Origin of the sequence: Nocardioides pymetrozini (genome assembly GCF_046058985.1) — a bacterium.
GTDB lineage: Bacteria > Actinomycetota > Actinomycetes > Propionibacteriales > Nocardioidaceae > Nocardioides.
Genome location: NZ_CP175556.1, coordinates 3,911,126 through 3,967,463, shown reverse-complemented (window position 1 = coordinate 3,967,463; position 56,338 = coordinate 3,911,126). Strand labels below are relative to the sequence as shown.

The window sequence follows — 56,338 nt, the reverse complement described above, 5'->3', positions numbered from 1 at the left end:
CGACGGCGTCGGCGAAGTCGAGCATGTCGATCTTCTCCAGCTGGGAGGCCGCGCCGAACTCCGGCGTCATGACGTAGAGCGAGGTGTCGACGAAGGGGACGATCGCGGCGTCGCCCTGCCCGATGCCGGGGGTCTCGACGACCACCAGGTCGAAGCCGGCGGCCTTGATGACGGTGAGCACGTCGGTGAGGTGCTCGGGCACCTCGTGCGCGCCGCGGGTGGCGAGGCTGCGGAAGTAGACCTGGTCGCGGTCGAGGCCGTGGCCGGTGAGGTCGAGGCTGTTCATCCGGATCCGGTCGCCGAGCAGCGCGCCGCCGCCCTTGCGCCGGGTCGGGTCCACGGCGAGCACCGCGACCCGGACCTTGTCCTGCTGGTCGACGCGCAGGCGTCGTACCAGCTCGTCGGTGAGGCTGGACTTGCCGGAGCCGCCCGTGCCGGTGATGCCCAGGACGGGTACGGCGTGTGCCGCGGCGGCCTCGGCGAGCCGGTCGAGCAGGCTCCGGTCGAGCCGGCCCAGCTCGGCGCCGGTGATCGCCCGGGCGAGCGCGGCGCGGTCGCCGCTGAGCACCTGCTCGGCGGTGACGCCCGCGGTCTCCCACAGGTCGGTGTCGCAGGCCTCGACAACCGTGTTGACCATGCCGGGGAGGCCGAGCCGCTGGCCGTCCTCGGGGGAGAAGATGGTGACCCCGGAGCGGCGCAGCCGGTCGATCTCCTCGTGGACGATGACGCCGCCACCGCCGCCGACGACCTTGATGTGCTCGGCGCCGCGCTCGCGGAGCAGCTGGACGAGGTACTCGAAGTACTCCACGTGCCCGCCCTGGTACGACGACACGGCGATGCCCTGCACGTCCTCCTCGATCGCGGCCTCGACGACCTCGGCCACCGACCGGTTGTGCCCGAGGTGGATCACCTCGCATCCCTGGCTCTGGAAGATCCGACGCATGATGTTGATCGAGGCGTCGTGGCCGTCGAACAGGCTGGACGCCGTCACGAGTCGGACGGGGTGCTGCGGGACGTGCAGGGTGTGCTCGGGCATCGGTCCTCCAAAACTCCTTGGATCTCCGATAGTAGGACGTCCAAGTAATATGCGGAAGTCCTCGGATCGTCTAGGGTCGGGTCCGTGCCCGAGTCCCGCCTGCCGTTCGACCCGATCGACCGCGCCGGGGACCTGTGGGAGGAGCACTTCGGCGACGCGACCGCGATGCGCCTGGCCACCTCGGTCATGCGCGTCCAGCAGCTGATGATCAGCGCCCTCGACGCGGCGCTGAAGCCCTTCGGGCTCACCTTCTCCCGCTACGAGGTGCTCGTCCTGCTGCTGTTCAGCCAGCACGGGTCGCTGCCGCTGAGCAAGATCGGCGAGCGCCTGATGGTGCACCCCACCTCGGTGACCAGCGCGATCGACCGTCTGGAGGCGCAGGGCTACGTGGTGCGGATGCCCGACGAGGCCGACCGCCGGCGCACCCTCGCCCGGATCACCGCCGAGGGCCGCTCGACCGTGCGCAAGGCGACCAAGGCCGTCTGCGCCATCGACTTCGCCGTCACCGGACTCACCGGCGACGAGCAGGCTGCGGCGTACGACCTCCTGCGCCAGCTGCGGCAGGCGTCGGGCGACTTCGCGGACTGACAGCTGTAACTGCCTGTTGTTGCCACTGCCGTACCGGTATACGGGTGCGGTAGCAGCAACAACAGGTAGTTACAGCTGACCCCGCCACCCCCGGACCCACCTTCGAGGGTGCCGTCGGCGGGCCGCCCGGGTGAGAGTGCCGCCATGAGCACCGCCCTCGACTCCGCGACCGCGACCACCGCCCCCACCCCGACGACCGCGCTGCGCGCCGTCCGGGACCGGCTGCAGGCCCTGCGCACGTCGTACGACGCCGCGGTGGCCGACTTCGCCTGGCCCGAGGTGGGGCCGACGTTCAACTTCGTCCACGACTGGTTCGACGCCTTCGCGCGCGGCAACGACCGGCCGGGCCTGGTGATCGTGGAGGAGGACGGGCGCCGGGCGTCGTACTCCTTCGGCGAGCTCGTCACCCGCTCCGAGCAGGTCGCCGCGCACCTGGCCGCTCACGGTGTCCGCCGCGGGGACAGCGTCGTGGTGATGCTCGGCAACCAGGTGGAGCTGTGGGAGTCGATGCTCGCGCTGGTCCGGCTGGGCGCGGTGATCATGCCGACCACCACCGCGGTCGGCGCCGCCGAGCTCGTCGACCGCCTCCAGCGCGGCGCCGCGCGTGCCGTCGTGTGCAACGCCGCCGACGCCGCGAAGTTCGACGAGGTGCCCGGCGACTACCTCCGGGTCGCGGTGGGCGAGGTCGCGGGATGGCAGCCGTACGCCGCGGCGTACGACAGGCCGGCCGCGGCACTGCCACATCCCGGCAACGCGAGCACCGACCGCCTGCTCCTCTACTTCACGTCCGGTACGACGTCGCGGCCCAAGCTGGTCGAGCACACCCACCTGTCGTACCCGGTCGGCCACCTCTCCACGATGTACTGGCTGGGCCTGCAGCCCGGCGACGTGCACCTCAACATCTCCAGCCCCGGCTGGGCCAAGCACGCGTGGTCGAACTTCTTCGCCCCGTGGCTGGCGGAGGCCACCGTGTTCGTGCACAACTACGCCCGGTTCGACGCCGCCGCCCTGCTCGGCCTCATCCGGGATGAGGGAGTCACGACCTTCTGCGCGCCGCCCACGGTGTGGCGGATGCTGATCAACGCGGACCTGTCCGGTGGGAAGGGGGTGCTGCGCGAGGCGATCGCCGCCGGGGAGCCGCTCAACCCCGAGGTGATCAGCCAGGTCGAGCGGCACTGGGGGCTGACGATCCGCGACGGCTTCGGCCAGACCGAGATGACCGCCGCGGTCGCGAACACGCCCGGTCAGCCGGTGAAGTCCGGCTCCATGGGCCGCCCGCTGCCCGGCGTGCCCGTCCTCCTCGTCGACCCGCTCACGGGTGCGGTCGTCGACGGGGTGGGTGAGGGCGAGATCTGCCTCGACCTGTCGGTGCGCGACGGCGCCGGGCCGCTCAGCCTGATGACCGGTTACCAGGGCGACCCCGAGAGGAACGCCGAGGCGATGGCCGGCGGGCGCTACCACACCGGCGACGTCGCGGCCCGCGACGCGGACGGCTACATCACCTACATCGGCCGCACCGACGACGTCTTCAAGGCCTCCGACTACAAGATCAGCCCGTTCGAGCTGGAGTCGGTGCTCATCGAGCACCCCGCCGTCGCCGAGGCCGCGGTCGTCCCCGCGCCGGACCCGGTGCGCCTCGCCGTGCCGAAGGCCTATGTGGCGCTGGTCGACGGCCACGAGCCGAGCGCCGAGACGGCGGAGTCGATCCTGCGCTACGCCCGCGAGCACCTCGCCCCGTTCCTGCGGGTGCGGCGCCTCGAGTTCTTCGAGCTGCCCAAGACGATCTCCGGAAAGATCCGGCGCGTCGAGCTGCGCCAGCGCGAGACCGAGGTCGAGGGCGCGCGGCCCGCGGGTGAGTTCCGCGACGACGACTTCCCCGGCCTCAAGGGCTGAGCGACGCACACCCCGCGGCCACCCGCGCGGTGCGCGCGCGGGCCGGCGGGGGTGCTCAGCCGTAGGTATAGAAGCCCCGGCCGGTCTTGCGGCCGAGCAGCCCGGCGTCGACCATCCGGGCGAGCAGCGGGGGAGCGGCGTACAGGGGCTCCTTGAACTCCTCGTAGAGCGACTCGGCGACCGCCTTGACCGTGTCGAGGCCGATCAGGTCGGCGAGCGCCAGCGGGCCCTGCGGGTGGGCAGCGCCGAGCACCAGGCCGTGGTCGATGTCCTCGGCGGAGGCGAAGCCGGACTCGAACATCCGGATCGCGGAGAGGATGAACGGGATCAGCAGCGCGTTGACCACGAAGCCGGCGCGGTCCTGGCAGTCGATCGCCGTCTTGCCGAGCTCGTCCTGCACGAACGCGCGGGCGCGCTCGGTGGTCTCCGCGTCGGTCATCAGCGAGGGGACCAGCTCGACCAGCTTGAGCACCGGCACCGGGTTGAAGAAGTGGACGCCGAGCACGTGCGTGGGCCGCGACGTGGCGACGGCGAGCTTCATGATCGGGATCGACGAGGTGTTGGACGCGAGGATCGCGTCGGGGCTCGTCACGATCTCGTCGAGGCGGCCGAAGAGCTCGGTCTTGGCCTGCTCGTCCTCGACGATGGCCTCGATGACGAGATCCCGGTCGGCGAGGACGCCGAGGTCGTCGACCACCCGGATCCGGCCCAGGACGGCGTCCGCCGAGTCGATCTTCCCGCGGCTCTCGGCGCGCTTGAGGGAGCCCTCCAGGCGTTGGTGGGCCGCCTGGACCGCAGCGGGGGAGGACTCGACGACGACGACGTCCTTGCCGGCGCGGGCGTTGACCTCCGCGATGCCGGACCCCATCAGCCCGCCGCCGACCACTCCCACACGCTCGATGCTCGTCATCAGGTTTCCCCTCGCTCGCGCGGCGCGGGCCCGGTGCGCGCGCCGACCTCTCCGGCCGCACGGGCCGATTACTAGGACGTCCTAGTAAACGTAGGGGTGACCGGCGAGTAGGGCCAGCCGACAGCTCAGCCGAGGGCCTCGGCGACCGCCCCGACCAGTGCGGCCGAGGTCCGCTCGACCATCGCCAGCACCGTGCGGAAGCCGTCGTCGCCGCCGAAGAACGGGTCCGGCACCTCGCCGCCGGGCTCCTCGGGGTCGAAGTCGCGGAAGAGGCGCACCCGGCTGTCGTCGACCTCGCCGGCGGCGGCGAGCGCGCGCAGGTCGCGGAGGTTCTCGCGGTCCATCGCCAGGACGAGGTCGTGCTCGTCCAGCCAGGAGGCGAGGACCCGCTGCGCGCGGTGCCGGCTGGCGTCGTAGCCCTCGGCGGTGAGCAGGGCCGCTGCCCTGCCGTCCATCGGCTCGCCGACGTGCCAGGTGCCGGTGCCGGCGCTGACCACCTCGACCCGGTCGTCGAGGCCGGCCTCGGCGACCCGGGCGGCGAGGACGACGTCGGCCATCGGCGATCGGCAGATGTTGCCGAGGCAGACCACGGCGATCCGGTAGGGGCCCCGCGAGCGCGGAGGGGGCGCGGCGGTCACGGTGCCGCGCCGCTCAGTCGTCGACGCCGACGAGGGCGTCGAGGAGCCAGGTGGTGACACTGATGATGATCGAGCCGCCCACCGCCGGCCAGAAGCCGTCCACGTGGAAGCCGAGGTCGACGAGGTCGGCCAGCCAGGCCGTCAGGCGCAGAAGCAGCGCGTTGAGCACGATCAGGAAGAGGCCCAGGGTCACCAGGATGAAGGGGATCGACAGCAGGGTCAGCAGCGGCTTCACCCAGGCGGTGATCGCGCAGGAGATCAGCGCGACCAGCACCAGCGGCAGGACCTTGTCCTCGAGCTCGGCGCGCCCGGCCGTCGCACCGTCGAACCAGATGCCGTCGATCAGCTGGGCCGCCGCGGCCAGCGCGACGGCCGTGATCGCCCAACGGGACAGGAAGGCCAGCATGCGGTCAGTGTGTCATCGCGGCGGTCACTGCAGCCCGAGCGCCTCGACGATCTCGGTCGCGGCGTCGTCGATGTGGCGCCGGAGCAGGGCGTGCGCGCCGTCCGGGCCGTCGATGCGCCCAGCCTCCAGCAGGGCGACCAGGCTCTCGTGCGAGCCCGCCTCGTCGTGGGCGTTGCGCTGGACCCGGTCCACCTGTGCCAGCGCGAGCATGAGCTCGTCCATCAGGGTCTCGGCCATCTGCACCAGCCGCTCGCTGCCGGTCAGCTCGACGAGGGACACGTGGAAGGCGAGGTGGCGCTCGTTGAGGCTCTCGTACGACGCCTCGCCGCTGCGGACCGCCGCGGTGTAGGCCTCCAAGGTGGTGCGGACCCGCGCGCGGCGTACGTCGTCCGCGGTCGGCCAGGCCAGCACGCCCGCGCCCTCCAGCACCCACCGGGCCCGGCACACGTCGCGCACCGACTCGGCGCGGGGGGTGGCGACCATGACGCCGCGGTGCGGCTCACGGGTGGCGAGCCCCTCGCCGACGAGGACCGTCAGCGCCTCGCGCACGGTGGGCCGGGAGACTCCCAGCGCCTCGGCGAGGGCGATCTCCCGCAGCGGGGTGCCGCTCTCCAGCTCGCCTTCGAAGATGGCGCGGCGGACCTCGGCGGCGACCCGTGCGACGGTGGACGCGGACTCGGCGCTGAGGGGCGAGAAGGGTGAGGAGCGCGGCGTGGACGGTCCGGCCATGGACCCATTGTGCAAGGCTGAGGTCGTGCCTCCCGAGTCCCCGCCCGACGGTCCGCCCGAGGGTCCCTCCCTCGAGGTGCAGGGCAACCGTCGCCTCCAGGTCGTCATCACCGTCGGCATCGTCCTGGCGCTCGCCGCCATCGCGGTCGCGGGCGTCGCCCTCGTCGGTCGCGAGGACGGGGCGCCCGACCGTGGCGGCGACGATGCCAGCACCACGGTGCCCGCGGCTCCCGGCTCCGGGTCGACCCTCGACCTGCCGACGATCGACGCCTCCGACTTCCCCACCGACCTACCGACCGCTCCGCCGACCGTGGTGCCGAGCGGCTCGCTCCCGCCCCCCGACCGGCCGGACGAGGTTCGCAGCGGGCCGCCTCCGGGTATCCCGTCCGACATGCCGCCGTTCCCCACCGACCCCGCCGACCTGGAGTCGTGGTTCTCCGACTACCTCGAGCAGGTGAGCCCCCGATGAGCCAGACCCCGCCGTACGGCGCCCCGCCGCCCCCGCCCGGGCCACCGCCGAGTGGCCCGCCCCCGAGTGGCCCGCCCCCGAGCGGCCCGCCGAGCGGCCCGCCGCCGTTCCCGCCGCCGGGCCCGCCCGGAGGACCGGGCGGGCCCGTCCAGGGGCGCGGCCGGGCGCCGTGGATCGTGCTCGGCGTCGTCGGCGTCGTGCTCCTCGTCGGCCTGGTCGTGGGCCTGGTCGTCGCCCTCGCCGGTGACGACGGGGACGACGGTGACCGCGGCGGGGACACCGGGGCGGGCTCGCCGGAGGAGGTCGTCGAGGACCTCGTCGACGCGGCCGAGGACGGCGACTGCGCCGCGGTGGAGAGGCTGCTGACGGAGGCCGCCCGGTCCCAGGCGCCCTGCGAGTCCGAGGCCTTCCACCTGCTGGAGTCCGAGGACGTCGAGTCCGAGGTCCACGACGCGAGCATCGACGGCTCGACCGCGAGCGTGCCGGCCGAGTTCACCAGCCCCGAGGGCAGCGCCCGCTACACGTTCGTGCTCGAGAAGGTCGACGGGTCGTGGCGGGTGGCGTCGTACGCCGCCTCGCGGACCTCGAGCTCCGAGGGCGCCGAGGAGCCGACCGACGGGGTCGTCAGCGACCCGCCGAGCTCGGGATCGACCGGCTCCGGGCCCTCCGCCGGCGGCAGCAGCACCGCCGACGCCGTTCCCGACGAGCCCGCCGCCGTCGTCGAGGCGTTCTTCGACTCGGCCTTCGCCGGTGACTGCGCGACCGCCGAGGACCTGGTCACGCAGCGCTACCTCGAGGAGGAGGGCAGCTGCGACATCGACGAGATCCCCTCGGACCTCGGTGACAGCCTCAGCTACGACATCGGCGCGCCGACCGTCGACGACGCGGCCGGCACGGCCACGGTGCCCGTCGAGCTCACCGCCTTCGGCACCACGCAGAAGACCGTCGTCCAGCTCGTCCGCGAGGACGGTCGCTGGAAGATCGACGAGGCGGACTGAGCGCAGCTCGCCCGGCGCCGTACGTCCCCCGCCCCGCCCCAGCCCGCCCCGCCGAGGAGACGCGATGTCCGACCCGGACCAGCCCACCCCCGCCCCGCCCCCGACGCCCACGGCGCCGCCGACGACCGGGGGTCGCCGGCGGGGCCCGAGGGTCCTCGTGGTCGGCGGCGGTGTGGCTCACCTCGCGGTGAGGGCGCTCGTCGTGGCCCTCGTCGCGCTGCGCGGCCCGGGCGACGGCAGTCCGGAGTGCTGAGCCGGCCGTGCGCCCCCTCACCACCTTCCTCCTGCTCGTCGTCGCGACCCTCGTCGCGCCGCTCGCGATCGCGGGCACCTGGCTGACCGCGCGTGTCGACGACCGTGACGAGTACGTCGACACGGTCGCCGGCCTCGCCGACGACCAGCGCGTCCGTGCCCTCCTGGCCGAGGCCGCCGCGGACGGCGCGTTCACGGCCCTGCAGCAGCACATCCCGGTCGGCCTGCCGGAGGCGGTGCGGGAGTGGGCCGGCGTCGCGGCGACCGCGGTCGTCGAGAGCCCCGAGTTCCCCACCTTCTGGCGCCAGGCCAACGGCGACCTCCACGACCAGGTGCTCGCCGTCCTGGAGGACCCGGGGGCGCCCGCCGACGGGATGATCACCGTCGACGCCGGTCCGCTCGTCGCCCAGGTGCTGCTGCAGCTGGAGGAGCGCGGCATCCCCGTCGGACTGCTGCCGCGGATCCCGCTCCTGGTCCCCGTCGAGACCGAGGCGAAGGTCGCCGAGGCCGGGCCGGCGTACCGCACGGCGGACGGCGTCGTGCGGCTGCTGCCCCTGGTGTGGCTCGGGGTCGTCGCCCTCGCAGTGCTCGTCGCTCGCGGCTGGCGCGGACGGGTGCGCGCGGCGGCGGGTGCGCTGCTCGGGGTCGCGATCGGGGCCGGCGCGCTGCTCCTGACCGCCGACCCCCTGGCCGGTGCGGCCCTGGATCGGGTGGAGGTCCAGCGCCGCGAGCTCGCCGGCGTACTGCTGGACACCGTGATCGGCTCCGTCGAGCCGTACGCCCGCGCCTTCCTGTGGGCGGCACCGGTCGGCGTCGTCCTGGTCCTGCTCACGCTGTGGTCGGGCCGTCGGCGCGAATCGACGTTCCCGCCAGCCGCGGACCACTAGGCTCACGCGCGTGAGCGACCAGTTCCCCCCACCTGGGTTGCCCGGCGAACAGCCCCCGACGCAGATGGCGCCGCCCTCGGGTGGCGCGCCCGCGCCGCCGCCGTACGGCGCGCCGGGGGGACCCCCGCAGGGGCCCCCGCCGCCTCCCTACCCCTACCAGCCTGCGCCCGGGGGACATCCCGGCCCGGGCTACCCGGGGACGGGGCTCCCCGGTGGATACCCGGGTGGCGGATACCCGGGTGGCGGATACCCCGGTGGCGGATACCCCGGTGGTCCCGGCTTCCCAGCACCCCCGACCGGGGGTCGTGGCGGGCGCAGGGGCCTGATCATCGGCATCGTCGCCGCGGTGGTGGTCCTGGTCCTCGGCGTCGTGGCCGTCCTCGCGCTGACGGTCTTCGACGGCGACGACGAGCCGAGCGCCCGCGACGACGCGAGCGCCCAGTCCTCGGACGACACCGACGAGACCGACGAGACCGACCGGCCGACGGAGGACACCGACGACGGCTCCGAGGACCCGTCCGAGGACCTGACCGCCCTCGGCGAGGGGCCCGACGAGGACCCGAACATCACCGCTCGCGCCTTCCTCGACTCGCTCCTCGAGGGCGACTGCCTCGCCGTCGAGGGCCTGACCACGCCGGACTACTTCTCCTCCGAGTTCACCGACCAGGCCGGTTGTGAGGCGGTGGCGGGCGACCTGGAGATGTCGAACGCCGAGTACGCCTTCGAGGACGCGATCGTCGTCGGCTCGTTCGCGACGACCAGCGGCGAGGTGTACGCACCGACCACGGACAAGACGCTCATGTCGACCTGGATGCTCGACGGCAGCAGCGGCGAGTGGCTGGTCGACGGCTACAGCTACATCGAGAAGTGATGCGGGGCGACGGCGGTCCGGCTCCCCGGTCGTCGTCTCCCGCCCTGGGGGGACAGGGCGCCGGGAGCGATCTCCCGTGCGTCGCACCCGCCGCCGGACGGCGGCGGGAACCGACTGCCGATCATGGGGACGAGTATCGTGGCGATGAGGATGTGCTCCGAGTCACACGTCGCGCCACCCCTGTGACGGACCCGGACCACGGACCGACCCGACCCGTCCCGCGGCGATCCCGCAGCGGCGGATGCAAGGAGTGGCAATGACCGACCCCGTCTTCGGACCGGCCCCCGAACGCGCGCCCGACCCCGAGCTCGTCCAGCTCCTCACTCCCGAGGGCGAGCGGGTCCACCACCCGGGCTTCGACCTCGACTTCAGCGCCGACCAGCTGCGCGGCTTCTACCGCGACATGACGCTCGTCCGGCGCGTCGACGTGGAGGCGACGGCGCTGCAGCGCCACGGCGAGCTCGGGCTGTGGGCCCAGCTGCTCGGCCAGGAGGCCGCCCAGATCGGCGCCGGCCGCGCGCTCGCCCCGCAGGACTACGTGTTCCCCACCTACCGCGAGCACGGCGTCGCCTGGTGCCGCGGCGTCGACCCGGTCCGGCTGCTCGCCCTCTTCCGCGGTGTCGACCAGGGCAGCTGGGACCCCTCCGAGCACAACTTCGGCCTCTACACGATCGTGATCGGCGCGCAGACGCTGCACGCGACCGGCTACGCCATGGGCGTCCAGCGCGACGGCCTCGTCGGCACCGGCGACCCCGACCGGGACACCGCCGTGGTGGCCCACTTCGGCGACGGCGCCTCCTCGCAGGGCGACGTCAACGAGGCCTTCGTCTTCGCCGCGTCCTACAACGCTCCCGTCGTGTTCTTCTGCCAGAACAACCAGTGGGCCATCTCGGAGCCCTTCGAGCGGCAGTCCCGCATCCCGCTCTACCGCCGCGCCCACGGCTTCGGCTTCCCCGGCATCCGGGTCGACGGCAACGACGTGCTGGCGACGTACGCCGTCACCAAGGCGGCGCTGCAGCGGGCGCGCGACGGCCAGGGGCCGATCCTCATCGAGGCCTACACCTACCGGATGGGCGCCCACACCACGACCGACGACCCCACCCGGTACCGCCTCAGCGACGACGTCGAGCACTGGAAGCTGAAGGACCCGATCGCCCGGCTGGAGGTGTACCTGCGGCGCAACGGCATGGCCGACGACGCGTTCGTGGCCGACGTGGCCGCGGAGGCCGACGCGCTGGGGGAGCGGATGCGCCGCGAGTGCCATGCCCTGCCCGACCCCTCGCCCCACGACCTGTGGGACCTGGTCCATGCCGAGAAGACGGCCGAGCTCGCTGCCCAGCAGGCGGAGTACGACGCCCACGCCGCGTCGTTCGAGGAGGTGCTTTCGTGACGACCATGACCCTGGCCAAGGCGCTCAACGCCGGCCTGCGCAAGGCCATGGAGGACGACGAGAAGGTCGTCATCATGGGCGAGGACGTCGGCACGCTCGGTGGCGTCTTCCGGATCACCGACGGGCTGCAGAAGGACTTCGGCGACGCCCGGGTGATCGACACGCCGCTCGCCGAGTCCGGCATCGTCGGCACGGCGGTCGGACTGGCCATGCGCGGCTACCGGCCGGTGGTGGAGATCCAGTTCGACGGCTTCGTCTACCCCGCCTACGACCAGATCGTGTGCCAGGTCGCCAAGCTGCACTTCCGCAGCCAGGGGCGGATCCGGATACCGATGGTCATCCGGATCCCGTTCGGCGGCGGCATCGGCGCCGTCGAGCACCACAGCGAGTCTCCCGAGGCGCAGTTCGTGCACACGCCCGGTCTCAAGGTGGTCGCCTGCTCCCACCCCGCCGACGCCTACGCGATGATCCAGCAGGCGGTGCACGCGGACGACCCGGTCGTCTTCCTCGAGCCCAAGCGGCTCTACCACTCGACGAAGGCCGACGTGGACGAGGCGGCGCTCTCGGCCGCGCCGGCTCCGCTGTGGCAGTCCCGGGTCGTGCGTCCGGGCGCCGATGCGACGCTGGTCGCCTACGGTCCCACGGTCTCCACCTGCCTCGACGCCGCGACGGTCGCCGCCGAGGAGGGTCGCTCCCTGGAGGTGATCGACCTGCGGACCCTCTCGCCGCTCGACCTGCTGCCCGTCTACGAGTCGGTCCGCCGTACCGGACGCCTGGTGGTGGTCCATGAGGCGCACGTGACCCTCGGTCTCGGCGCCGAGATCGCCGCCCGGGTGACCGAGGAGTGCTTCCACTCGCTCGAGGCCCCGGTGCTGCGCGTCGGCGGCTTCGACACGCCCTATCCGCCCGCCCGGATCGAGGAGGCCTTCCTGCCCGACCTCGACCGGGTCCTCGACGCCGTCGACCGGACCTTCGGGTTCTGAGGAGTCACGCCATGGCTGCCCACGAGTTCAAGCTTCCCGACGTCGGCGAGGGTCTCACCGAGGCCGACATCGTCGCCTGGCGGGTCAAGGAGGGCGACGTCGTCGCCGTCAACGACGTCGTCGTCGAGATCGAGACCGCCAAGTCGGTCGTCGAGCTGCCCTCGCCGTACGCCGGCCACGTGCTGGCGCTGCTCGCCGCCGAGGGTGACACGGTCGAGGTCGGCACGCCGATCATCCGCATCGGCGAGCCCGGGGACGCGCCTGCGCCCCCCGCGTCCGACGCCCCGGCGCCCTCCGCGGCCGCGGCGGCTGCGTCCCCGGCTCCCGCGGAGCAGGGCCCGCCGGCCGCCGCCGTGCCGGCCGCGGCGCCGGAGCCCATCGACACCAACATCCCGCCGGCCGGCAACGCGACCCTCGTCGGCTACGGACCCAAGCAGCGCGCGCTCAAGCGTCGCGCGCGCAAGGCCGCTCCGGCCGAGGTCGCCGCGGTCGTGGTCCCGGGCCCGGTGGACCCCACCCGCCCGGTCCGCGCGCTGGCCAAGCCGCTGGTGCGGCGCCTGGCCCGCGATCTCGGCGTGGACCTCGCGGGGCTCGTCCCGACCGGGCCGAAGGGCACGGTGAGCAAGGAGGACGTGCTGGCCGCCGCCGGTGGCGGGTCCCGTCCCACCACCGCCGGGCCGGTGGCCAGCGATCCCGCCGGCCGGGAGACGCGCGAGCCGGTCAAGGGCGTGCGCAAGAACATGGCCGCCGCGATGGTGTCGTCGGCGTTCACCGCCCCGCACGTGACCGAGTGGGTGACCGTCGACGCCACCGCGACCGTGGAGCTCGTCGCACGGCTCAGGGACCGTCGCGAGTTCCACGACGTCAAGGTCAGCCCGCTGCTGGTCGTCGCGCGGGCCTGCCTGCTCGCGCTGCGGCGTACGCCGCTGATCAACTCCACGTGGGACGAGGCGGCCCAGGAGGTCGTCGTCAAGCACTACGTCAACCTCGGCATCGCCGCGGCCACCCCCCGCGGGCTCGTCGTCCCGAACATCAAGGACGCGCACGCGCTCTCGCTGGTCGAGCTCGCCCAGGCGCTGGAGGCGTTGACGGCCACCGCCCGCGAGGGCCGCACCCAGCCGGCCGACCTCGCGGGCGGCTCGTTCACCCTGACCAATGTCGGGGTGTTCGGCGTCGACGGCGGCACGCCGATCATCAACCCGGGCGAGTCGGCGATCCTGTGCCTCGGCGCGATCAGGCCGCAGCCGTGGGTCGTCGGTGACCAGGTCGTCCCGCGCCAGGCGATGACGCTGACACTGTCCTTCGACCACCGCCACATCGACGGTGCCACCGGCTCGCGGTTCCTCGCCGACGTCGCCGACATCGTGAGCGACCCGGCGACGGCGCTGCTCTACTAGCCGCCGGCGGCCCGGGAGGCTGGGGAGGAGCGGTCGCGGGACGGCGCCGGCGCGGGTAGAAAGGCCGCGTGTCCGCCCCGAGCGTCGACGGTGCGCCGGCACCGGGCGATGCGCTCGGGCCGTACCGGATCGTGCGCTGGCTGGGCCGGGGTGGCATGGGCACGGTCTACGAGGCCGTCGACACCGTGCTCGAGCGGCGGGTCGCACTCAAGCTGATCGTGGCCGCGCACTCCGGCGACCCGGCGTTCCGGGCCGGTCTGGTCGCGGAGGCTCGTGCGCAGGCCGCGCTCGACTCGCCTCACATCGTGCAGGTCTTCGCGCACGGGGAGGTCGACGGCCGGCTCTACATCGCGAGCCAGCTGGTCCCCGACGGCGACCTGGGCGCGGCGCTGCGCGACCACGGCCCGCTGCCGCCGCACGAGGCCGCTGAGGTCGTCGCCCAGGTCGCCGACGGACTCGCCGAGGCGCACCGGTCCGGCCTGGCCCATCGCGACATCAAACCGGCCAACGTGCTGCTGCGCCGCCGCGGGCCCGAGACGGTCGCCTATCTCGCCGACTTCGGCATCGCCACGGCGGCCGGGGACGGCAGTGGGGTGAGGACCGACCTGGAGGCGATGGGACGGCTGCTCGCCGCGTGCCTCACCGGCCGGACGCCGTACGACGGCCGGCCGGTGCCGCATGTCCCGCGCCGCCTCGCGCGCGTGCTCGAGGCGGCGCTGGCCGGTCGGCTCTCGGCCGCCGAGCTGCGGGAGGAGCTGCGTGCGGCGGCCGCCGCGTCGTCGTACGCGAGAGGTCGGCGGCGGGCGAGTCTCCTAGCGGCGCTGGCGGGCTCGGCTGCCGCGGTGGTCCTCTTCGTGGCGCCGGTCGCTCTGCCCGCGGGTCAGGGACCGGAGCCCGAGGCCGGCCGTGCGGCCGCCGGCGGCGCCGTCGCGCCCCTCGCTCGCTCCCTCGAGCAGGACGCGGCACTCGACCCGACCACCGCCGCCTGCACCGCCCGCGCGCTCGCCGGCCCCCGTGCCGAGGCCGGCGACTCTCTCGCGGACCTTCCCGTCGACGCCGTCCTCACCGCCGCCGCCCGCTGCCTCTGGCCCTGACCCGCGAGGTGTGAGAAGTGGGGCCGCGAGGTGTGAGAAGTGGGGCCACCGCGGCCCTAGGAACTCACACCTCACACCCCCACAAGTCACACCTCGCGGGTCACGGCACACGGAGAGCGGCCTCAGGGGGCCAGGAGCTCCTCGGCCCAGGCCGTCCAGGCGGCGAACTGTGCGGACTCGCGATGGGGGCCGGGCAGCGGGTCGCCGCCGACGACGAGGTTGAGCAGGTCACCCGAGTCGTCCGTCCCGAGGAACTCCAGGTGCAGGCGCGAGCCAGGGCCGAAGGAGCTCGCCACGGACCACAGTGCCTCGACGAGCGGCGCCAGCCGGTCGCCGTACGCCGCAGGTGTGAAGGGCCCCACGCCCTCGTGGTCGAAGCGGGCGGACAGGTTGACGGTGCCCGGACCGGCGGGGTTCTCCACCCGGTAGCCGGGCTGGTCCTGCGGTGTGAGCGTGACCTGCTCGAGCCCGCGCCCGGGTGCGAGCGCGTCCGCGGCGGCGAGCGCGCGCCAGCGGCCGACCACCTCCGAGGTCAGCGGCTCGTCGGTGGCCAGGTAGGTGATCGGGCGGCCGAGGTCGGAGGTGTTGAACGCCCAGCCCGGTACGCCGGCCAGCCGGTCGTCGGAGGCGACCTGGGTGGCGAGCGCGAGGATGTCGGCGATCTCGGCGGTGGCGATCGAGTCGACGTGGACCTGGCCGCGGCCGCTGAGGGTCCACTCGTGCGCGGGGAGCCTCTCGGAAGCGGCCGCCCAGGCCGCGGCCAGCACCGTCGCGCTGCGATGGTCATCGGTCACGAGCTCGAGCTCGTGGATCTCGGCCGGATCGCGGAGGACCAGCTCGGCGCTGCCGTCGCCGTAGCCCCGGCCGTAGAGGTCCTCGAGCCCGTCGATCGACGCGTCGAGGACGCGGGCGATCTCGTCCCGGGTGGCGTCCTCGGTGAGGGTCACGTACAGCGTCGGCGTCCAGTCGTCCCCGGGCTCGGGGGTCGCCAGGTCGACCTCGGCGACTGCCGCGAGCGCGGTGACCTGGCGGGTCAGCTCGGCTGGCGACTCGATCCCGGCCCGGCAGCCGACGAGCGACACGGCCATCAGGGCGACGCAGACGAGGCCGGCCAGGCGGTCGGCGAGGGCAGGGGTGACCCGGCAGGCCGAGCCGCGACGCACGTGGGACACCTGGCCAGCCTTCCCTGGGAGCGTACGTTCAGTCCCGGTCGGGCGTGGTCCGGTCCAGCAGCCACCCGTCGAAGAACGACGTCAGCTCCTCGCCGGTCGTCTGCTCGATCCAGTCGAGATACTCCCGACGATCGGCGGTGTCGTTGGCCTGCGCCGCCGGCCACTCGCGCAGGAGCGCGAAGAACGCCGCGTCGCCGACCCGCTCGCGCAGCTCCTGCCACATCAGAGCGGGGCCGTAGTAGATGTTGCCGTCGCCGAACTGGGCCGGGTCGAAGGCTCCCGGCGGACCCGACTGGGCGCGCAGGTCGGCCTCGAAGGAGGCCCACTCGTCCATCTTCCGGGCGACCGCGATGCCCTCCTGCTCGGCCTCCCACATCCCCTGGAGGTACATCGCCATGCCCTCGTTCATCCACACGTCGGACCAGTCCGCGGGCGTGACGGTGTCGCCGTACCAGTGGTGGGCGGCCTCGTGCACGACCACCGCGGCGGACAGGCTGTACGCCGAGTCGCCCAGCGTCACCATCGTCTGGGTCTCCATGCCGCTGTCGTTGTCGACGACGACGATGCCGAAGCTGTCGAACGGGTAGGGCCCCAGGATCCGCTCCAGCCAGTCGATCGCCTCCGGCGCATAGGCGGTGTCGCCCGGGGTCGGCTCGCCGTCCGCGTCGGTCCAGATCTGGATCGGCACGCCGCTGGCCGACTCCAGGTCGGTGTGCTGGAAGTCGCCGAACGCCACCGTCACGAGGTACGACGACGCGGGCTCCGCCAGGTGCCAGGCGTTCACGCTCCGTCCGCCCTCGATGGTCGAGGAGGTGAGGACGCCGTTCGCGACACCGGACCACGGCGCCGGGACGGACAGGGTGAAGTCGTAGAGCGCCTTGTCCGACGGGTGGTCGTTGACGGCGTACCAGGTGAAGGCGCCATAGGGCTCCTGCAGGGTCCAGGTCTCGTGCTCGGGTGTGATGCTCCAGCCGACGCCCTGCGCGAAGTCGGCCCGCTGGCTCGGCGACGGGGCGGGGGCGGGCGTGCCGGCGTACTCCAGCACGAGCTCGTACTGCCGGCCCTCCTCGAGCGGATGCTCGACCGTCAGGTCGTGGCCCTCGACGCGGTGCGCGGCGGGCGTGCCGTCGACGCTGGCGCTGGCGATGGCGAGCTGCTCGTTGAAGTCGAGGGGAATCGCCGCCGCGTCGCCGGTGGCCCGGAAGGTCAGCGTCTCGGTCGCCGTGAGTCGCTCCTCCTCCGGGGACCAGGCGAGGTCGAGGTCGTAGTGCAGGGCGTCGACGAGGGGATCGCCGTACGCCGGGTAGACCGAGTCCTCCCGCGTCTCGTTGCGGGCGATGGCGAGGTCGCCCGGCGGAGCGCTGTTGCTGGGGGAGCTGGTGGGCTCGCCGCCACTCCAGCCCGTGCCCGGCGAGGCGGGCGCGTCCGTGCCGCCGCAGGCCGCGAGCGCCAGGCAGCAGGCGAGCACGGCTCCGGCCGGTCCGGCGGCGCGTGTCATGGAGGCATCATGCCCGGCGGTGAAATCTGACTGCCGTTCACCTTCCCCGTCACCGGCGCCCGCCACGGTCGTTGCACGGGTGATCGGCGTCACGTGACGCCGGGGATCGGAGGACGCCATGACGCACGCTCCCGTGGAGCAGCCCGCGGTCCCCGCGCGGCGCTCCTCCTTCCCCGGGGGAGCCCGGCACGTCGTGTTGGCCGGGCTGCTGGCGCTCGCCGTCGTCGCCGTCGCGATCGCCGTGCCCGCCGCGGGACCGGGGGACCAGGAGCCCGCCGTCTCCCTCGCTGCCGCCGCGGAGCAGGACAAGTCCGAGCGCGGGGTCCCCCACGACGACAGCCTGCTGGCGCCGCACGACCACCACGACCCCGCGACCAAGAACCAGGTCGCCCGCGGCCTCGCCGTCGGCGAGACCGCGGTGGACCCGACCACCGCCGCCGAGCGCACGGCCGCCGAGGAGTACGTCGAGCGCGAGCGCGCGCTGCCGGATCCCACCCTGGTGCCGACCGCGGCCTACCCGGACCGCACCGCCGTGCCCGCCGACCGGTTCGCGATGGCCGGCGGCTGCTACACGCTGGCCGCCTCCGGCGCGACCTTCGGTCCCTACTACTTCAAGGCGACGCGCCTGGGCGGGTACCTGCTGCACACCGCCACCGGCGAGCTGGCCCGCAACGGCAACGGCACGGTCGCGGTCGCCGCGAAGCCGAGCCCCGCCGCGGACTGGACCGCCACCGGCGAGGACGGCACCTTCACCTTCCGCATCGACGGCGCCGGCGCCCTCATGGCCCAGGGGACGGCGCTGACCACCGGCGCGGCGGGGACTCCGTTCGAGGTCCGCCTCGCGAGCGGCTGCCCGGCGTACCCGGAGGCCGACGTCAACGTGACGGGCGACCCGTTCGGCGGCGAGACGTCGTACCAGGAGGTCCGCGGCTTCGTCGACGCCCACACCCACGGCATGGCGTTCGAGTTCCTCGGCGGCAAGGTGCACTGCGGGCGGCCGTGGCACGCGTACGGCGCGCCGGCCGCGCTCGTCGACTGCACCGACCACACGGTGACGGGGGGCAAGGGCGCCCTGCTCGAGTCGGTGCTGTCCGGCAAGGCGTCGCACGACCCCGTCGGCTGGCCCACCTTCAGGGACTGGCCGGCGCCCGAGTCGCTGACCCACGAGGGCACCTACTACCGCTGGCTCGAGCGGGCCTGGCGCGGTGGGCAGCGGCTCTTCGTCAACCTGCTCGTCGAGAACAACAAGCTCTGCCAGCTCTACCCCCTCAAGAAGAACTCGTGCGACGACATGACGTCGATCCGGCTGCAGGCCAAGGACATGTACGTCATGCAGGACTACATCGACGCGCAGTTCGGCGGCCCCGGCAAGGGCTTCTACCGGATCGTCAAGGACCCCTTCGAGGCCCGCCGGGTCATCAACGCGGGCAAGATGGCGGTCGTCATGGGCATCGAGACCTCGATCCCGTTCGGCTGCACCTACAAGAAGGTGCTCGGTCGCGACTTCCCCGCGTGCACGACGGCCGAGATCGACGCGAACCTCGACGAGATGCAGGCCCTCGGCGTACGCCAGATGGAGCTGGTCAACAAGTTCGACAACGCGCTCGCGGGCGTCGCCGGGGACGCCGGCGCCATCGGCCCGCTGGTCAACACCGCGAACTTCCTCGAGACCGGCTCGTTCTGGGCGATGGAGCACTGCGAGCCGGCCGACGGCGAGTCCGCCGACAACCCGCAGATCACGCTCCCCGACATCACCGCCGGCCAGCAGGACGCGCTCTTCGGTGCGCTCGCCCAGGTGCTCGGCCTGCTGCCGGCGCTGCCGCTCTACCCGCAGCCGGCGCACTGCAACCGGCGCGGGCTCACCGAGCTCGGCGTCCACACGATCGAGGGGCTCGCCCGGCGCGGGATGGTCTTCGACCCCGACCACCTCTCGGTGAAGGCGCGCGCGGCCTCGATGGACGTCATCGAGGACCTGGGATATCCCGGCGTCATCTCCAGCCACTCGTGGTCGACTCCCGACACCTACCCGCGCATCTACGCCGCGGGCGGCTTCATCACGCCGTACGCCGGCGACTCGACCGGGTTCGTCGACAAGTGGCGCCGGCACCTCGGCTGGGCCGACTCGCGGTACTACTTCGGCTTCGGGTTCGGCGCCGACATCAACGGCCTCGGGGCCCAGGGCAACCCGCGCGGCGCCGACGTGGCCAACCCGGTGCGCTACCCGTTCACCGGCCTCGGCGGCGTCACGGTCGACAAGCAGCGCGCGGGGCAGCGGGTGTGGGACATCAACGTCGACGGGGTGGCGCAGTACGGCCTCTACCCCGACTGGGTGGAGGACCTGCGGCAGGTGGCCGAGGCGCAGCAACCCGGCGACGGCGCGAGGATCGTCGACGACATGGCGCGGGGAGCCGAGGCCTATCTCCAGATGTGGGAGCGCGCGTACGGCGTGCGACCGGACTCGTGTCGCAACCCCGAGCTGCGGCCGTCCCTGGCCCAGGCGCAGGCGCGGGTGCGTCCCGGGATGTCGACCGAGGAGGTGCTGCGTGCCGTGGGCCAGCCGTACGAGCGGCTCGGGGCGACGTACACCTTCTGCGCGCGGACGGAGGGCCGTCCGCGGGTCCCGGTCACCGTCACCTTCGGCGGCGACGGCCGGGTGAGCGCGGTCCGCGCCTCCTGAGCGCGCCCGCTGAGACGGACATCTCTCCCCGAGGAAGTTACCTGCCGGTAGGATCCGGGTACCGCGGTCCCAGCGCGGGGCGGGGTAAGGCTTGCCTATGGCGATCGGCCGGGCCCGTTCGGCACTAGGCTCGTCGCGCGCACTCCTGTGCGCGCCCCTTGACTCCCGGTGGATGAGGAGCTGTTGGACACCATGCAGATCTTTGCGATCGTCGTCTCCCTGGCGGTCTCGGCCGTTGCCGTCGCGCTGACCGCGCGCGCCGTCGCCGCGATGCTGGGCGTGATCAAGCGTGGCCAGCCCGCGCCCGGTCGCTCCGGCAACCCGGTCGGCCGCACCCTGACGATGGTCAAGGAGACCTTCGGCCACACGCGGATGCTGCAGTGGACCTGGGTCGGCATCCTGCACTGGTTCGCCTTCGCGGCGTTCATCGGGCTGTCCACCGCGGTCGCCGCGGCGTACTTCCAGCTCTTCGACCCCGAGTTCACCATCCCCGTGATCGGGAAGTGGTGGATCTACGAGTGGGCCGCAGAGCTGCTCGGCCTGCTCGGCACCATCGCGATCGTCCCGCTCATCGTCTACCGGCTCACCCACAAGCCCTCCCAGCTCGGCCGCCGGAGCCGGTTCTACGGGTCCCGGATGTGGCAGGCCTACTTCGTCGAGGCGATGGTCCTGCTCGAGAGCTCGGCGATCCTGTTCATCCGCGGCGCCGAGTACAACCTCGCCACGGCGCACGGCGGGGAGGCCGCCGAGCACGCCGACGGCTTCCACTTCCCGGTCTCTCAGCTCTTCGCGAACCTCTTCCCGACCGGCCACGACTCGGTCGGCACGCTCGAGAACATCATCTTCTTCATCGCGATGGTCAAGATCGTCTCGGCGATGGCCTGGCTGATGGTGATCTCGACGAACCTCACCATGGGCATCGCGTGGCACCGCTTCACCGCCTGGTTCAACATCTGGTTCAAGCGCGAGGACAGCGGCCGGACCGCCCTGGGCGCGGTCAAGCCGCTCACGTCGGGCGGCAAGGCGATCACGCTCGACGACATCGACGAGCTCGACGAGGACGCGACGCTCGGCACCGGGGGCATCTGGGACTTCTCGTGGAAGGACATCCTCGACTTCACGACCTGCACCGAGTGTGGTCGCTGCCAGTCCCAGTGCCCCGCCTGGAACACCGAGAAGCCCCTCTCGCCCAAGCTGATGATCATGGCGATGCGCGAGGAGGCGTACGCCGTCGCGGGCGGCGCCGAGCAGCGCGCGCTCGTCGGCAAGACCGACCGTGAGCAGGCCGACGGCGTCGACGACTGGTTCTACATGCCCGAGGGCGGCGACTTCGTCGTCGACGAGGACGCCCTGTGGGCCTGCACCAACTGTGGTGCCTGCGTCCAGCAGTGCCCCGTCGACATCGAGCACGTGGACCACTTCGTCGACATGCGCCGCTACCAGGTGCTCGTCGAGTCGAGCTTCCCCTCCGAGCTCAACGGCCTCTTCAAGGGCCTGGAGAACAAGGGCAACCCGTGGAACATGTCGCCCACGGCTCGCCTCGACTGGGCCAAGGACCTTCCCTTCGAGGTCAAGGTCGTCGGGGACTCGATCGAGTCCCTCGACGAGGTCGACTGGCTCTTCTGGGTCGGCTGTGCCGGTGCCTACGAGGACCGTGCCAAGAAGACCACCCGCGCGGTCGCCGAGCTGCTCGACCTGGCCGGCGTCTCCTTCGGCGTCCTGGGCAACGGCGAGACCTGCACCGGTGACTCCGCCCGCCGCGCCGGCAACGAGTTCGTCTTCCAGGGCCTTGCCCAGCAGAACATCGAGACGCTCACCGACGCCAAGGCGAAGAAGGTCGTCTCGACCTGCCCGCACTGCATGAACACCCTCAAGAACGAGTACCGCCAGCTCGGTCTCGAGCTCGAGGTCATCCACCACACGCAGCTGCTCAACCGGCTCGTCCGGGAGGGCAAGCTGACGCCCGTGGCCGACGGCGCCGGCGCCCACCAGCGCAAGATCACCTACCACGACCCGTGCTTCCTCGGTCGCCACAACCAGGTCTACACGCCCCCGCGCGACCTGCTGCAGATCCTCCCCGGCGCGGAGCTGGCCGAGATGGAGCGCAACTCCGAGCGCTCCTTCTGCTGCGGCGCCGGCGGTGCCCGCATGTGGATGGAGGAGACGATCGGCGAGCGGATCAACCTGAACCGCACCGCCGAGGCGGTCGGCACGGGCGCCGACCAGGTCGCCGTGGGCTGCCCGTTCTGCCGGGTGATGCTGTCCGACGGGCTGACCAAGATGCAGGCCGACGGGGAGGCGCGCGAGGAGGTCGAGGTCCTCGACGTCGCGCAGATGCTGCTCGCCTCGGTGAAGGGCGAGCAGGCCACCAAGCTGCTGCCCGGTCAGGGCGCGCCGTTGCAGCCGAAGGCGGCCGCGGGCGCCGCGGCTCCGGCGCAGTCGGGGCAGTCGGGGCAGTCGGTCGAGACCAAGGCCGAGCCCGAGGCCGGCGACGTCACCGTCACCGAGAACACCGTCGTCGACACCGAGGACGTCGGTCCCGCCGCCAAGGCGTCGGGCGGCTCGTCGATGTTCGACGACCCGGGCTCGATGTTCGACACGCCACCCTCCGCGCCGTCCGCGCCGGCGAAGGAGGAGAAGCCCGCCGCCGGTGGCTCGCTCTTCGACGACTCCAGCTCGCTGTTCGACGCGGCCCCCGCCGCGGACGCCCCGGCCGAGGAGAAGGCCGGGGAGGAGACGGCCGGCGAGGCGAAGGCCGAGCCGGCGACCGGCGGCTCGCTCTTCGACGAGGGTGGCTCCCTGTTCGACACCCCGGCCGCTCCGGCGGGCGAGAAGCAGGCGGAGGCTCCGAAGGCGGAGGCCGCAGCGACGGCGGAGGCGAAGCCCGCCGCGGACCTCGGTGCCGGCGGCTCGCTGTTCGACATCGCTCCGCAGGAGGAGACCGCGCCGGCCGCCGCCGAGGCGAAGGCGGAGACGACGCCCGCCGCCGAGATGGAGTCGGCGCCCAAGCCGCTCGAGGAGCAGGTCGTCGAGGCCGAGGTCGAGGGCGGTGTGGCCGCGGCCGCGCCGGAGCAGCCCAGCGTCGACCTGAACGCCGGGGGCTCGCTGTTCGACATCGAGGCCCCCGCTGCTCCGGCCGGCCCGGCCGCGACGGCCCCGGCGCCGACGCCGACGCCCGAGGCCGCGCCGGTCGAAGGCGACGCCCGCTCGGAGGAGGCCGCGGCGGTCGCCGAGACGCCCGCCGCTGAGACGGCTTCCGCTGAGACCGAGGCCGCCCCTGCCGAGGCGGCTCCTGCTGCGGCGTCCAGCGCGACCGCGAGCGCGCCCCAGACCGACGTCGACATCAACGCGATGGGCTCGCTCTTCGACATCGCCGCGCCCGAGGCCACGACGGTCGACCGGCCGGCGCCGGCCCCCGCCGCGGCCCCTGCCGCGGCCCCGGCCGTGGCGGAGCCCGAGCCGGAGCCGGAGCCCGAGCCGGAGCCGGTCGAGGAGCCCGCCGGCGAGGCCGAGCCGGCAGGGGAGCAGCCCGTCACGGAGGAGCCCGTCGCGGAGGACGCGCCCGCCCCGCCGGCGGAGAAGAAGCCGGCCGCGCCGGCGTCGTCCTCCGGCGAGGCCCACGCGCCGCGCACCGACGCCGACATCAACGCCGCGGACTCGCTGTTCGACCTCTGAGTTGGGTCCTTCCTGGCCGGTTCCCTCGCTTCTCGACCGGTGCACCGGTCAAGGAGCGAGGGAACCGCCGCTGCAGCGGCGATTCCCGCAGCACCCCCTTTCGAGGGCTGTGACCACCATCACCGGCAGGTCACCATGGCTCCATGACCGAGCTGTCGTACGCCGCCGGCGAGACCACCACGCCCCTGCTCGAGGAGACGATCGGCGCCAGCCTGGAGCGCACGGTCGGGCGCTGGCCGGACCGGGAGGCGCTGGTCGAGGTGGCCAGTGGGCGCCGCTGGACCTGGCGTGAGTTCGACCGCGCGGTCGACGAGGCGGCGCGAGGCCTGATCGGGCTGGGCATCGCGAAGGGCGACCGCGTCGGCATGTGGGCGCCCAACTGTGCCGAGTGGACGATCATCCAGTTCGCGGCGGCCAAGGCGGGCGCGGTGCTGGTGAACGTGAACCCGTCCTATCGCACCCACGAGCTCGCGTACGCCGTCAACCAGTCCGGCCTGCGCCTGCTGCTGGCAGCGACCCGCTTCAAGACCAGCGACTACCGGGGCATGGTCGAGGAGGTCACCGCCAAGGGCGAGGTGCCCGGCCTCGAGCAGACCCTGTACGTCGACAGCGACGACTGGCAGCGCCTGGTCGCGGCCGGCGCGGACCTGCCCGCCGACGCCCTGATCGCGCGACAGCGCGAGCTGAGCCCGGACGACCCGATCAACATCCAGTACACGAGCGGCACCACCGGCTTCCCGAAGGGCGCCACGCTCAGCCACCGCAACATCCTCAACAACGGCTACTTCGTCACCGAGCTGATCGGCTTCAGCGAGCAGGACCGGCTCTGCATCCCCGTGCCCTTCTACCACTGCTTCGGCATGGTGATGGCCAACCTCGGCTGCGTCACCCACGGCGCCACGATGGTGATCCCGGCGTCCGGCTTCGACCCGGCGGTCACCCTGCGCACGATCCAGGGCGAGCGCTGCACCGCCGTGTACGGCGTGCCGACGATGTTCATCGCGATGCAGAGCTCCGGAGACTTCGGCTCCTACGACCTCGCGACCCTGCGCACCGGCATCATGGCGGGCTCGATCTGCCCCGTCGAGGTGATGAAGAGGTGCATCGACGAGATGCACATGGCCGAGGTCTCGATCGCCTACGGCATGACCGAGACCAGCCCGGTGAGCTGCCAGACCCGCGCCGACGACGACCTCGACCGGCGTACGGCGACCATCGGCCGCGCTGCGCCGCACGTGGAAATCCGCATCGTCGACCCGGCGACGGGGGAGACGGTGCCCCGCGGCGTGCCGGGCGAGTTCTGCACCCGCGGCTACTCGGTGATGCTGGGCTACTGGGACGACGAGGCGAAGACCGCCGAGGCCATCGACGACGACGGGTGGATGCACACCGGGGACCTCGCGGTGATGCGGGAGGACGGCTACTGCACCATCGTGGGACGGATCAAGGACATGGTGATCCGCGGCGGGGAGAACATCTACCCGCGCGAGATCGAGGAGTTCCTCTACACCCACCCCGACGTCGAGGACGTCCAGGTCGTCGGCGTCCCCGACGAGAAGTACGGCGAGGAGCTGTGCGCATGGGTGCGCCTGCGCCCCGGAGCCGATCCGCTCGACGCCGACGGCGTGCGGGCCTTCGCGACGGGGAAGCTCGCGCACTACAAGATCCCGCGCTACGTGCTCGTCGTCGACGAGTTCCCGATGACGGTCACCGGCAAGGTCCGCAAGGTCGAGATGCGCGAGAGGTCCGCGGAGCTGCTCGGTCTGGGCTGACCGCGACCCGCCCCGCAACGGGCGCCCAAGATCCGCCGACCCGGCAGAACGTGGCACCGCCGCGGGGAGGTCGGGCCGGGTCGGGGTGCCTCTCGTGCGCGTTTCTGCCGGGTCGATGCAGCTGGGATGTCATCGTGCGCCGGGTCGGGACTGTCCCGCTCGCCGCGACAGGGCGTTGACAGGCCGGCAACCTCGCCTATGCTGCGGATGCCAAGCAAGTGCTTGGTCGGCAAGCAGTGACGGAGGAGAGGCAATGAGCGACGCGCAGCGTGTCCTGGTGGTGGGCGGCACCGGGCTGATCGGCTCCACGGTGGCGGAGGAGCTCGCCCGTCGCGGGTACGACGTCGCGGTGGCCGGGCGCAACCGGCCGCAGGCCGACGCACCGGCGGCGGCGTACCGCTGGGTCGAGGGCGACTACACGCAGCCGGGCTGGGATGAGCGCCTGCGGGGGTTCGACGCGGTCGTGTTCTCCGCCGGCCAGGACATCCGCCACGTCGGCCCGCACGCGTCGGCCGCGACCTGGGAGGACGTGCAGACGGCCAGCCTGCCGGCCTTCTTCGCCGAGGCGCGGGAGGCGGGAGTCGGCCGTGCCGTGCTCGTGGGCAGCTACTACCACCAGGTGCTGCCGGCCCTCGCCGAGACGAACGCCTACGTGCGCGCCCGCGCCGAGGCCGAGCGCGGCGTGCTCGCGCTCGCCGCGCCCGGGTTCGCGGTGTGCGCGGTGAACCCGCCGAACGTCGTCGGCGCGATCCAGGGTCGCCCGCTGCGCGCGTTCGCCAAGATGGTCCGCTGGGCGCGCGGCGAGATGGCCGACGCGGTGCCCGACTGCGCCCCGCACGGTGGCACCAACTACATGTCGGTCCACGCCGTCGCGGCAGCCGTGGCCGGCGCCGTCGAGCGCGGCGCGTCCGGTCGCGCCTACCTCATCGGCGACGAGAACCTGAGCTTCCAGGGCTACTTCCAGGCGCTCTTCGACGCGGCCGGCGCGGGGCGCACGGTCGGGGTCTGCGACGAGGACCACGCCTTCCTGCCCGACGACTACCTCGTGGCGGGCAAGGGCACCACGATCGCCTACGAGCCGGATCCGGCGGAGACCGCACTCCTCGGCTACCAGCGCGGGGACCTGGCGACGACGCTGCGGACGATGGTCGCCGCGGCCGACGCGCTGCCGGCGTCGCGCTAGGCCGGGCCGTGGACATGACGCAGGACCCGGCACGGGGCACGGCCCAGGACGGGACGCCCGTCAGCATCGTCACCGGCGGGGCCACGGGGATCGGCGGGGCCATCTCCCGGGCGCTCGCCACACGCGGCGACCACGTCGTCCTCAACGACATCGACGTCACCGCCGCCGCGGAGACGGCCACGGCCATCCGCACCGACGGCGGCTCGTGCACCGTGGTGGAGGGAGACGTCACCGACGACGGCGTCGTCGCGGCCGTGGTGGAAGCGGCCGTCGCCGTCCGCGGGGTGGTCGACCACCTCGTCAACAACGTCGGCGACTTCCGGCCCGCCTCGCGCGACTTCGCGCACAGCACGCCCGCGCAGTGGCAGCGGCTCTACGAGCTCAACCTGCGTCATGTGCTCGCCATGAGCCACGCCGTCCTGCCGTACGTCGTCGCGGGCTCCTCGATCGTCAACGTCTCGACCGTCGAGGCCTTCCGCGGCATCCCCGCGAGCGCGCCGTACTCGGCGTTCAAGGCCGGGGTCGCGGCGTTCACCAAGAGCCTGGCCGTCGAGCTCGGCCCCCGCGGGGTGCGGGTCAACGCCATCGCGCCCGACCTCACCGACACCGCGCAGACCTCGCGGGCGGCGATGCTGCGCGGGCGCGACGAGGAACTGGTGCCGCTGTGGCTCCCGCTGGGCCGCTTCGCCGAGGCGGAGGACCACGCCCGCGTCGTGACGTTCCTGACCAGTGACGACGCCCGCTTCGTCACCGGCCACACGATCCCCGTCGACGGCGGCACGCTCGCCGCCTCCGGCTGGTACCGCCGCCACGACGGCAAGGGCTGGACCAACATGCCCGACCGCCCCTGACCGGTCCCGTCCGCCGGTGCCCTTGCGCGCGCGTGACCCGCGCCACGGGTGCGTCGTTACCGGTGAGTACCACCCGGGGAGGGAACCACTGATGAACGACGTCGCCTCGCGCCTGACCATCGACCCAGCGCGCCGCCGGCGGCTCACGGCCGCCCTGGTCAGCGCCGGGCTGGGGCTCGCGCTCGTGCTGCCGGTCGCCGGGGACGCCCTCGGCACGGCGGGCGGCCGCGCCGCGCCCGCCGCCGCCTCGGCCCCGCAGGCCGGCGCCGCGGCATCGGTCGCGGAGAAGCCGAAGAAGTGCTCGAAGGCGAAGAAGAAGCGTCGCAAGTGCGCCAAGCCCGCGGCCGCGGCGGTGCCGGCAGCGCCGACCCCCGCCGCCGGGACAGGGACCGGGACGGGCACAACGCCGGCCGCGGCCCCCTGGACCGCGCGCCCCGCGGAGTACGACGCGGCCGTCACCACCCGCGACATCCCGATCCGGATGGACGACGGCGTGGTGCTGCGCGCGGACCTGCAGCAGCCCGCCGGCCCCGACGGCAAGCCCGTCGCGACGCCCCTCCCGGTGATCGTGACCATCACCGCCTACAACAAGACGGTGCTCTCCTCCGGAGGCGGCTCCGTGCTGTCCGGCGCGGACCCGGCGTACCTGGTCAAGCGCGGCTACGCGCAGCTGACCGTGGACGCCCGTGGCACCGGCTCGTCCCAGGGCCAGTGGAACGCGTTCAGCGCGCGCGAGGGCAAGGACGCCGGCGCGGTCGTCGAGTGGGCGGCCTCCCAGCCGTGGAGCAACGGCAGCGTCGGGATGACCGGGGCGTCGTACATGGGCATCTCACAGCTCTTCGCGGCCGCTCACCAGCCGAAGGGCCTCAAGGCGATCTTCCCGCAGGTGCCGGCGGCGGACGTCTACCGCGACGTCGTCGCCTCCGGCGGCCAGATCGACGTGGGCTTCATCCCGCTGTGGCTCGGCCTGGTCACCGCGACCGGCGTGATCCCGCCGGCCTACGGACTCCAGGAGCCCCAGGCCGGTCTGAAGACGGCCCTCGACCACCTCTTCGGCGCCACCACCTTCACCCTGCCGCTCGCGGTGCAGGCCGTCCTGGGTGGCGACCCCGCCTACGACGGGCCGTTCTACCGCGAGCGCTCCCCGATCGAGGTCATCGACAAGGTGAAGGTCCCGACCTTCCTCATCGGCGGCGAGTTCGACCTCTTCCAGCGCGGCACCCCGCTCCTCTTCGAGCGGCTGCAGCAGCGCGGCGTGCCGACGAAGCTGATCCTCGGCCCGTGGGACCACCTGCAGGGCTCGTCCGGGACGGAGGTCGCCAAGGCCGGATACGGCTCGTTGGCCGAGCTGCAGCTGCGGTGGTTCGACCACTGGATCGGCGGTCGCGACGGACAGCTCGACCGGATCGCGCCGATGACCTACTACGAGCAGGGCTCCGGGTCGTGGGTGCGCAAGGCGAAGTGGGTCGACGACGACCTGTCGGCACGCACCTGGCAGCTGTCCGGGTCCGCTTCCGTCGGCGGGAGGGCTGGGGGCCTCGCCAGCGGTACGCCGGACGCCGGCACCGCCGTCGTACCGGCCATCCCGCTGACCGGTCTGTGCACCCGCTCGGCGAACCAGTGGACCGCCGGCCTGCCCGCCGCGCTGCTGCGGGACCTCCCGTGCTTCCGGGACAACCGGCTCAACGACCTCGGCGGGGTCACCTTCGACACGGCACCGCTCGACGCCGACGTCCGCTTCCAGGGTCCGCTCAACGCCCGGCTCCACGTCTCGACGCCGACGGGCGACGGCATGCTGTCGGTCGCGGTGGAGGACGTCGCGCCGGACGGGACCGTGACCCGGCTCAGCGGCGGCTGGCAGACCATCGCACACCGGGCGCTCGACGAGGGGCGCTCGCGCTACCTGGACGGCGAGCTCCTGCAGACCTACCACCCGTTCACCCGGGCCGCGAAGACGCGCCTGCCGGCCGGTCAGATCGCTCCTGTCGACGTCGAGATCTTCCCGACCGGAGCGGTGATCGCGAAGGGCCACCGGCTCCGGATCGCCGTGCAGGCCTTCGACGTCCCGCACCTCCTCTCCACCGTGCCGGACCTGCTCACCCACCTGGCCCCGATCACCCTGCACACCGGCCCCGAGCACCCCTCGCAGCTCACGATGGCGGTCCGCTGACCCTCCGGGAGGGTTGAGTCGTCACTTCTGACCCGTCGAGTCGTCGATCTCTACCCGTCGAGTCGTCAGCTCCGACCCTCGAGTCGTCCGTGCATGCGTCGACGTACGCCGTCCCGCGCGCCCCGCCTCGCTAGAGCCCTCCGGGCCGGCGGGCGAGGGTGCTGGCGAGCGCGGTGGCCGCGGCCCGTACGGCGTTCTGGTGCGCCTCGGGCCGGAACCGGCCGACCGGTCCGGTCACGCTGATCGCGGCGACAGCGGTGGCCCCGTCGGTGTCGAGCACCGGCGCCGCGACGCACAGCAGTCCGGGCGTCGACTCCTCGCGCTCGAAGGCCAGCCCGGTCTCCAGTGCCCGGTCCAGCTGCTGCTCCAGCAGGCCGGGCGCCACCACCGTGTGCGGCGTACGACGGGCCAGCGGGCCGGACAGCACGCTCGCGCGCACCGCGGGGTCGGCGTGGGCGAGCAGGACCTTCCCGATCGCCGTGCAGTGCATCGGCATCCGGCCGCCGGTCCGTGACGGGCTGCGGGCCTGGCGGTGGCCGCCGATCTTGGCGACGTAGACGACCTCGGTGCCCTCGCGTACGCCGAGGTGGACGGTCTCGTGCGTGCGCTCGTAGAGCTCCTGTAGGAAGGGCATCGCCACCTCGAGCAGGGTGCGCTCGGTCGCGGCGCGCATGCCGAGCTCGAAGAGTCCGCCCGCGAGCCGGTACCCGTGCTCGGTCTTCTCCAGCAGGCGGTGGTGGACCAGGTCGCCCGCGACCCGGTGCACGGTGCCCTTTGGCAGGCCGGTACGGCGAACCAGCTCGGCGAGCGGGAGCAGCCGGTCGTCGGCGCCGAAGGCGCGCAGGAGCGCCACCGCCTTGCCGAGGACGGTGTCCAGGTCGTCGGTCGGCGCCACGCTCACAGCGTACCGGTGAGTGGAACGCACCCGTGGCGGGAGCGGACCGGAGGCCGGAGAGTGAGCACCATGACCGAAGCTCTCGACCTCGACACGGCCGTCCAGGCCGCCGCCGAGCGCCTCCACACCGCGCTGGTCGAGAACCAGCCCTGCGCCCCGATCCGCGACCTGATCGGCGAGCGCGACATCACCCTCGCCTACGCCGTCCAACAGCGGCTCAACGCCCACCGCCTCGACGCCGGCGCCACCGTCGTCGGTCGCAAGATCGGCGCGACGTCCGCGGCCGTCCAGCGGCAGCTGGGCGTCGACACCCCCGACCTCGGCGTCCTCTTCGACGACATGGAGTACGACGCCTCGGCGCCCATCGACATCAGCGGCCTGCTGCAGCCCAAGGTCGAGGGCGAGATCGCCTTCGTCCTGAAGGCCGACCTCGCCGAGGGCGCGCTCGAGCTCGACCAGGTCGCCGCGGCCGTCGACTACGCCGTCGCCGCGATCGAGGTCTGCGACAGCCGGATCGACAACTGGGACATCAGCTTCGCGGACACCGTCGCCGACAACGCATCGGCCGGCGGCTACGTGCTGGGGGCCGAGCGGCGCACCCTTGCCGACGGCTTCGTCCCGAAGGACGCCGCGATGACGATGACCGTCACCGGCCAGGACGACTCGGTCGGCACCGGCGCCGCCTCGCTCGGCGACCCGCTCGTCGCGCTGCAGTGGCTCGCGCGCCAGGCCCGCGAGCTCGGCGACCCGCTGCGCGCCGGCCAGGTGGTGCTCTCCGGCGCCCTCGGCCCGATGCGTCCTGCGGCCCCCGGCGCCGCCGTCGAGCTCACCATCGACGGGCTCGGCTCCGTCGCCATCAGCTTCAGCACGAAGGAGTCCTGACCATGACCAAGACCAAGGTGGCCATCATCGGTTCCGGCAACATCGGGACCGACCTGATGGTGAAGATCCTCACCACCGCGCAGCACGTCGAGATGGGGGCTCTCGTGGGCATCGACCCCGAGTCCGACGGGCTGGCCCGGGCCCGCGACCTCGGCGTCGCGACGACCCACGAGGGCGTCGAGGGCCTGATGGCCCTGCCCGGCTTCGACGACATCGAGATCGTCTTCGACGCGACCTCGGCCAAGGCACACCTTCACAACGACGCGCTGCTGCGCCCGCTCGGCAAGCGGATGATCGACCTCACGCCGGCCGCGATCGGACCGTTCGTGATCCCGGCCGTCAACATCGACGAGCACCTCGACGCGCCCAACCTCAACATGGTCACCTGCGGCGGCCAGGCCACGATCCCGATCGTGGCCGCGATCTCCCGTGTCGTGCCGGTGGAGTACGCCGAGATCGTCGCCTCGATCTCCTCGAAGTCCGCCGGTCCCGGGACCCGCGCCAACATCGACGAGTTCACCGAGACCACCTCCGGCGCGATCGCCGAGGTCGGTGGCGCCAAGCGCGGCAAGGCCGTCATCATCCTCAATCCGGCCGAGCCGCCGCTGATGATGCGCGACACGGTCTTCGCCCTCGTCCACGCCCCGGACCCGGCCGTGCACGACGAGATCCGGGCGAGCGTCGAGAAGATGGTCGCCGACGTGGCGGCGTACGTCCCCGGCTACAAGCTGGTCCAGAAGGTCCAGGTCGCCGAGATCCCCGCCGACCAGCCGGTCGAGACCCTCCTCGAGCCCGGTCCGGACGGATCGGTGCAGCGGCCCACCCACCAGGTGTCGGTGTTCCTCCAGGTCACCGGCGCCGGCCACTACCTCCCGGCGTACGCCGGCAACCTCGACATCATGACCTCGGCCGGCCTCCAGGTCGCCGAGCGGATCGCTGCTGCCAAGGAGGCCGCGCTGTGAGCACCCCCGCCGAGAAGACCAGGATCTTCGTCCAGGACGTCACCCTGCGCGACGGCATGCACGCGATCCGGCACCGGATCTCGCCGGCGGACGTGAAGCGGATCGTCGTCGCCCTCGACGAGGCCGGCGTCGACGCCCTCGAGGTCGCCCACGGCGACGGCCTCGCCGGCGGCTCGGTCAACTACGGGCCGGGCTCGCACACCGACTGGGAGTGGCTCGAGGCCGCCGCGTCGGTGCTGAAGAACGCCCGGCTCACCACCCTGCTGCTGCCGGGCGTGGGCACCGTCCACGAGCTCCGGCGCGCCTACGACCTCGGTGTGCGCTCCGTACGGATCGCGACGCACTGCACGGAGGCCGACGTCTCCGCCCAGCACATCGCCGCCGCCCGCGAGCTCGGCATGGACGTCTCCGGCTTCCTCATGCTCTCCCACATGGCCGAGCCCGAGCAGCTCGCCCAGCAGGCCAAGCTGATGGAGTCGTACGGCGCCCACTGCGTGTATGTCACCGACTCCGGCGGCCGCCTGACCATGGACGACGTCGCGGCCCGGGTGCAGGCCTACCGGCGGGTGTTGGATCCAGCGACGGAGATCGGCATCCACGCCCACGAGAACCTCTCCCTGTCGGTGGCCAACTCGGTGGTCGCGGTACAGAACGGGGTCTACCGCGTCGATGCCTCCCTCGCCGGCCACGGCGCGGGCGCCGGCAACTGCCCGATCGAGCCCTTCATCGCCGTCGCGGACCTGATGGGCTTCGAGCACCGCTGCGACGTGTTCAAGCTGCAGGACGCCGCCGACGACATCGTCCGCCCGCTCCAGGACCGGCCCGTGCGGGTCGACCGGGAGACGCTGACGCTCGGGTACGCCGGCGTCTACTCGTCGTTCCTGCGTCATGCCGAGCGTGCCGCCGAGCAGTACGACGTCGACGTGCGCGACATCCTCATGGAGTGCGGCCGCCGGCGCCTCGTCGGCGGCCAGGAGGACATGATCGTCGACATCGCGCTCACGATCGTGGCCGAGCGCGAGGCCGCTCTCGTCTGAGCCCGACCCGGCAGGAGCTCGCACCCGAAGGACGCCGACCCGGCAGACATCCTCTGCCGGCTCGGCGTCGTTCTCGTGCTGCCTCCTGCCGGCTCGGCGCGCCCGAGGCTCAGGAGCGCATGGAGACGCCTTCGCGCCAGTAGCCCATGAACGCGACCTGGCCGCGGTCGAGCCCGAGGTCGTTGACGAGCTTGCGCCGCAGACCGGTGACGACCTTCGACTCGCCGGCGATCCACGCATAGAGCCCGGCGTACGGCGTGTCGGTGGGGACCGTCGTCGCCGCCACGACCTCCTCGCCGGAGGAGGAGTGGACCGGGGTCTCCCACAGGTCGGGGTCGATCTCGTCGTCGCTGACGTCGACCGTCTCGGTGGGCGTCGTGCCCGTCAGGTGCGCCAGCACGGCCGCGTGCAGCTCCTCGCCCCGCGCGCCTCCGTTGCGCGGCAGCCAGGTGACCGTGACGCCGGCGGGGCCGGCGATCTCCTGGACGTCCGCGGCGACGGGAACCTCGACGAACACCGCCCCCCGGGCGTCGGCGGGCAGGTCGCGCAGGATCCCGCGGATCGCCGGTACGGCGGTCTCGTCGCCCACCAGCAGCAGCCGGGTCGCGTCGCCCGGCGACCACTCGATGCCGCCGAACTCGTGCCCCTTGCGCGGCGCCAGCGCCACCAGCCGCTGACCGGGTGCGGCCTGTAGGGCCCAGCGGTTGCCGGGACCGTCGGGAGCGTGGCCGTCCTCGCCCTCGTGCACGACGATGTCGACGACCAGCCGGGTGTCCGCCCCGTCGCCGAGCACGTCGCGGATCGTGTAGGTCCGCATCGACCCCCGCTCGTCCTCCGGGATCTGCAGCCAGGTGGTCCAGACCGACTCGTCGGCATCGGCGAACGACGGCAGCACGCCGGCGGCATTGGGGAAGATCAGCTTGAAGCGCTGGTCGTACACCGGGCCGTCCGGGCCCAGCTCGGCCAGCGCCGGCCCCCCGAGCTCGACGCGCACGTACGACGGCGAGACCCGCTCGGCCCGCACGACCTCCAGCTCCGTGAGGAGCATGGGCAGGGTGGCGACGTACTCGTTCTGCTGGACTGTCATGAGGTCAGGCTAACCTAACCTGCGTCGGAATTGCCGCTGAGGAGGTGATTCCCGCGCTTCCTGGCCCTCGCACCGGTCAAGAAGCGCAGGAGCCGGCCAAGAAGTCAGATGCTCGTGCGGTGGAAGTTCTGGAACGACCGGGACGGGGTGGGGCCGCGCTGGCCCTGGTAGCGGGAGCCGTACTTCTCCGAGCCGTACGGATGCTCGCTCGGCGACGACAGCCGGAAGAAGCAGAACTGGCCGATCTTCATGCCGGGGTAGAGCTTGATCGGCAGCGTCGCGACATTCGCCAGTTCGAGCGTCACGTGTCCGGAGAACCCGGGGTCGACGAAGCCGGCGGTCGCATGGGTGAGCAGCCCGAGGCGGCCCAGCGACGACTTGCCCTCGACGCGGGCGGCGATGTCGTCCGGGAGTGTCACGACCTCGTAGGTCGACCCGAGCACGAACTCCCCGGGGTGCAGGATGAAGGGCTCGTCGCCCTCCGGCTCCACCACGCGCGTCAGGTCGGACTGGTCGGCGGCCGGGTCGATCGAGGGGTACTTGTGGTTGTCGAAGACCCGGAAGAAGCGGTCGAGGCGCACGTCGATCGAGGACGGCTGCAGCATGCCCGGCTCGTAGGGGTCCAAGGCGATCCGTCCGGCGTCGATCTCGGCGGTGATGTCGCGGTCGCTCAGCAGCACGCCCCGCACCCTACCGGCCGGCCCGGCTCCGGCGCCGGTGGCGAGTGGTCTCGGTCACGGGCGCAGAATGTGGGGGTGACCTTCAGCAAGTACGTCGCCCTCGGCGACTCGTTCACCGAAGGGGTCGGCGACCCCGACCCCGCCCGCCCCAACGGCCTGCGGGGCTGGGCGGACCGGACCGCCGAGGCGCTCTCCGCCCGCGCGGCGGCCGAGGGCGTGGAGTTCGGCTATGCGAACCTCGCGATCCGGGGGCGCAAGCTGCCGGCCATCATCGACGAGCAGCTCGACGCCGCGCTCGCTCTCGGCCCCGATCTGGTCAGCATCCACGGCGGCGGCAACGACGTCCTGCGGCCCAAGGTCGACATCGACGCCCTCGCCGCGACGTACGACGCCGCGATCGGCCGCCTGGCCGCGAGCGGCGCGCACGTCGTCATGTTCACCGTCCCGGACCCCGGCCTGAACGGCGTCATCAAGGTGATCCGCGGCCGGAGCGCGATCTTCAACGAGTGGGTCCGCGAGATCGCGGAGCGCCACGGCGCCACCGTCGTGGACATGTGGCGTATGCGTGACTGGAAGGTCGCCGAGGTCATGGACGAGGACCGGCTGCACCTCAACGCCGTCGGCCACCAGCGCATCGCCATCGCCACGCTCGACGCACTCGGCGTCGCCCACGACCTGGAGCCGCTCGCGCCGGTCTCCGCGCCCGTCCTCTCCGCGTGCCAGCAGCGCGCGGCCAACCTGGTCTGGGCCCGCACCCACCTCGCGCCCTGGGTCCAGCGCCGCGTCACCGGCCGCTCCTCGGGCGACGGGGTGGAGCCGAAGCGACCGACCTTCCAGCCCATCGGGTAACATCCTCATCGCTCGGTCCGCCGAGCACTGCGGATGTAGCTCAGTTGGTAGAGCGTCAGCTTCCCAAGCTGAATGTCGCGAGTTCGAACCTCGTCATCCGCTCCGTTTGATGGCGCGAGCGCGTCGCAGACCGAGCACCGCCGCCCGGCCCCTCGGGTCGTGGACGGCCCTCGGCGCCGCGGGCGCCGCTCGGTGCGGCTTCGCCGCCGTGCGCCGCGCTGCCGCGCCGCGGTCGGCCGCCGCGGTGGTCACGGTGACCTGGCGGCCAGACGGAGCCGGTGGTTGATGGCGCGAGCGCGTCGCAGACCGAGCACCGCCGCCCGGCCCCTCGGGCCGTGGACGGCCCTCGGCGCCGCGGGCGCCGCTCGGTGCGGCTTCGCCGCGTGCGCCGCGCTGCCGCGCCGCGGTCGGCCGCCGCAGTGGTCACGATGACCTGGCGGCCAGACGGAGCCGGTGGTTGCTGGCGCGAGCGCGTCGCAGACCGAGCACCGCCGCCCGGCCCCTCAGGCCGTGGACGGCCCTCGGCGCCGCGGGCGCCGCTCGGTGCGGCTTCGCCGCGGTGCGCCAGACGCTGGCGTGGGGCTCGCTCCTCTTCGTCGGGGCATGTTGTGATGAACCCATGGCAACTCCGCAGCCGGGACCCTATGTCGTCGAGCCGCTGCCGCGGCGCGTGGCGAGCGTGGTGCTGTGCTTGGTGCTCATGGTCGTCGGCGCCGCCGCCGCGGGGTACGGGCTCGGCTGCACGGTCATCGACATGAACGGGCACGGTCCGGCGTCGTACGTCGCCCTCGACGTCCCGGCGGGCGCGACCATCGGCGGAGGCATCGCGGCGATCATCGGGTCGGTGGGCTGGCTCTTCGTCGCCCAGCACTGGCCGGTGGAGCTCAACGGCAGCCACAGTCTCGGGTGCCTCCTGCTGTGCGGTGCCATCGGCGACGCAGTGGCCGTCGCCGACCTCGGCGTCGGCGGGTGGTATGTGGCCGTGGCCGCCCTGACGGCCGCCGCGGGGCTGCTCGTGCTGGCGATCGCGGTGCTGGTCGGCATGCGACGGGCCCGCCGCTACCGACGCGAGCTGGCTCTCATGGCGTCCGGCGACCCGCGGCCGGCCACCGTGCTCGACTCGGGCCTGGACGCGTGGGACTTCGAGGACGCGAGCACGGTCGTCACCACCGTCACCTTCGGGTTCACGGGTGCCGACGGGACGTCCTACCGCCTCCACCGGCGCATCGGGGTCCCCGTGCGGGCGCCCTTCGTGGAGGGGCACGAGACGGTCGTGTGGCACGACGTCGACCACCCGATGGACGACCGCCGGATGGTCGTCGCGGCCCAGCACGCGCTGCGCTGGAACGTGCCCCTCCCCGTCCCGGCAGCACGGCGGCCGGTCGTAGGCTCCTGAGGTGGACTTCACCGGATTCCCCGTCGCAGCGCTCGACTTCTACGACGACCTCGAGGTCGACAACTCGAAGAGCTTCTGGGACGCGCACAAGGAGGTGTACCTGGAGAGCGTGAAGGCGCCGATGATCGCCTTGACCGACGCGCTCGCCCAGGAGTTCGGTGCCGCCAAGGTGTTCCGGCCCCACCGCGACGTCCGCTTCGCGAAGGACAAGCGCCCCTACAAGACCCACCAGGGCGCCTTCGTCGGGGTCGGCCCGGCGAGCGGCTGGTACGTCGAGGTCGCTGCGCCCGGGGTGCGCGTCGGCGGCGGGATCTACGAGGCCTCCGGTCCGCGGCTCGCGCGGCTGCGCGAGGCGATGGCCGACGACACGTCCGGGAAGCGCCTGCAGCGCATCCTGCGTGACCTCGAGCGGGGCGGCTTCGAGGTCGCCGGCGAGCGCCTCAAGACGGTTCCGCGCGGCTACGACAAGGACCACCCGCGTCTCGAGCTGCTGAAGATGAAGACGGTCCTCGGCATGCGCTCCTACGGCTTCGAGCCGTTCATCCACACCGCCGAGCTGCTCGACCGGGTCCGCGAGGACTGGCGCCGGCTGCGACCGCTCGTCACCTGGCTGGGCGACGCCGTCGCGGAGTGATCAACCCACCCGACGCAGGAACGCCTCGAGGTTGGTGGTCAGCCGCTCGACCTGCTGCTCGAGCGTGAGCGACTCCGGCATCCGGCCCATCTCCGTCACCCGCTTGCCGCGCACGTACAGCGAGCACGCCAGGTCTGCGCAGATGTAGGTGCCCACGGAGTCGCCGTTCTGCCCGGCCTTGCCTGCGCGCGGCGCCACCATCAGGGTGACCCCGCCGGCGCCGTGCGGCGTGAGGCACAGCGTGCACAGGTTCTTGCGCGGCGTCCCCGCGCTGCCGTCGGTCGCCCGGAGCACGATGCCGTACGGCGCCCCGTCGACCTCGGCGACGACGTACCCGCGCACGCGGGACTGCGGGTCCCGCCAGCCGAGGAAGTCCAGGTGCTCCCAGGGCTGGTCGGCAAGGGTGCGCGGCACGTTGAGCCGCTTGGCCTCGCCCTTGGAGCAGTTCACGAAGGACGCACGGATCTGTTGCTCGGTCAGGGGGCTCACGTCGATCCAGAGTACGAACCCCCGCCACCCATTTTCGCGGCCGGGCGAGCTCGTCGGCCGCGGTCAGGCCGAGGTGAAGCTCGCCAGGGTGCGCTCGGGCTCCCAGTAGGCCTTCATCGACGTCACCCGGCCGTCCTCGTCGACGACGTACACCATGATCAGGTCGGTCGTGGTGTGCGAGCCGTCGGCGAAGGACGTCTTGATCCGGCCGATGTTGGCGCAGGTGTTGCTGCCCGGGTTGGCGAACGAGTCGTCGATCTGGAACTCGAAGGTCTCGATCGGCGCGATCGCCTTCTCCCAGAACGCCGAGATGCCCGCGTGCCCGTGGTGGCCCCTGCCTTCGGGATCGAACATGGAGGGCCCGACCGGGTCCTCGAGCACGGCGTCCTCGGCGTACACGGTCAGCCACTCGGCGAGGTCGCCCTTCGCGACGGCGGAGTACGACCGCTGGGAGGCCGCGCGGGCCGGGTGGGGGTCGTTGGGCGCGTTCCAGACGATCGCGTCGGAGGTGATCATGGGCGCTAGCGTAGGACGGATCTAGAACATGTTCTACCGATGGCGGGAAGTCCTCACCCGGCTCCCCTCCCGCCGTCACCCCCGGTTCACGCGCTGCTCACGCTCGGGTCCCAGGGTGGCCCCATGGCGAAGAAGCCCAAGGCCTGGATCCACGTCGGCATGCCCGGTGCGGGCGATGTCATCGAGCTCGCGCTGGCGCACCACCACGCGGCCCTGGTGGAGCTCGGCGTCACCTGCCTCGCGGTGACCCCGGCCGAGAGCTTCCGCGCCGCGGTCGAGATGACCCGCTCCCACAAGGACTGGGGTCTCAAGCGGGGCGACGTCGAGGGTCAGTGGAGCCGCCTGGTCCGCCGCGGCCGCAAGAGCCGCGGCGACGTGGTGTTCAGCCAGTCCCTGCTCGCCTCGGCCACCCCTGAGCAGGTGGCCCTGGTGGTCGATGCCCTCGCGGGCTACCAGGTGCACGTCGTACTGACCACGGGCCTCGACGACGAGGCCGACGCCACCGCGCGATGGCTCGCCGCCTGCCGCAAGCCCGAGCGGCTGCACCTGATCGAGGCCGACGGCCTCGAGCCCGCCCAGCTCTGGAAGGCCTTCGGCAAGGTGGTCGGCTTCGGTACGGCGTCGCTGCGTCTCGACGACGTGCCGCGGGCGTCGGCGACCCTGCAGACCCTTCCCGAGGCCCTGCGCGAGGTCGAGCGCCTCGCGCGGCGCAACGCCTCCCTCGAGGTGCGCCTCGAGGAGCTGGACCGCAAGCGGCGCAAGCTCAAGAAGCGGCTGGCCGCCTGACCCCCGCCCCGGAGGATCGCGTCAGTGCGGCGCCCAGGCGTCGTCGTCCGCGGTCCGCGAGGTGACCGCCTCGGGCAGCTGGCGGTCGGCGAGCTGCTGGATCGACACGTCCTCGAAGACCTCGCGCAGGGCTCGCCGGGCGGCGATCCACACGTGCTGGAGGACGTCGGCGTCCTCGTTGTAGTTGACCGCCTCGGGCCGGAGCCCGTACACGGAGACGAGCGGGCCGTCGACGGCGCGGATGACGTCGGCGACCGAGACGGTGGTGGCCTCCCGGGCCATCCGCCAGCCGCCGGACTGGCCGCGCTGGGACATCACGATGCCGGCTCGGCGCAGGTCCGCGAGGATTGCCTGCAGGAAGCCGTGCGGGATGTCCTGCAGGCGGCCGAGCTCCTCCGCGCTCACGGCGCGGCCGTCCGACCTGCTCGCCATGGCGATCAGGGCCCGCAGTGCGTAGTCGGACTTGGCGGAGACGCGCATGGGGCCAGTCTGTCAGATTGCTCGATCGACTCAGTCGACCTAGGCGTGGTTCGTCCGGCGCTGAGGTCAGCCGCGGTGGCGCGCGCAGCTGTAACTAACTGTTCGGACCTCTACCTGACCCGTAGACGGGTGCGGTAGTGGCACGCACAGTTAGTTACAGCTGCCCGGGCCCCGAGCCGCTGCCGCCGCCGACCCTGTCGGTGTGAGCGATGCCGCCCACCCCCGTGCTTGCCCGCAGCTAGCACCCCCCGTATCATGGAAGTTACTGGCGAGTAGCAGCCAATGACCCAACTCCGCGATCCCTGGAAATGGTGGGAACTGTGAGCCACTACAAGAGCAACCTGCGCGACATCGAGTTCAACCTCTTCGAGCTCTTCAACGTGCAGGAGTACCTCGGCACCGGCCTCTACGAGGAGATGGACGCCGACACCGCGCGCGAGATCCTCTCCGAGGTGGAGCGCATCGCCCGCGAGGACCTGGCGGCGTCCTTCGTCGACTCCGACCGCAACCCGCCGGTGTTCGACCCCAAGACGAACACCGCGCCCGTCCCGGCGTCGTTCAAGAAGTCCTACGACACCTGGATGGAGTCCGGCTTCTGGGGCCTGGGCCTGCCCGAGGAGATCGGCGGCACGACCGCCCCGCCGTCCCTGGTGTGGACGACCGGCGAGATGGTCCTCGGCGCCCAGGCGCCGATCTGGATGTACTGCACCGGCCCGTCGATGGGCTCGGTCGTCTTCAAGAACGCCAACGGCGTCGCCCGGGACATCCGCATCGCGGAGATCATGGTCGAGCGCCTCTGGGGCGCGACGATGGTCCTCACCGAGCCCGACGCGGGCTCCGACGTGGGTGCCGGCAAGACCATCGCCACCCCGAACGAGGACGGCTCCTGGAACATCTCCGGCGTCAAGCGCTTCATCACCAGCGCGGAGTCGGACCTGCAGGAGAACATCATGCACCTCGTCCTCGCGCGTCCGAAGGGCGTCGAGGGCGCCGGCGGCCCCGGCACCAAGGGCCTCTCGCTGTTCCTCGTGCCGAAGTACCACTTCGACCACCAGACCGGTGAGCTGACCGGTGAGCGCAACGGCGTCTACGTCACCAACGTCGAGCACAAGATGGGCATCAAGGTGTCCAACACCTGCGAGCTCACCTTCGGCGACCCGCAGGTCGGTGGCGGCGAGCCCGCCAAGGGCTGGCTGCTCGGCGAGGTGCACGACGGCATCCGCCAGATGTTCGACGTCATCGAGAACGCCCGCATGATGGTCGGCACGAAGGCCATCGCGACGCTGTCGACCGGCTACCTGAACGCCCTCGAGTTCGCCAAGGAGCGCGTCCAGGGCGCCGACCTCACCCAGTCGGCCGACAAGACCGCGCCGCGCGTCACGATCACGCACCACCCCGACGTGCGCCGCTCGCTGATGACCCAGAAGTCGTTCGCCGAGGCGATGCGCTCGCTGGTCGTCTACACCGCGACCTGGCAGGACAAGGTCCAGCTCGCCAAGGCCGCGGGCGAGCGCGACGAGCTCGCCGAGGCGGTCAACGACCTGCTCCTGCCGATCGTCAAGGGCTACGGCTCGGAGCGCTCGTGGGTCCTGCTCGGCACCGAGTCGCTCCAGACCTTCGGCGGCTCGGGCTTCCTGCAGGAGTACCCGATCGAGCAGTACGTCCGCGACGCCAAGATCGACACCCTCTACGAGGGCACCACGGCGATCCAGGGCCAGGACTTCTTCTTCCGCAAGATCGTCAAGGACCAGGGCCGCGCGCTCGGGCACCTCGCGACGGAGATCAAGTCCTTCCTGGAGTCCGAGGCGGGCAACGGCCGGCTGAAGAACGAGCGCGAGCTGCTCGCGACCGCGCTGGCGGACGCCGAGGCGATCGTCGGCCTGATGATCAACGACCTCATGTCCGCCCAGGACGAGATCCGCAACATCTACAAGGTCGGCCTCAACACCACGCGCGTGCTCATGGCGCTCGGTGACGTCGTCTGCGCCTGGCTCCTGCTGCGCGGCGCCGAGGTCGCGCTGGAGAAGCTCGGCGGCGACGCCGGCGCCGACAAGGCCTTCTACGAGGGCAAGGTCGCCGCGGCCCAGTGGTTCGCCCAGCTCAACCTGCCGCGCATCTCGGCCGAGCTGAAGATCGCCCAGGCCACCGGCCTGGACCTGATGGACCTCGACGAGGCCGCGTTCTGATCGCGCCGATCCTGCACTGACCGACCAAGGTCACGGCGACGGCCGCCCCGGGGAGACCCGGGGGGCGGCCGTCGCCGTTCACGGCGCGGTCAGGAGCGCAGGTAGGCGAGCACGGCCAGCACCCGGCGATGCCCGCTGTCGGAGGCCGCGAGGCCGAGCTTGGCGAAGATGTTGCCGATGTGCTTGCTGACGGCCGTCTCGGTCACGACCAGCCGCGCGGCGATCGTCGCGTTGTCGAGCCCCTCGGCCATCAGCCCGAGGACCTCGCGCTCGCGGGCCGTCAGCGACTGCACCGGGTCGTCGGCCCGGCGGCGGCTCATCAGCTGGGAGATCACCTCGGGGTCCATCACCGTGCCGCCCGAGGCGACCCGGCGCAGGGCGTCGACGAACGCCGCCACCTTGCCCACCCGCTCCTTGAGCAGGTAGCCGAGACCGTCGGCCCCTCGGGCGAGCAGCTCCCCGGCGTACCGGTCCTCGACATAGGCGGACAGCACGAGCACGGGGAAGCCGGGACGGCGCGCCCGCGCCTCGGCGGCCGCCTTCAGCCCCTCGCTGGTGAAGGTGGGCGGCATGCGTACGTCGACCACGGCGGCGTCGGCCCCGTCGAGATGTGCGAGGAGGTCGTCGCCGTTGTCCACCGCGGCGACCACGTCGAACCCCTCGCTGCGCAGCAGCAGCGCCAGCCCCTCGCGCAGGAGGGTGTCGTCCTCCGCGATCACGACCCGCACGTCAGCTCCGCTCTCACGGTCGTCGGCCCGCCCGGCGGGCTGGTCACGGCCATCCGGCCCTCGAAGGCCTCCACCCGGCGCCGCATCCCGGCCAGGCCGCCGCCCGGCCGCTCGACCGCGCCGCCGGCGCCGTCGTCCTCCACCTCGACGACCAGCAGCGGGCCCTCGGTGGCGACCCGGACGCGCGCGGCACCGGCCGCGCTGTACTTGTTCACGTTGTTGAGCGCCTCCGCGACGAGGAAGTACGTGGCCGACTCGACGGCCGCGGGCACGCGCCCGAGGTCGCCGACCTCGAGGGTGCACGGTACGACGCTGCGCCCGGCGAGCGACCCGAGCGCCCCCTCGAGGCCCAGCTCGTCGAGGATCGGCGGGTAGATGTCGTGCACCGTCCGCCGCAGGCCGGCGAGCGCGTCCGTCGCGGCCTCCTGCGCGCGACGCAGCTGGGGCAGCCCGTCCTCCCCGGTCTCGAACGCCCGCTCGGCGAGCCCCATCATCATCACCACACTGACCAGCCGGTTCTGGGCGCCGTCGTGCAGGTCGCGCTCGATGCGGCGCAGCTCGGCGGCGTGCGCGTCCAGCGCGGCGGCCCGGCTCAGCGTCAGGGAGTCGACCCGGGCGCGCAGCTCGTGCCGCCGGTCCGGCGTGAGCAGGCGAGCCGAGACGGCGGCGACCCCGCGCGCCGCGGCCGGGACGACGAGCCACGCCATCGCCGCATAGGCCGCCGCCACCAGCGGCATCGTCGCGGCCAGGCCCCACGACGTCACGGGGTAGGGCGCCATGACCGGCTCGTCGGCCGGGGCGCGGAACCAGTAGAAGGGGACGGACAGCGAGCTGACGACGCCGAGGGGGAGGGTCACGCAGACCAGCGCGACGGTGAACGTCGGCAGCCCGTGGACCGTGAGCCAGGCGAGCTCGCGCGCGGTCTGACGGGAGAACGCGAAGCGCAACCGTGCGTCGATCGTGCGGTCGGCCGGCTCCTCGGCCTCCGGCCCGGCGACCGTCGTACCGAGGAACGCGCCGATCCGCGACCGGGACCGTCCGCTCCACACGCGCAGGAGGCGCACCGCCTCGGGCAGGACGAGGACCCCTCCGGTCAGCAGCATGAGGGGTGCCAGGAGGAGGAACGCCAGGAACAGGCCGAGGGACACGGCGGATGCCCCGACCTCGACCGTGAGGAAGCGCCAGTCGCGCGCCCACGCGCGCAACCGGTCCGACGTCATGGCCCCAGTCTGCCGGGCCTCGCCCGTCGGCACGGTATAGCCAGCTCCACCATCGGTACGGCAGCCAGCCGGATTCTGCCGACCGCCGCGGATTCCTAGCGTGGACGCATGATCAGAGCCAGCCGGGCGACCCAGGTCGCCGTCCCGTCCAGCCCTCCCGCCGGCGAGGCCCTCCGCCTCGACGGCGTCGTCAAGAAGTACGGCGCGGGCGCCACCGCGACCGTCGCGCTGCGCGGCATCGACCTGGTGCTCGTCCCGGGCTCGTTCACCGCCATCATGGGCCCCTCGGGTTCGGGCAAGAGCACGCTCCTGCACGTGGCCGCCGGCCTCGACAGCCCGACCTCCGGCAGCGTCCGGCTCGGCGGCACCGAGATCGCGGGGCTGCGCTCCGCGCAGCGCACCCGGTTCCGGCGTGACCACGTCGGCTTCGTCTTCCAGGCCTACAACCTCCTGCCCGCGCTCAGCGTCGAGCAGAACATCGCGCTGCCCCTGATGCTCGGACAGCGCGCGCCCGACCCGGCCTGGCTCGACTTCCTGATCTCCTCGGTCGGGCTCGTCGACCAGCGTCACCGGCTGCCGAGCGACCTGTCCGGCGGCCAGCAGCAGCGGGTCGCGATCGCGCGCGCCCTGGTCACCCGTCCGCACGTCGTGTTCGCCGACGAGCCCACCGGGGCGCTCGACTCGCGCACCGGGCGGCAGGTCCTGGACCTGCTGGCGCACACGACGCGGGAGCTGGACCAGACCGTGGTGATGGTGACCCACGACCCCGTCGTCGCCGCGCACGCCGAGCGGGTCATCTTCCTCGCCGACGGCGCCTTCGCCGGACACCTGGACGGGGCGACGCCCACCCAGATCACCCAGTACCTGAGCGGGCTGGGGGAGTGGTGATGGCACGGCCCTCCGCGCAGCGCACCGGCCTGGGCACGCTGGTCCGTGCCGACCTGCGCCGCCACCGCGGCGGCTTCACCGGCGTCGCCGTCGCGATCCTGGTCGCCACCATGCTCGTGACCGGCCTCGGCGTCCTCGTCGAGTCGGGGATCCGCGGCGGCCTCGCCCCGCAGCGCTACGCCGGCGCCGACCTGGTCGTCACCGGGAAGCAGAGCGTGCCCGTCCCCGACGACCTCGCGCTGAGCCTCACCGAGCGGGTGCCCGCACCGGACCCCGCGTCGATCGCGGACGTCCCCGGCGTCACCCGCGTCGTCAGCGATGTCACCGTTCCCCTCGTCCGCCTCGCGGGCGACCGGCCGGACGAGCCGGTCGAGGCCCATCCCTGGGCCGCGACCCGGCTGACGCCCTTCTCCCTGGTCGACGGGCGCGAGCCCGAGGCCGCCGACGAGGTGGCGATGGTGGCCGGGAGCGCGGAGGTGGGCGAGCGCGTCGAGCTCGCGCACGGCGGCACCCGCGCGTCGTACCGCGTCACCGGGGTGGTGTCCGCCGAGACCCGGGTCGATCGCGCCGAGCACGTCTTCCTGACCGAAGCGCGGATCGCGCAGCTCGACCCGCACGAGGGCGCCGCCCAGGCGCTCGGGGTCTTCACCGACGGCGACCCCGACCACGTCGCGGACCGGATCCGCGCCGACCAGCCCACGGCCGAAGTGGCCAGGGGCGCGGGGCGCGGCGACGCCGAGTTCCTCGACTCGGGCTCCTCCCGCGCGACCCTGGTCGCCCTCGGCAGCGCCTTCGCCGGCACCAGCCTGCTCGTCGCCCTCTTCGTCGTAGCCGGCACCCTGTCCCTGTCCGTGCAGGCACGGCGCCGCGAGTTCGCCCTGCTGCGCGCCGTCGGCGCCGTCCCCGGGCAGGTCCACGCCCTCGTGGCCCGTGAGGTGCTCGCCGTCGCCGGGGTGGCGGCCCTCGTCGGCATCGCGCCGGGCTACCTGCTCGCCGGCATCCTCCAGCGCGCGTTCGTCGCCGGCGACGTGATCCCCGGTGACTTCGCGCTCGCGTACGGACCGCTGCCCGCCGTCGGTGCCGTCCTCGTCGTGCTCCTGACCGCGTGGGCAGCGGCCCGCCTGGCGACGCGCCGGCCGGCGAAGCTGGACCCGGTCGCGGCCATGCGCGAAGGCGCCAACGGGCCAAGGACCACCGGCCGGGCGCGGCTCGCCGTGGGCACCGCGATCATCGGGATCGGGCTGGCCGTCTCCCTGGTCCCGGTCTGGGTGCGCGGTGAGGAGGCGGCCGCCGCCTCCGCCAGCGCGACCCTCGTCCTCATGATCGGCGCCGCGGTCCTCGGTCCGGCGCTCGTCTCGGGCGCCGTGCGCCTGGTGCCGGCGGCGCTGGGCCGTACGTCGTCCGCAGTCCTGCTCGCCACGGCGAACGGCCGGGCCAACAGCCGCCGGCTCGCCAGCGCGGTCACCCCGATCGCGCTCGGCATCGCCCTCGGCCTGGTCCAGCTCGGCGCGCCCGCGATCGTCGCCGACGAGGCGGCGGACCAGGTCCTCGCGGGCGTCACGGCCGACCTGCGGGTCGTCGTACCGGGGGGCCTGTCGCCGCAGACCGTCGACGCGGTCGCGGACCTGCCGGCGGTGGAGGTCGCCTCCCCGGTGACCACCAGCCAGGCCGTCCTCGACTACGAGGCCTTCGACGGCGCCGACGCCCGCAGCGACCAGGTGCTCCAGGGGATCGACCCGGCAACCTCCCCGGAGGTGCTCGACCTGCGGGTGCGCGAGGGCTCGCTCGACGATCTCGGCGGGGCGGACCGCGTCGCCCTGAGCACCGACGCCGCGCGGACCCTCGGCGTCGTCCTCGGCGACCGGGTCGCGGGCCGCTTCGGCGACGGCTCCGCGCTGCGCGCGCGGGTCGTCGCGGTCTACGAGCGCGGCCTGGGCTTCGGGGGGGTGACGATGGACGAGGCGGCGGTACGCCGGCACACCACCGCCGGACTGTCCTCCTTCGCGCTCGTCGCGAGCGCGGACCCGGGCGCCGCCCGCGCGGCCATCCAGGGACTCGGCCTCACCGCGGTCGCCGGCTCCGGCGAGGCCGCCGGCGCGGACGCCCAGGAGCAGCAGGGCTGGGTGAACCTCGTGGCCCTGCTCGTGATCCTCGGCTACATCGCGATCGCGGTCGTCAACTCCCTCGCCATGGCGACGGGGGAGCGGTCGCGGGAGTTCGCCCTCCTGCAGCTCGTCGGCGGCGCCCGCGGGCAGGTGCGCGCGATGATGCGCTTCGAGTCGGTCCTGCTCGCCGTGGTCGCCGCCGTCCTCGGCATCGTGCTGGCCCTGCCCCCGCTGGTCGGCATCAGCATCGGCATCTCCGGACAGCCGCTCCCGAGCCTGCCCCTGCTCGGCAGCGCGGCCGTCGTCGTCGCGATGGCGGGGCTCGCGCTCGCCGCGCTCGCCGTCGCCACCGGGGCCGCGATGCGCACCCGGCCGGTCAGCGAGATCGGCTCGCGGCAGTAGCGCCCCGCCTCGGGGCGTCGTGTGCCCGGGGCGCGGGCGTGGCTTAGGGTCTGCGGGTGCCTCGCCCCGTTCCCCGCCTCGCCTGCGTCCTGGCCGTGCTCGCCGGACTGGTCCTCACCCTGTGCGGTACGACGGCGCGGGCCGACGACCGCGGGGAGCGCTATCCCGAGCCCTTCTTCAACGGCAACGTCGGCGACCCCAGTGTCGCGATGGTGGGCAAGCGGATGGTCGTCGTGGCCACGGGTCCGCAGATCAGCCGTGCGTACAAGGACCCGGGCCGGACCTGGCGCTACCAGCAGCCGGTGCTCACCCGGCGCCCGGCGTGGGCCGTGGGCGAGGGCGGCATCTGGGCTGCGGACATCGCCAAGGTCGGTCGCCGCTGGGTCCTCTACTTCGCCGTCCCGGTCGCCGGACTCGGCGACTTCGGGCGGTGCATCGGGGTGGCCGTCGCCAAGCGGCCGCTCGACGCCTTCCGGCCGGTCGGCAAGCGCCCCCTCGTGTGCCCGTCCGCGGCGCTGGTGCCGACGGCGCAGGACCCGGTCGCGACCCCGGACCTGCCCAGTCGTGGCGTCATCGACCCGTCCCTGTACACCGAGGGCAAGCAGCACTACCTGCTCTACAAGACCGACGGGCGCCCCTCCTCGATCCGGCTGCTGCCGCTGAGCAAGAGCGGCCGCCGCGTGCGCACCGGCCAGGACCCGGCGAACCCCAGCGTGGAGCTGGTCCGCTCGGAGGGCGTCATCGAGAACCCCGCGCTGCTGCGCAGGTCCGGCTCCTACTACCTCTTCGCCTCCGAGGGCGACTTCGCGCGCTGCAGCTACCACCAGACGTGGCGGCAGTCCACCTCCCTGACCGACTGGACGGCGGCGGTGCCGGCCGTCCTCCTCGACAGCGCCGTCACCGGCGGGCTGTGCGGTCCCGCCGGGGGCGACGTGCTCCGGCACAAGGGCCGCACCACCCTGTACTTCCACGGCTGGGTCCGGCTGCACTCCTCCAAGCCGAAGGGCGCCGACTACTGGGCGTGGAACGGCGGAGAGAGGTTCGGCAGGCGCGCGATGTACGCCGCGCGGCTGAGCTTCCCGGCCGGTGTGCCGACGGTGAAGAAGTACGTGACGCGCAAGGGCGTGCCGACGCGCGTTCCGGCGCCGTACTGACGCCCGAATCGGTAGGGTCGTCGGCATGAGCGAGCGCGACCTGCTGGCCGGCTACGTCGAGACCTGGTGGAGCGCCGTCGAGGACTTCCTCGCGCTGCTCGAGGAGCTCGGCCCCGACGACTGGAGCACGCCGACCGACCTCGCCGGCTGGGACGTGAAGGCCGTCGCCTCCCACACGGCGCACCTGGAGTCGATCCTGGCCGGCGGCCCGGAGGAGTCCGCGGACATCGGCGCACCCTCGCACGTGACCGGTCCGATGGGGCAGTTCACCGAGATCGGCGTCGTCACCCGCCGCGACCGGGAGCCGGCGTCGATCATCGAGGAGATCCGCGCCAGCACGGGCACCCGCCGCGCCGCGCTCGAGGCCGCGCCCCCGACGGAGGCCGAGGCGCCGGCCGACGGCATCTTCGGCCTGATCGGGTGGAGCACCCGCACCCTGCTGCGCAACCGCCCGCTCGACGTGTGGATGCACGAACAGGACATCCGCCGCGCCGTCGGCCGACCCGGGGGGATGGACTCCGCGGCCGCCCGCCACACCGCGGACTACCTCAGCGAGGGCTTCGGCTACGTGGTCGGCAAGCGGGTCGCGCCGCCCGCCGGCACGACGGCCGTCCTCGCCGTGGAGGGAAGCGCGCCCGTCGCGGTGCGGGTCGGTGACGACGGCCGCGCGCACCGGCTGGACGTCGTACCGCACGAGCCGACGGTCGGGCTCGCCATGGACCGCGAGAGCTTCATCGTGCTCGCCGGGGGACGCCGTGCCGCCGCCCCGGGCGCCGTCACCGTGTCGGGCGACCAGGAGCTGGGGGAGCGGATCGTCGCCCACCTCGCCACGACGCCGTAGCCTCGGGCTCCCGCCGCGGCACCTCGACCACTCGAGTTGGAGAGGAAAATATGTCTGACTGGAACGTCGCCGACCTGCCGGACCAGACCGGCCGCACCGTCGTGGTGACCGGTCCCACCCGCGGCGGCCTGGGCCACCACACCGCGCTCGAGCTGGCCCGCCGCGGCGCCCGCGTCGTCCTCGCCGGCCGCAACCCGGCGAAGGTGGAGGAGACCGTCGCCGCCATCCGCGCGGAGGTCCCGGACGCGGACCTCCAGGCGCTGCACCTCGACCTTGCCAGCCTGAGCTCGGTGCGCACCGCTGCGGCCGCGGCCGCCCAGATCGGCCCGATCGACGTCCTCGTCAACAACGCGGGGGTGATGGGCACGAAGTACGCACGCACCGCCGACGGGCTCGAGCTGCAGATGGCCACCAACCACTTCGGTCCGTTCCTGCTGACCGGACTGCTGCTCCCGCAGCTGGTGGCGAGCGGCGACGGCCGCGTCGTCACCGTCTCGTCGCTGTTCCACACCTTCGCCGGCAAGGCGCCGCTGGGTGACCCCCGCGAGCAGATCGGGCGCTTCAACACCTGGCGCGTGTACGGGCAGTCCAAGCTCGCCAACCTCTACTTCACCGCCGAGCTCGACCGGCGGCTGCGCGAGGCGGGGCTACCGGTCCGCGCCCTGGCGGCCCATCCCGGCTTCGCGGGCACGCACCTGGCCGCGAACGGCCAGTACGGCCGCTCCTCCGGCGGGATCGCCTCGATCCTCGACGCCGGCGTCAAGGCGGTCTCCCAGTCGGCGGAGGCCGGGGCGTGGCCGTCGCTGATGGCCGCGACCGCCGACCTGCCCGGCAACGCCTTCGTCGGTCCCGGTGGCTTCCGTCAGCTCTCGGGGGTGCCGCGCACCGTCGGGCGCAGCAAGCTCGCGCGCAACGCCGAGCATGCACGGCGGCTGTGGGAGATCAGCGAGGAGACCGTGGACCTGAGGTACCCCGGATGACCGGCGGGCCGAACCGGTACTACCCCGGCCGCGACTCCCACGGCCTCCACGTAGTGATCCGGGACGCGCGGTTCACGCCGGTGCGCTTCGCCCTCGGCTACGACATGCGCCAGGTCGACGACCTCCTCGACCGGCTCGTGGAGGCGCTCGACGCGGGACGACCCGTCCGGCCGCTCGTCGAGGCAGCCACGTTCGACGACGCTCGTTGGCGTGAGGGCTACCGCAAGGTAGACGTCGACGCGCTGCTGGCGGAGGTGGCCAGGCGCGCGGACGCCTGAGGCGCGGCGGCTCCAGGAGTCACGACTCAGGCGGCCAGCGCCGCCGAGCCCGGAAGGACGGTCGGGGGGCAGCTGCAGCTGTCGCTGCACGCCAGGTAGGTGTGGACGGCGTGCCCGCACGCGGGGCACGGCAGGTCGTGGCTGAGGTGCTGGGCGCTCGAGGTGCTCGAGTCGGTGTTCCACATGGCCGTGTCTCCTTCGCGATCGTGGCTGCCCTTCACTAGGACGACGGTCCGGGGCTCCCTGATACGACACGGCAGACGCGGATTTCTTACAGAAATCTCCCGGTGAGCGGTCAGGCGAGAGCGAAGGCCGGCGAGCCGGGCATCACGGTGGGAGCGCAGTCGCACGTGTCGCTGCAGGCCAGGAAGGTGTGCGCGGCGTGCCCACAGGCCAGGCAGGGGAGGTCGTGGCTGAGGTGCTCGGGATGGCGCTCCGGGTGGTACATGTTCTGCCCCCTCTCGGCTCGATGTCGGGCGTCTCGACCATGATGACCCGGTCGAGGGGCGGGACTCATCGGCCGGTCGGGGCCGAGCCGGCGTGGCCCGGAAGGACCAGAGGGGGACCCGAACGAGTCAGCGACCGCGCGGCCCGTAGACGGCCTCGGCCTTCTTGAACGCGGCCTCGCGGGCGACCTTGGTGTTGCGGGCGGCGAGCAGGTAGGCCTGCTCGATCCGCTCGCGGGCGAAGGTACGACGGGGCGAGGACGTCCACGTGTCGTTGAAGAGCCGCTTGGCCGCGGCGACGGCGTCGGGCGACTTGCCGGAGAGCTCGCCGGCCAGGCGCAGGGCACCGGAGAGCGGGTCGTTGTCGAGCCGGGTGACCAGCCCGAGCTCGGCTGCGCGGGAGCCGTCGAAGATTTCGGCGGTCATGGTGAGCAGCTTGGCCTGGTCGATGCCCACGAGCTCCTTGAGGGCCTGGATGCCGGACATGTCGGGGATCAGGCCCCACTTGCCCTCGAGCACCGACCAGCGGGAGTCAGGGGTGGCGATGCGGAAGTCGGCGGCGAGCGCGATCTGAAGGCCGCCACCGAGGCAGTGCCCGTGGACCGCGGCGATCACCGGGACGGGGATCCGGCGGAAGGCCCACGGCGCCTCCTGGAAGGTGTTCGTGCCGCGCAGCGGGCGCGGGAGGAACGCCCTCGCGACGCCGGCGGGGCTGCGCAGTACCGACGCGAAGTCGAGGCCGGCGCAGAAGGCGTCGCCCTCGCCGCTGATGACGACCGCGCGCAGGGTCTTGTCCTTGCGCAGGCGGTGGGCGGTGGCGACGAGGTCGTCGAGGATGTCGAGGGTGAGCGCGTTGAGCTTGTCGGGCCGGTTCAGCCGGACGTGGGCGATGCCGTCGGTGAGGGTGCAGGTGACGTGACCGTCGCGGGTGCTCATGACCCCGATGCTACCCGCAGGTAACATCGGGGTCCATGGGTGGCTCCCGGGCCCTCAGGCGGCCGTGGCCATCTCCTTCTTCGCGGCGGCGCTCTCGAGCAGGCGCTGCATCACGCGGCGCTTGCGCTTGTCGGCGGTCGTCATCGCGTAGAGCAGCTTGAGCTGGCCGGGCAGGTTCTTGGCGTTGGTGGTCGCGAGCCAGCCGTTCGGGAACGACAGGCGGACCACGCGGTGCCAGGCGCTGTACACCTGCTGGGGCAGCGGCGCGGCGTGGTAGTTGAGACCGTACTTCTCGAACACCGCGCGGACCTTGGGCGCCACCTCGGCGTACCGGCTGCTGGGCAGGTCCGGGAAGAGGTGGTGCTCGATCTGGTGGGACAGGTTGCCGGTCATGATGTGCATCAGCTTGGAGCCGGAGATGTTGGCGGAGCCCAGCATCTGGCGCAGGTACCACTCGCCGCGGGTCTCCTTCTCCGGGATCGACTTCAGCTCGAAGGTCTCCACGCCCTCGGGGAAGTGGCCGCACATGATGACCGAGTGCGACCACAGGTTGCGCACGAGGTTGGCGGTGAAGTTGGCGGCGAGCGCCGGCAGGAAGGAACCGGTCGGCGCGGCGAGGACCGGGTTGACGACGTAGTCCTTGGTGGCCTGCTTGCGGATCTTCCGCAGGGTGTTCGCGAGGTTGCGCTTGAACTCCTCGCTGCGCTTCTCCTTGGGCGTGCGCAGGTTGCGGCCGAGCTCGAGGTCGTACGCCGCGATGCCGTACTCGAAGAAGCAGGCGTTGATGAAGTTCCACAGCGGCTGGGCGAGGTAGAGCGGGTACCAGCGCTGCTCCTCGTCGACGCGCATGATGCCGTAGCCGAGGTCGTTGTCCTTGCCGACGATGTTCGTGTACGTGTGGTGGATCTCGTTGTGGGAGTGCTTCCAGCCCTCCGCCGTCGAGGCGTTGTCCCACTCCCACGTGGTGGAGTGGATCTTCGGGTCACGCATCCAGTCCCACTGGCCGTGCATGACGTTGTGGCCGATCTCCATGTTCTCGAGGATCTTGGCGACCGAGAGGCCCACGGTGCCGGCCACCCATGCGGGCGGGAAGATGCTCACGAGCAGTGCGGCGCGGGACGCGAGCTCGAGCTTGCGCTGGACGTCGACCACCTTGCGGATGTACGCCGCGTCCTTCTCGCCGCGCGCGTCGAGCACCTCCTGGCGGATGGCGTCGAGCTCGGCGCCGAGCGCCTCGATGTCCTCGCGGCTCAGGTGGGCGATCGGGTTCTCGGCCTTGTTGGTCACGGTCGTCATGGTGTGGCTCCTTCCGGGTGGTGCCGGGTGGATGTCAGTGGTCGAGGGTGCAGTCGCCGGCGGCGGCGGTGATGCAGGTCTGGATCTTCACGCCGTCGGGGTGGGTCTCCCCGGGCACGGCGACGGTCAGCTCGCCGTTGCGCAGGTCGCGCACGGCGCCGGACTTCATCGGGAGCACGCAGCCCATGCAGATGCCCATCCGGCAGCCGCTGGGCATGAGGACGCCGGCGGACTCGGCGGCGTCGAGGATCGGGACGGTGCCGTCGGTCTCGACCGTCGTTGCCGACGCACCGGCGAAGGTGAGCGTGCCGCCCTCGGCGGCGACGTCGACGACGGTCGGGCGGAAGCGCTCGGTGTGCAGCGTGAGCCGGCGCTCGCCGTAGTACTCCTCGAGCGTGTCGAGGAGCCCGGCGGGACCGCAGGCGTACGCCGTGCGCTCGGCGAGGTCGGGGACCTCGGTCTCGAGGTCGGCGGTGGTCAGCAGGCCGTCGGTGTCGGTGTGCCGCTCGATCAGCCGCAGCCGTCCCGCGTCGGCGTGGGCGCGCAGCTCGGCGCCGAAGATGACCTCGTCGCGCTTCATCGCCGAGTGCACGAGCACGATGTCGTACGCCGCGCGTGCCTCGTCCTCGTTGCGGGAGTACAGGTTGCGCAGCATGCCGATGACCGGCGTGATGCCGGAGCCGGCGGTGACGAGCAGGAGCTTCTGTCGGCGGCCGGCCTGCGGGGGGGTGAGCACGAAGTCGCCCTCGGCCTGGCCGAGGTGGAGCATCTGCCCGGCCGTGGTCCGGCGGACGAGGTGCTGCGACACGGCGCCGTGGGCGGCAGTCGCGGAGGCGGCGGTCGTCGTACTCACATCACCAAGCCTCCCGGTCCGTACCGCTAAACTCATGACCAGAGCCGGTGAATCCCCGCGTCATTCTTGTGCGCGAAGAACAAAAGGAGCGGTCGATGCCCCGTCGCGTGGTGCGCCGGCCCAGGACGGACAAGAGCGTCCTGCTGCCCCCCGAGACCGTGGTGGCGCTCCGTGCCGAGCTGGCGCGCGTGGCCGACGCCGTCGTCGACCAGATCATCCGCGAGGTGCCGCCCTACGAGGACGCCTTCAGCGGCCCGATGGGCGAGACCATTCGCGGCGCCGTGCAGGTCGCGCTCGGCGGCTTCCTGTCCCTCATCAGCGACTCGCGGGGACCCGACGCGATGGCGCCCCGGGCGTCGGCCGTCGACGGTGCCTACCAGCTCGGCCGCGGCGAGGTCCGCAGCGGGCGGACGGCGGACGCGCTGCTGTCGGCGTACCGGATCGGCGCCCGGGTCTCGTGGCGCCACCTGTCGGCGAAGGCGGTGGAGCAGGGGATCGACCCGGCGACGATGGCGTCCTTCGCCGAGCTGGTCTTCGCCTACATCGACGAGCTCTCGGCGGCGAGCGTCGCCGGCCATCGCGACGAGTCGGCGAGCGAGGGCCGCATCCGGCAGCGGATGGTCGAGCGGCTCGCGCGCCACCTGCTGGCGGGCGCACCCGAGGCGACCGTGCTGGCCTCGGCCGAGCGCGCCGAGTGGACCCCGCCGAGCACGCTGACCGCCGTCCTCGTCGCGGAGTCCCAGGCCGGCGCCCTCCTGCAGGTGCTGCGCCGCGGGACCCTGCTGACCACCGACCTGCCCGACCTCGACGGCGCCGCCCTGCTGATGGTGCCCGACGCGCACGGTCGGCGCCGCGCGAGCGTGCTCCGCGCCGTGCGGGGGCGCGACGCCTGGGTCGGACCGGCGCGGCCGTGGGTGGAGGTCCGCGAGTCCTACGACCGCGCCGTCCGCGCGCGTGCGCTCGGCCTGACCGGCGACACCGAGGCCCACCTCCCGCGGCTGGTGCTGACCGCCGACCCCCGGGCCCTGGCCGACCTGCGCGCCCGCGTCCTCGCCCCCCTCGACGAGCTGCGGCCGGCTGCGGCCGCGAAGCTGCGCGAGACGCTGCGAGCCTGGCTGCTGCACCAGGGGCGGCGCGAGGAGGTGGCGGCCACGCTCTTCGTCCACCCCCAGACGGTGCGCTACCGCATGACGCAGATCCGCGACCTCTACGGCGACCGGTTGGAGGACCCCGATACCGTCCTTGCCCTGACCATTGCTCTCGGGGTCGAGGAGGTGAGCGGATGAGGCGCGCGGCCTCCTCGACGTCTCCCGGCATCCCGCTCGGCGTCCCGCCGGCCGTCGTGCTGTCGGGCCTGCTCGCGATCCTCCTCACCGGCTGCTCCGACCCACCCGCGCCGCGGATCGAGCGCAACGAGGGCGCGCGGGCCGGGTCGGCGTACGTCGCTCTCGGCGACTCCTATGCGGCCGGACCGCGGCTGGGGCCGAGCACCGGGCCGGTCGGCTGCGAGCAGACGAGCGGCAACTACGCGCACCGGCTCGCGGAGCGGCTCGACCTGGAGCTCACCGACGTGACCTGCGGCGGCGCCACCACCGAGCACCTGACCGGCTCGCAGACGCCGCCGAACGGCGCGCCCGTGCCCCCGCAGCTCGACGCCCTGAGTGCGGACACCGACATCGTCACGATCGGCATCGGGGGCAACGACGGCAAGGTCTTCTCCGAGCTCGTGACCGCGTGCGTGGGCGCGGCGACCAAGGACCGCGCCGGCGCCCCGTGCACCGCGGAGGGCACCG

The 56,338-nt window shown here is 72.9% G+C and carries 53 protein-coding genes and 1 tRNA gene (2 of these 54 cut by a window edge); 34 read left to right on the top strand and 20 right to left on the bottom strand.

The window, feature by feature from the left end; all coding sequences use genetic code 11:
* A protein-coding gene (gene icmF, locus ACJ5H2_RS19425; protein WP_408897081.1) for a fused isobutyryl-CoA mutase/GTPase IcmF crosses the window boundary here: on the bottom strand, positions 1-1,036 show its 5' end (the start). Its footprint begins 2,147 nt before the window's first position; only the first 1,036 of its 3,183 coding nucleotides appear in the window; its start codon is at positions 1,034-1,036; its stop codon lies off the left edge, out of view.
* Positions 1,037-1,120: 84 nt separating this feature from the next.
* Between icmF and ACJ5H2_RS19420 the strand changes: the two genes are divergently transcribed.
* Positions 1,121-1,624, top strand: coding sequence for a MarR family winged helix-turn-helix transcriptional regulator (locus ACJ5H2_RS19420; RefSeq protein WP_408897080.1), 504 nt, complete (start codon positions 1,121-1,123; stop codon positions 1,622-1,624).
* A 144-nt stretch (positions 1,625-1,768) separates the two neighbouring features.
* Positions 1,769-3,517, top strand: coding sequence for an AMP-binding protein (locus ACJ5H2_RS19415; RefSeq protein WP_408897079.1), 1,749 nt, complete (start codon positions 1,769-1,771; stop codon positions 3,515-3,517).
* Positions 3,518-3,572: 55 nt separating this feature from the next.
* Here the strand turns inward: ACJ5H2_RS19415 and ACJ5H2_RS19410 are convergent, their stop codons facing one another.
* From ACJ5H2_RS19410 to ACJ5H2_RS19395, 4 genes are all read right to left on the bottom strand, one after another.
* On the bottom strand, positions 3,573-4,427 hold the full coding sequence (locus ACJ5H2_RS19410; protein ID WP_408897078.1) for a 3-hydroxybutyryl-CoA dehydrogenase: 855 nt from the start codon (positions 4,425-4,427) through the stop codon (positions 3,573-3,575).
* 125 nt (positions 4,428-4,552) lie between these two features.
* Entirely contained in the window at positions 4,553-5,065 is a 513-nt protein-coding gene (locus ACJ5H2_RS19405; RefSeq protein WP_408897077.1) for a low molecular weight protein-tyrosine-phosphatase, read from the bottom strand.
* Between the two features lie 13 nt (positions 5,066-5,078).
* Entirely contained in the window at positions 5,079-5,471 is a 393-nt protein-coding gene (locus ACJ5H2_RS19400) for a phage holin family protein (RefSeq protein WP_408897076.1), read from the bottom strand.
* A gap of 24 nt (positions 5,472-5,495) precedes the next feature.
* Entirely contained in the window at positions 5,496-6,200 is a 705-nt protein-coding gene (locus ACJ5H2_RS19395; RefSeq protein ID WP_408897075.1) for a GntR family transcriptional regulator, read from the bottom strand.
* Between the two features lie 25 nt (positions 6,201-6,225).
* On the opposite strand from ACJ5H2_RS19395, the gene ACJ5H2_RS19390 reads away from it, so the two are divergent.
* The 9 genes from ACJ5H2_RS19390 (at position 6,226) to ACJ5H2_RS19350 (ending at position 14,541) form a co-directional block, all read left to right on the top strand.
* Positions 6,226-6,669 (top strand): hypothetical protein, encoded by a 444-nt coding sequence (locus ACJ5H2_RS19390; protein WP_408897074.1) that lies wholly within the window; start codon positions 6,226-6,228, stop codon positions 6,667-6,669.
* Positions 6,666-7,667 (top strand): hypothetical protein, encoded by a 1,002-nt coding sequence (locus tag ACJ5H2_RS19385; protein ID WP_408897073.1) that lies wholly within the window; start codon positions 6,666-6,668, stop codon positions 7,665-7,667. Before ACJ5H2_RS19390 ends, ACJ5H2_RS19385 begins: the two co-directional genes overlap by 4 nt.
* 64 nt (positions 7,668-7,731) lie before the next feature.
* A complete protein-coding gene (locus ACJ5H2_RS19380) occupies positions 7,732-7,920 on the top strand; it encodes a hypothetical protein (RefSeq protein WP_408897072.1) in 189 nt (62 codons plus the stop codon).
* A gap of 7 nt (positions 7,921-7,927) precedes the next feature.
* Positions 7,928-8,806 carry a hypothetical protein gene (locus tag ACJ5H2_RS19375; protein ID WP_408897071.1) on the top strand — a complete coding sequence of 293 codons (879 nt, stop codon included), beginning with the start codon at positions 7,928-7,930 and terminating at the stop codon, positions 8,804-8,806.
* Positions 8,807-9,152: 346 nt separating this feature from the next.
* Complete coding sequence (locus ACJ5H2_RS19370; protein WP_408897070.1) at positions 9,153-9,677, top strand: hypothetical protein; 525 nt, start codon at positions 9,153-9,155, stop codon at positions 9,675-9,677.
* Between the two features lie 256 nt (positions 9,678-9,933).
* Positions 9,934-11,067 carry a pyruvate dehydrogenase (acetyl-transferring) E1 component subunit alpha gene (gene pdhA, locus ACJ5H2_RS19365; protein ID WP_408897069.1) on the top strand — a complete coding sequence of 378 codons (1,134 nt, stop codon included), beginning with the start codon at positions 9,934-9,936 and terminating at the stop codon, positions 11,065-11,067.
* Between the two features lie 5 nt (positions 11,068-11,072).
* Entirely contained in the window at positions 11,073-12,050 is a 978-nt protein-coding gene (locus ACJ5H2_RS19360; RefSeq protein ID WP_408899653.1) for an alpha-ketoacid dehydrogenase subunit beta, read from the top strand.
* Between the two features lie 11 nt (positions 12,051-12,061).
* Positions 12,062-13,447 carry a dihydrolipoamide acetyltransferase family protein gene (locus ACJ5H2_RS19355; protein ID WP_408897068.1) on the top strand — a complete coding sequence of 462 codons (1,386 nt, stop codon included), beginning with the start codon at positions 12,062-12,064 and terminating at the stop codon, positions 13,445-13,447.
* 68 nt (positions 13,448-13,515) lie between these two features.
* Complete coding sequence (locus tag ACJ5H2_RS19350; RefSeq protein ID WP_408897067.1) at positions 13,516-14,541, top strand: serine/threonine-protein kinase; 1,026 nt, start codon at positions 13,516-13,518, stop codon at positions 14,539-14,541.
* A 122-nt stretch (positions 14,542-14,663) separates the two neighbouring features.
* Here ACJ5H2_RS19350 and ACJ5H2_RS19345 read toward each other — a convergent pair whose 3' ends face one another.
* Both ACJ5H2_RS19345 and ACJ5H2_RS19340 read right to left on the bottom strand, forming a co-directional pair.
* Entirely contained in the window at positions 14,664-15,713 is a 1,050-nt protein-coding gene (locus tag ACJ5H2_RS19345) for a hypothetical protein (protein ID WP_408897066.1), read from the bottom strand.
* A 28-nt stretch (positions 15,714-15,741) separates the two neighbouring features.
* A complete protein-coding gene (locus ACJ5H2_RS19340) occupies positions 15,742-17,211 on the bottom strand; it encodes a M1 family metallopeptidase (RefSeq protein WP_408897065.1) in 1,470 nt (489 codons plus the stop codon).
* Between the two features lie 118 nt (positions 17,212-17,329).
* On the opposite strand from ACJ5H2_RS19340, the gene ACJ5H2_RS19335 reads away from it, so the two are divergent.
* The 6 genes from ACJ5H2_RS19335 to ACJ5H2_RS19310 all read left to right on the top strand — a co-directional run bounded on the left by ACJ5H2_RS19335 (position 17,330) and on the right by ACJ5H2_RS19310 (position 29,539).
* Positions 17,330-19,888, top strand: a complete 2,559-nt coding sequence (locus tag ACJ5H2_RS19335; protein WP_408897064.1) for a hypothetical protein — start codon at positions 17,330-17,332, stop codon at positions 19,886-19,888.
* Positions 19,889-20,080: 192 nt separating this feature from the next.
* Positions 20,081-23,563: a heterodisulfide reductase-related iron-sulfur binding cluster gene (locus tag ACJ5H2_RS19330; protein WP_408897063.1), complete on the top strand. Its 3,483-nt coding sequence runs from the start codon at positions 20,081-20,083 to the stop codon at positions 23,561-23,563.
* A gap of 143 nt (positions 23,564-23,706) precedes the next feature.
* Positions 23,707-25,335 carry an AMP-binding protein gene (locus ACJ5H2_RS19325; RefSeq protein ID WP_408897062.1) on the top strand — a complete coding sequence of 543 codons (1,629 nt, stop codon included), beginning with the start codon at positions 23,707-23,709 and terminating at the stop codon, positions 25,333-25,335.
* A gap of 253 nt (positions 25,336-25,588) precedes the next feature.
* Positions 25,589-26,518: an NAD-dependent epimerase/dehydratase family protein gene (locus ACJ5H2_RS19320; RefSeq protein ID WP_408897061.1), complete on the top strand. Its 930-nt coding sequence runs from the start codon at positions 25,589-25,591 to the stop codon at positions 26,516-26,518.
* 14 nt (positions 26,519-26,532) lie between these two features.
* Positions 26,533-27,369, top strand: a complete 837-nt coding sequence (locus tag ACJ5H2_RS19315; RefSeq protein ID WP_408899652.1) for an SDR family NAD(P)-dependent oxidoreductase — start codon at positions 26,533-26,535, stop codon at positions 27,367-27,369.
* Positions 27,370-27,460: 91 nt separating this feature from the next.
* Complete coding sequence (locus ACJ5H2_RS19310; protein WP_408897060.1) at positions 27,461-29,539, top strand: CocE/NonD family hydrolase; 2,079 nt, start codon at positions 27,461-27,463, stop codon at positions 29,537-29,539.
* 130 nt (positions 29,540-29,669) lie between these two features.
* On the opposite strand, the gene ACJ5H2_RS19305 is transcribed toward ACJ5H2_RS19310, so the two are convergent.
* Complete coding sequence (locus ACJ5H2_RS19305; protein ID WP_408897059.1) at positions 29,670-30,434, bottom strand: IclR family transcriptional regulator; 765 nt, start codon at positions 30,432-30,434, stop codon at positions 29,670-29,672.
* 69 nt (positions 30,435-30,503) lie between these two features.
* On the opposite strand from ACJ5H2_RS19305, the gene ACJ5H2_RS19300 reads away from it, so the two are divergent.
* From ACJ5H2_RS19300 to dmpG, 3 genes are read left to right on the top strand one after another with little or no spacing between them, the layout of a single operon-like run.
* A complete protein-coding gene (locus tag ACJ5H2_RS19300) occupies positions 30,504-31,316 on the top strand; it encodes a 2-keto-4-pentenoate hydratase (RefSeq protein ID WP_408897058.1) in 813 nt (270 codons plus the stop codon).
* A 2-nt stretch (positions 31,317-31,318) separates the two neighbouring features.
* Positions 31,319-32,278: an acetaldehyde dehydrogenase (acetylating) gene (locus ACJ5H2_RS19295; RefSeq protein WP_408897057.1), complete on the top strand. Its 960-nt coding sequence runs from the start codon at positions 31,319-31,321 to the stop codon at positions 32,276-32,278.
* Entirely contained in the window at positions 32,275-33,315 is a 1,041-nt protein-coding gene (gene dmpG / locus ACJ5H2_RS19290; protein WP_408897056.1) for a 4-hydroxy-2-oxovalerate aldolase, read from the top strand. The genes ACJ5H2_RS19295 and dmpG overlap by 4 nt, the downstream gene beginning before the upstream one ends.
* 109 nt (positions 33,316-33,424) lie before the next feature.
* On the opposite strand, the gene ACJ5H2_RS19285 is transcribed toward dmpG, so the two are convergent.
* Both ACJ5H2_RS19285 and dcd read right to left on the bottom strand, forming a co-directional pair.
* Positions 33,425-34,402: a siderophore-interacting protein gene (locus ACJ5H2_RS19285; RefSeq protein WP_408897055.1), complete on the bottom strand. Its 978-nt coding sequence runs from the start codon at positions 34,400-34,402 to the stop codon at positions 33,425-33,427.
* Positions 34,403-34,506: 104 nt separating this feature from the next.
* Positions 34,507-35,082 carry a dCTP deaminase gene (dcd, locus tag ACJ5H2_RS19280; protein WP_408897054.1) on the bottom strand — a complete coding sequence of 192 codons (576 nt, stop codon included), beginning with the start codon at positions 35,080-35,082 and terminating at the stop codon, positions 34,507-34,509.
* A gap of 75 nt (positions 35,083-35,157) precedes the next feature.
* Here dcd and ACJ5H2_RS19275 point away from each other — a divergent pair, with 75 nt between their 5' ends.
* The 4 genes from ACJ5H2_RS19275 (at position 35,158) to ACJ5H2_RS19260 (ending at position 37,961) form a co-directional block, all read left to right on the top strand.
* Entirely contained in the window at positions 35,158-35,931 is a 774-nt protein-coding gene (locus ACJ5H2_RS19275) for an SGNH/GDSL hydrolase family protein (RefSeq protein WP_408897053.1), read from the top strand.
* A gap of 29 nt (positions 35,932-35,960) precedes the next feature.
* A tRNA-Gly gene (locus ACJ5H2_RS19270) sits at positions 35,961-36,033 on the top strand.
* Positions 36,034-36,550: 517 nt separating this feature from the next.
* Positions 36,551-37,327 (top strand): hypothetical protein, encoded by a 777-nt coding sequence (locus ACJ5H2_RS19265; RefSeq protein WP_408897052.1) that lies wholly within the window; start codon positions 36,551-36,553, stop codon positions 37,325-37,327.
* A gap of 1 nt (position 37,328) precedes the next feature.
* A complete protein-coding gene (locus ACJ5H2_RS19260; protein WP_408897051.1) occupies positions 37,329-37,961 on the top strand; it encodes a DUF2461 domain-containing protein in 633 nt (210 codons plus the stop codon).
* Here ACJ5H2_RS19260 and ACJ5H2_RS19255 read toward each other — a convergent pair whose 3' ends face one another.
* Together ACJ5H2_RS19255 and ACJ5H2_RS19250 are read right to left on the bottom strand one after the other, a co-directional pair.
* Positions 37,962-38,450: an FBP domain-containing protein gene (locus tag ACJ5H2_RS19255; protein WP_408897050.1), complete on the bottom strand. Its 489-nt coding sequence runs from the start codon at positions 38,448-38,450 to the stop codon at positions 37,962-37,964.
* A 63-nt stretch (positions 38,451-38,513) separates the two neighbouring features.
* Positions 38,514-38,966: a nuclear transport factor 2 family protein gene (locus ACJ5H2_RS19250; protein ID WP_408897049.1), complete on the bottom strand. Its 453-nt coding sequence runs from the start codon at positions 38,964-38,966 to the stop codon at positions 38,514-38,516.
* Between the two features lie 123 nt (positions 38,967-39,089).
* Here ACJ5H2_RS19250 and ACJ5H2_RS19245 point away from each other — a divergent pair, with 123 nt between their 5' ends.
* Positions 39,090-39,752, top strand: coding sequence for a hypothetical protein (locus ACJ5H2_RS19245; protein WP_408897048.1), 663 nt, complete (start codon positions 39,090-39,092; stop codon positions 39,750-39,752).
* Positions 39,753-39,773: 21 nt separating this feature from the next.
* Here the strand turns inward: ACJ5H2_RS19245 and ACJ5H2_RS19240 are convergent, their stop codons facing one another.
* Positions 39,774-40,232, bottom strand: a complete 459-nt coding sequence (locus ACJ5H2_RS19240; RefSeq protein WP_408897047.1) for an RrF2 family transcriptional regulator — start codon at positions 40,230-40,232, stop codon at positions 39,774-39,776.
* A gap of 320 nt (positions 40,233-40,552) precedes the next feature.
* On the opposite strand from ACJ5H2_RS19240, the gene ACJ5H2_RS19235 reads away from it, so the two are divergent.
* On the top strand, positions 40,553-42,418 hold the full coding sequence (locus ACJ5H2_RS19235; protein ID WP_408897046.1) for an acyl-CoA dehydrogenase: 1,866 nt from the start codon (positions 40,553-40,555) through the stop codon (positions 42,416-42,418).
* Positions 42,419-42,507: 89 nt separating this feature from the next.
* Here the strand turns inward: ACJ5H2_RS19235 and ACJ5H2_RS19230 are convergent, their stop codons facing one another.
* On the bottom strand, positions 42,508-43,146 hold the full coding sequence (locus tag ACJ5H2_RS19230) for a response regulator (protein WP_408897045.1): 639 nt from the start codon (positions 43,144-43,146) through the stop codon (positions 42,508-42,510).
* On the bottom strand, positions 43,134-44,366 hold the full coding sequence (locus tag ACJ5H2_RS19225; RefSeq protein WP_408897044.1) for a sensor histidine kinase: 1,233 nt from the start codon (positions 44,364-44,366) through the stop codon (positions 43,134-43,136). Before ACJ5H2_RS19225 ends, ACJ5H2_RS19230 begins: the two co-directional genes overlap by 13 nt.
* 108 nt (positions 44,367-44,474) lie before the next feature.
* Here ACJ5H2_RS19225 and ACJ5H2_RS19220 point away from each other — a divergent pair, with 108 nt between their 5' ends.
* From ACJ5H2_RS19220 to ACJ5H2_RS19195, 6 genes are read left to right on the top strand one after another with little or no spacing between them, the layout of a single operon-like run.
* Positions 44,475-45,254 (top strand): ABC transporter ATP-binding protein, encoded by a 780-nt coding sequence (locus tag ACJ5H2_RS19220; RefSeq protein WP_408897043.1) that lies wholly within the window; start codon positions 44,475-44,477, stop codon positions 45,252-45,254.
* Positions 45,254-47,761: an FtsX-like permease family protein gene (locus tag ACJ5H2_RS19215; protein ID WP_408897042.1), complete on the top strand. Its 2,508-nt coding sequence runs from the start codon at positions 45,254-45,256 to the stop codon at positions 47,759-47,761. The genes ACJ5H2_RS19220 and ACJ5H2_RS19215 overlap by 1 nt, the downstream gene beginning before the upstream one ends.
* 56 nt (positions 47,762-47,817) lie before the next feature.
* Complete coding sequence (locus ACJ5H2_RS19210) at positions 47,818-48,915, top strand: family 43 glycosylhydrolase (RefSeq protein ID WP_408897041.1); 1,098 nt, start codon at positions 47,818-47,820, stop codon at positions 48,913-48,915.
* Positions 48,916-48,940: 25 nt separating this feature from the next.
* Positions 48,941-49,756 (top strand): maleylpyruvate isomerase family mycothiol-dependent enzyme, encoded by an 816-nt coding sequence (locus tag ACJ5H2_RS19205; RefSeq protein ID WP_408897040.1) that lies wholly within the window; start codon positions 48,941-48,943, stop codon positions 49,754-49,756.
* Between the two features lie 50 nt (positions 49,757-49,806).
* Complete coding sequence (locus tag ACJ5H2_RS19200) at positions 49,807-50,736, top strand: oxidoreductase (RefSeq protein ID WP_408897039.1); 930 nt, start codon at positions 49,807-49,809, stop codon at positions 50,734-50,736.
* Positions 50,733-51,014, top strand: a complete 282-nt coding sequence (locus ACJ5H2_RS19195; protein ID WP_408897038.1) for a DivIVA domain-containing protein — start codon at positions 50,733-50,735, stop codon at positions 51,012-51,014. Before ACJ5H2_RS19200 ends, ACJ5H2_RS19195 begins: the two co-directional genes overlap by 4 nt.
* Before the next feature lie 26 nt (positions 51,015-51,040).
* On the opposite strand, the gene ACJ5H2_RS19190 is transcribed toward ACJ5H2_RS19195, so the two are convergent.
* From ACJ5H2_RS19190 to ACJ5H2_RS19170, 5 genes are all read right to left on the bottom strand, one after another.
* Positions 51,041-51,199 carry a hypothetical protein gene (locus ACJ5H2_RS19190; RefSeq protein ID WP_408897037.1) on the bottom strand — a complete coding sequence of 53 codons (159 nt, stop codon included), beginning with the start codon at positions 51,197-51,199 and terminating at the stop codon, positions 51,041-51,043.
* 110 nt (positions 51,200-51,309) lie between these two features.
* Positions 51,310-51,462, bottom strand: coding sequence for a hypothetical protein (locus ACJ5H2_RS19185; RefSeq protein WP_408897036.1), 153 nt, complete (start codon positions 51,460-51,462; stop codon positions 51,310-51,312).
* Positions 51,463-51,589: 127 nt separating this feature from the next.
* Positions 51,590-52,396: a crotonase/enoyl-CoA hydratase family protein gene (locus ACJ5H2_RS19180; RefSeq protein ID WP_408897035.1), complete on the bottom strand. Its 807-nt coding sequence runs from the start codon at positions 52,394-52,396 to the stop codon at positions 51,590-51,592.
* 54 nt (positions 52,397-52,450) lie between these two features.
* Positions 52,451-53,692, bottom strand: a complete 1,242-nt coding sequence (locus tag ACJ5H2_RS19175) for a fatty acid desaturase family protein (RefSeq protein ID WP_408897034.1) — start codon at positions 53,690-53,692, stop codon at positions 52,451-52,453.
* A gap of 34 nt (positions 53,693-53,726) precedes the next feature.
* A complete protein-coding gene (locus ACJ5H2_RS19170; protein ID WP_408897033.1) occupies positions 53,727-54,545 on the bottom strand; it encodes a flavin reductase family protein in 819 nt (272 codons plus the stop codon).
* Positions 54,546-54,640: 95 nt separating this feature from the next.
* On the opposite strand from ACJ5H2_RS19170, the gene ACJ5H2_RS19165 reads away from it, so the two are divergent.
* Complete coding sequence (locus ACJ5H2_RS19165; RefSeq protein WP_408897032.1) at positions 54,641-55,831, top strand: PucR family transcriptional regulator; 1,191 nt, start codon at positions 54,641-54,643, stop codon at positions 55,829-55,831.
* Positions 55,828-56,338 carry the 5' portion of an SGNH/GDSL hydrolase family protein gene (locus tag ACJ5H2_RS19160; RefSeq protein ID WP_408897031.1) on the top strand. 401 nt of this gene lie beyond the right edge of the window, so 511 of the gene's 912 nt are visible here — the first part of the coding sequence; its start codon is at positions 55,828-55,830; its stop codon lies off the right edge, out of view. The genes ACJ5H2_RS19165 and ACJ5H2_RS19160 overlap by 4 nt, the downstream gene beginning before the upstream one ends.

Coding starts and splice junctions, on each gene's coding strand:
- ACJ5H2_RS19415 (WP_408897079.1), top strand. CDS start 1,769: ATGAGCACCGCCCTCGACTCCGCGACCGCGACCACCGCCCCCACCCCG.
- ACJ5H2_RS19410 (WP_408897078.1), bottom strand. CDS start 4,427: ATGACGAGCATCGAGCGTGTGGGAGTGGTCGGCGGCGGGCTGATGGGG.
- ACJ5H2_RS19400 (WP_408897076.1), bottom strand. CDS start 5,471: ATGCTGGCCTTCCTGTCCCGTTGGGCGATCACGGCCGTCGCGCTGGCC.
- ACJ5H2_RS19395 (WP_408897075.1), bottom strand. CDS start 6,200: ATGGCCGGACCGTCCACGCCGCGCTCCTCACCCTTCTCGCCCCTCAGC.
- ACJ5H2_RS19385 (WP_408897073.1), top strand. CDS start 6,666: ATGAGCCAGACCCCGCCGTACGGCGCCCCGCCGCCCCCGCCCGGGCCA.
- ACJ5H2_RS19380 (WP_408897072.1), top strand. CDS start 7,732: ATGTCCGACCCGGACCAGCCCACCCCCGCCCCGCCCCCGACGCCCACG.
- pdhA (WP_408897069.1), top strand. CDS start 9,934: ATGACCGACCCCGTCTTCGGACCGGCCCCCGAACGCGCGCCCGACCCC.
- ACJ5H2_RS19360 (WP_408899653.1), top strand. CDS start 11,073: ATGACCCTGGCCAAGGCGCTCAACGCCGGCCTGCGCAAGGCCATGGAG.
- ACJ5H2_RS19355 (WP_408897068.1), top strand. CDS start 12,062: ATGGCTGCCCACGAGTTCAAGCTTCCCGACGTCGGCGAGGGTCTCACC.
- ACJ5H2_RS19340 (WP_408897065.1), bottom strand. CDS start 17,211: ATGACACGCGCCGCCGGACCGGCCGGAGCCGTGCTCGCCTGCTGCCTG.
- ACJ5H2_RS19335 (WP_408897064.1), top strand. CDS start 17,330: ATGACGCACGCTCCCGTGGAGCAGCCCGCGGTCCCCGCGCGGCGCTCC.
- ACJ5H2_RS19330 (WP_408897063.1), top strand. CDS start 20,081: ATGCAGATCTTTGCGATCGTCGTCTCCCTGGCGGTCTCGGCCGTTGCC.
- ACJ5H2_RS19325 (WP_408897062.1), top strand. CDS start 23,707: ATGACCGAGCTGTCGTACGCCGCCGGCGAGACCACCACGCCCCTGCTC.
- ACJ5H2_RS19320 (WP_408897061.1), top strand. CDS start 25,589: ATGAGCGACGCGCAGCGTGTCCTGGTGGTGGGCGGCACCGGGCTGATC.
- ACJ5H2_RS19315 (WP_408899652.1), top strand. CDS start 26,533: ATGACGCAGGACCCGGCACGGGGCACGGCCCAGGACGGGACGCCCGTC.
- ACJ5H2_RS19310 (WP_408897060.1), top strand. CDS start 27,461: ATGAACGACGTCGCCTCGCGCCTGACCATCGACCCAGCGCGCCGCCGG.
- ACJ5H2_RS19300 (WP_408897058.1), top strand. CDS start 30,504: ATGACCGAAGCTCTCGACCTCGACACGGCCGTCCAGGCCGCCGCCGAG.
- ACJ5H2_RS19295 (WP_408897057.1), top strand. CDS start 31,319: ATGACCAAGACCAAGGTGGCCATCATCGGTTCCGGCAACATCGGGACC.
- ACJ5H2_RS19285 (WP_408897055.1), bottom strand. CDS start 34,402: ATGACAGTCCAGCAGAACGAGTACGTCGCCACCCTGCCCATGCTCCTC.
- ACJ5H2_RS19265 (WP_408897052.1), top strand. CDS start 36,551: ATGGCAACTCCGCAGCCGGGACCCTATGTCGTCGAGCCGCTGCCGCGG.
- ACJ5H2_RS19250 (WP_408897049.1), bottom strand. CDS start 38,966: ATGATCACCTCCGACGCGATCGTCTGGAACGCGCCCAACGACCCCCAC.
- ACJ5H2_RS19245 (WP_408897048.1), top strand. CDS start 39,090: ATGGCGAAGAAGCCCAAGGCCTGGATCCACGTCGGCATGCCCGGTGCG.
- ACJ5H2_RS19240 (WP_408897047.1), bottom strand. CDS start 40,232: ATGCGCGTCTCCGCCAAGTCCGACTACGCACTGCGGGCCCTGATCGCC.
- ACJ5H2_RS19225 (WP_408897044.1), bottom strand. CDS start 44,366: ATGACGTCGGACCGGTTGCGCGCGTGGGCGCGCGACTGGCGCTTCCTC.
- ACJ5H2_RS19220 (WP_408897043.1), top strand. CDS start 44,475: ATGATCAGAGCCAGCCGGGCGACCCAGGTCGCCGTCCCGTCCAGCCCT.
- ACJ5H2_RS19215 (WP_408897042.1), top strand. CDS start 45,254: ATGGCACGGCCCTCCGCGCAGCGCACCGGCCTGGGCACGCTGGTCCGT.
- ACJ5H2_RS19205 (WP_408897040.1), top strand. CDS start 48,941: ATGAGCGAGCGCGACCTGCTGGCCGGCTACGTCGAGACCTGGTGGAGC.
- ACJ5H2_RS19200 (WP_408897039.1), top strand. CDS start 49,807: ATGTCTGACTGGAACGTCGCCGACCTGCCGGACCAGACCGGCCGCACC.
- ACJ5H2_RS19195 (WP_408897038.1), top strand. CDS start 50,733: ATGACCGGCGGGCCGAACCGGTACTACCCCGGCCGCGACTCCCACGGC.
- ACJ5H2_RS19190 (WP_408897037.1), bottom strand. CDS start 51,199: ATGTGGAACACCGACTCGAGCACCTCGAGCGCCCAGCACCTCAGCCAC.
- ACJ5H2_RS19185 (WP_408897036.1), bottom strand. CDS start 51,462: ATGTACCACCCGGAGCGCCATCCCGAGCACCTCAGCCACGACCTCCCC.
- ACJ5H2_RS19180 (WP_408897035.1), bottom strand. CDS start 52,396: ATGAGCACCCGCGACGGTCACGTCACCTGCACCCTCACCGACGGCATC.
- ACJ5H2_RS19175 (WP_408897034.1), bottom strand. CDS start 53,692: ATGACGACCGTGACCAACAAGGCCGAGAACCCGATCGCCCACCTGAGC.
- ACJ5H2_RS19165 (WP_408897032.1), top strand. CDS start 54,641: ATGCCCCGTCGCGTGGTGCGCCGGCCCAGGACGGACAAGAGCGTCCTG.